51 protein-coding genes and 1 pseudogene (2 of these 52 cut by a window edge) are annotated in these 57,671 nt (G+C 62.0%); 32 read left to right on the top strand and 20 right to left on the bottom strand.

Going from position 1 to position 57,671, the window contains the following annotated elements:
- Positions 1-139 carry the 5' portion of a hypothetical protein gene (locus tag V3W27_RS13485; RefSeq protein WP_003220969.1) on the bottom strand. The gene continues 92 nt to the left of window position 1, outside the view, so only the first 139 of its 231 coding nucleotides appear in the window; the start codon lies at positions 137-139; its stop codon lies off the left edge, out of view.
- 248 nt (positions 140-387) lie between these two features.
- Here V3W27_RS13485 and V3W27_RS28190 point away from each other — a divergent pair.
- From V3W27_RS28190 to trxC, 6 genes and pseudogenes are all read left to right on the top strand, one after another.
- Positions 388-1,140: pseudogene (locus V3W27_RS28190) on the top strand (MCP four helix bundle domain-containing protein); the annotation flags it as partial.
- A gap of 30 nt (positions 1,141-1,170) precedes the next feature.
- Complete coding sequence (locus V3W27_RS28185; protein ID WP_442962654.1) at positions 1,171-2,043, top strand: methyl-accepting chemotaxis protein; 873 nt, start codon at positions 1,171-1,173, stop codon at positions 2,041-2,043.
- Positions 2,044-2,345: 302 nt separating this feature from the next.
- On the top strand, positions 2,346-4,088 hold the full coding sequence (locus V3W27_RS13475; RefSeq protein WP_027611349.1) for a potassium/proton antiporter: 1,743 nt from the start codon (positions 2,346-2,348) through the stop codon (positions 4,086-4,088).
- Positions 4,089-4,122: 34 nt separating this feature from the next.
- Positions 4,123-7,476, top strand: a complete 3,354-nt coding sequence (mscK, locus tag V3W27_RS13470) for a mechanosensitive channel MscK (protein ID WP_134785264.1) — start codon at positions 4,123-4,125, stop codon at positions 7,474-7,476.
- A 48-nt stretch (positions 7,477-7,524) separates the two neighbouring features.
- Positions 7,525-8,988, top strand: coding sequence for a protein adenylyltransferase SelO (gene selO, locus V3W27_RS13465; RefSeq protein ID WP_150369499.1), 1,464 nt, complete (start codon positions 7,525-7,527; stop codon positions 8,986-8,988).
- A gap of 80 nt (positions 8,989-9,068) precedes the next feature.
- Positions 9,069-9,503: a thioredoxin TrxC gene (gene trxC, locus V3W27_RS13460; RefSeq protein ID WP_027611346.1), complete on the top strand. Its 435-nt coding sequence runs from the start codon at positions 9,069-9,071 to the stop codon at positions 9,501-9,503.
- Positions 9,504-9,632: 129 nt separating this feature from the next.
- Here the strand turns inward: trxC and V3W27_RS13455 are convergent, their stop codons facing one another.
- Positions 9,633-10,403: a ParA family protein gene (locus V3W27_RS13455; RefSeq protein WP_007967296.1), complete on the bottom strand. Its 771-nt coding sequence runs from the start codon at positions 10,401-10,403 to the stop codon at positions 9,633-9,635.
- Between the two features lie 362 nt (positions 10,404-10,765).
- On the opposite strand from V3W27_RS13455, the gene V3W27_RS13450 reads away from it, so the two are divergent.
- From V3W27_RS13450 to V3W27_RS13345, 22 genes are all read left to right on the top strand, one after another.
- The gene (locus tag V3W27_RS13450) at positions 10,766-11,485 is read left to right on the top strand and encodes a beta-ketoacyl synthase chain length factor (protein ID WP_103368705.1); all 720 of its coding nucleotides are present in this window, start codon (positions 10,766-10,768) and stop codon (positions 11,483-11,485) included.
- Complete coding sequence (locus V3W27_RS13445) at positions 11,461-12,270, top strand: lysophospholipid acyltransferase family protein (RefSeq protein ID WP_150369497.1); 810 nt, start codon at positions 11,461-11,463, stop codon at positions 12,268-12,270. Before V3W27_RS13450 ends, V3W27_RS13445 begins: the two co-directional genes overlap by 25 nt.
- Positions 12,251-12,511 carry a phosphopantetheine-binding protein gene (locus tag V3W27_RS13440; protein ID WP_007967290.1) on the top strand — a complete coding sequence of 87 codons (261 nt, stop codon included), beginning with the start codon at positions 12,251-12,253 and terminating at the stop codon, positions 12,509-12,511. Before V3W27_RS13445 ends, V3W27_RS13440 begins: the two co-directional genes overlap by 20 nt.
- A 9-nt stretch (positions 12,512-12,520) precedes the next feature.
- A complete protein-coding gene (locus V3W27_RS13435; protein WP_003220947.1) occupies positions 12,521-12,775 on the top strand; it encodes an acyl carrier protein in 255 nt (84 codons plus the stop codon).
- Positions 12,772-13,317 carry a hypothetical protein gene (locus V3W27_RS13430; RefSeq protein WP_150369496.1) on the top strand — a complete coding sequence of 182 codons (546 nt, stop codon included), beginning with the start codon at positions 12,772-12,774 and terminating at the stop codon, positions 13,315-13,317. Before V3W27_RS13435 ends, V3W27_RS13430 begins: the two co-directional genes overlap by 4 nt.
- Positions 13,314-14,993, top strand: a complete 1,680-nt coding sequence (locus V3W27_RS13425; RefSeq protein WP_330206793.1) for an AMP-binding protein — start codon at positions 13,314-13,316, stop codon at positions 14,991-14,993. The genes V3W27_RS13430 and V3W27_RS13425 overlap by 4 nt, the downstream gene beginning before the upstream one ends.
- Before the next feature lie 128 nt (positions 14,994-15,121).
- Complete coding sequence (locus V3W27_RS13420; RefSeq protein WP_330206792.1) at positions 15,122-15,856, top strand: glycosyltransferase family 2 protein; 735 nt, start codon at positions 15,122-15,124, stop codon at positions 15,854-15,856.
- Positions 15,853-16,800, top strand: coding sequence for an LpxL/LpxP family acyltransferase (locus tag V3W27_RS13415; RefSeq protein ID WP_103368709.1), 948 nt, complete (start codon positions 15,853-15,855; stop codon positions 16,798-16,800). Before V3W27_RS13420 ends, V3W27_RS13415 begins: the two co-directional genes overlap by 4 nt.
- Positions 16,781-18,325: an HAL/PAL/TAL family ammonia-lyase gene (locus V3W27_RS13410; protein WP_096794708.1), complete on the top strand. Its 1,545-nt coding sequence runs from the start codon at positions 16,781-16,783 to the stop codon at positions 18,323-18,325. Before V3W27_RS13415 ends, V3W27_RS13410 begins: the two co-directional genes overlap by 20 nt.
- The gene (locus V3W27_RS13405) at positions 18,318-18,743 is read left to right on the top strand and encodes an acyl-CoA thioesterase (protein ID WP_027611337.1); all 426 of its coding nucleotides are present in this window, start codon (positions 18,318-18,320) and stop codon (positions 18,741-18,743) included. Before V3W27_RS13410 ends, V3W27_RS13405 begins: the two co-directional genes overlap by 8 nt.
- The gene (locus tag V3W27_RS13400) at positions 18,740-19,342 is read left to right on the top strand and encodes an outer membrane lipoprotein carrier protein LolA (protein WP_247269329.1); all 603 of its coding nucleotides are present in this window, start codon (positions 18,740-18,742) and stop codon (positions 19,340-19,342) included. The genes V3W27_RS13405 and V3W27_RS13400 overlap by 4 nt, the downstream gene beginning before the upstream one ends.
- Positions 19,326-21,665 carry an MMPL family transporter gene (locus V3W27_RS13395; RefSeq protein WP_330206791.1) on the top strand — a complete coding sequence of 780 codons (2,340 nt, stop codon included), beginning with the start codon at positions 19,326-19,328 and terminating at the stop codon, positions 21,663-21,665. Before V3W27_RS13400 ends, V3W27_RS13395 begins: the two co-directional genes overlap by 17 nt.
- Positions 21,662-22,825, top strand: coding sequence for a sodium:proton antiporter (locus V3W27_RS13390; protein ID WP_330206790.1), 1,164 nt, complete (start codon positions 21,662-21,664; stop codon positions 22,823-22,825). Before V3W27_RS13395 ends, V3W27_RS13390 begins: the two co-directional genes overlap by 4 nt.
- Entirely contained in the window at positions 22,812-24,059 is a 1,248-nt protein-coding gene (locus tag V3W27_RS13385; protein WP_330206789.1) for an NAD(P)/FAD-dependent oxidoreductase, read from the top strand. Before V3W27_RS13390 ends, V3W27_RS13385 begins: the two co-directional genes overlap by 14 nt.
- Entirely contained in the window at positions 24,056-24,781 is a 726-nt protein-coding gene (locus V3W27_RS13380) for a class I SAM-dependent methyltransferase (protein WP_330206788.1), read from the top strand. Before V3W27_RS13385 ends, V3W27_RS13380 begins: the two co-directional genes overlap by 4 nt.
- Positions 24,781-25,371 (top strand): hypothetical protein, encoded by a 591-nt coding sequence (locus V3W27_RS13375; protein ID WP_442962652.1) that lies wholly within the window; start codon positions 24,781-24,783, stop codon positions 25,369-25,371. The genes V3W27_RS13380 and V3W27_RS13375 overlap by 1 nt, the downstream gene beginning before the upstream one ends.
- A complete protein-coding gene (locus tag V3W27_RS13370; RefSeq protein WP_330206786.1) occupies positions 25,368-26,564 on the top strand; it encodes a beta-ketoacyl-[acyl-carrier-protein] synthase family protein in 1,197 nt (398 codons plus the stop codon). Before V3W27_RS13375 ends, V3W27_RS13370 begins: the two co-directional genes overlap by 4 nt.
- Positions 26,561-27,025 carry a hotdog family protein gene (locus tag V3W27_RS13365; RefSeq protein WP_330206785.1) on the top strand — a complete coding sequence of 155 codons (465 nt, stop codon included), beginning with the start codon at positions 26,561-26,563 and terminating at the stop codon, positions 27,023-27,025. Before V3W27_RS13370 ends, V3W27_RS13365 begins: the two co-directional genes overlap by 4 nt.
- A complete protein-coding gene (gene fabG, locus V3W27_RS13360; protein WP_027611328.1) occupies positions 27,018-27,746 on the top strand; it encodes a 3-oxoacyl-ACP reductase FabG in 729 nt (242 codons plus the stop codon). The genes V3W27_RS13365 and fabG overlap by 8 nt, the downstream gene beginning before the upstream one ends.
- The gene (locus V3W27_RS13355) at positions 27,746-28,972 is read left to right on the top strand and encodes a beta-ketoacyl-ACP synthase (RefSeq protein WP_098966831.1); all 1,227 of its coding nucleotides are present in this window, start codon (positions 27,746-27,748) and stop codon (positions 28,970-28,972) included. The genes fabG and V3W27_RS13355 overlap by 1 nt, the downstream gene beginning before the upstream one ends.
- Positions 28,973-28,997: 25 nt before the next feature.
- Positions 28,998-29,504 carry a hypothetical protein gene (locus V3W27_RS13350; protein ID WP_330206784.1) on the top strand — a complete coding sequence of 169 codons (507 nt, stop codon included), beginning with the start codon at positions 28,998-29,000 and terminating at the stop codon, positions 29,502-29,504.
- On the top strand, positions 29,501-29,800 hold the full coding sequence (locus V3W27_RS13345) for a hypothetical protein (RefSeq protein ID WP_330206783.1): 300 nt from the start codon (positions 29,501-29,503) through the stop codon (positions 29,798-29,800). Before V3W27_RS13350 ends, V3W27_RS13345 begins: the two co-directional genes overlap by 4 nt.
- A gap of 56 nt (positions 29,801-29,856) precedes the next feature.
- Here V3W27_RS13345 and V3W27_RS13340 read toward each other — a convergent pair whose 3' ends face one another.
- Positions 29,857-30,144, bottom strand: a complete 288-nt coding sequence (locus V3W27_RS13340; protein ID WP_007943750.1) for an addiction module antidote protein — start codon at positions 30,142-30,144, stop codon at positions 29,857-29,859.
- Positions 30,141-30,446, bottom strand: coding sequence for a type II toxin-antitoxin system RelE/ParE family toxin (locus tag V3W27_RS13335; RefSeq protein ID WP_330206782.1), 306 nt, complete (start codon positions 30,444-30,446; stop codon positions 30,141-30,143). The genes V3W27_RS13340 and V3W27_RS13335 overlap by 4 nt, the downstream gene beginning before the upstream one ends.
- Positions 30,447-30,563: 117 nt before the next feature.
- Here V3W27_RS13335 and V3W27_RS13330 point away from each other — a divergent pair, with 117 nt between their 5' ends.
- Entirely contained in the window at positions 30,564-31,001 is a 438-nt protein-coding gene (locus tag V3W27_RS13330; RefSeq protein ID WP_139053552.1) for an excinuclease, read from the top strand.
- A 103-nt stretch (positions 31,002-31,104) separates the two neighbouring features.
- On the opposite strand, the gene V3W27_RS13325 is transcribed toward V3W27_RS13330, so the two are convergent.
- Positions 31,105-32,007, bottom strand: a complete 903-nt coding sequence (locus V3W27_RS13325) for a LysR family transcriptional regulator (RefSeq protein WP_095138029.1) — start codon at positions 32,005-32,007, stop codon at positions 31,105-31,107.
- A gap of 178 nt (positions 32,008-32,185) precedes the next feature.
- Here V3W27_RS13325 and V3W27_RS13320 point away from each other — a divergent pair, with 178 nt between their 5' ends.
- Entirely contained in the window at positions 32,186-33,403 is a 1,218-nt protein-coding gene (locus tag V3W27_RS13320) for an MFS transporter (protein ID WP_412103650.1), read from the top strand.
- Position 33,404: 1 nt separating this feature from the next.
- Here the strand turns inward: V3W27_RS13320 and V3W27_RS13315 are convergent, their stop codons facing one another.
- The 12 genes from V3W27_RS13315 to V3W27_RS13260 form a co-directional block, all read right to left on the bottom strand.
- Entirely contained in the window at positions 33,405-33,917 is a 513-nt protein-coding gene (locus V3W27_RS13315; protein ID WP_330206781.1) for a cytochrome b, read from the bottom strand.
- Between the two features lie 188 nt (positions 33,918-34,105).
- Entirely contained in the window at positions 34,106-35,173 is a 1,068-nt protein-coding gene (hemE, locus tag V3W27_RS13310) for a uroporphyrinogen decarboxylase (protein ID WP_330206780.1), read from the bottom strand.
- A gap of 239 nt (positions 35,174-35,412) precedes the next feature.
- Entirely contained in the window at positions 35,413-36,831 is a 1,419-nt protein-coding gene (locus V3W27_RS13305) for an FAD-dependent oxidoreductase (RefSeq protein WP_007909438.1), read from the bottom strand.
- A 33-nt stretch (positions 36,832-36,864) separates the two neighbouring features.
- The gene (gene gltB / locus V3W27_RS13300) at positions 36,865-41,310 is read right to left on the bottom strand and encodes a glutamate synthase large subunit (RefSeq protein ID WP_115988376.1); all 4,446 of its coding nucleotides are present in this window, start codon (positions 41,308-41,310) and stop codon (positions 36,865-36,867) included.
- A gap of 350 nt (positions 41,311-41,660) precedes the next feature.
- A complete protein-coding gene (locus V3W27_RS13295) occupies positions 41,661-43,250 on the bottom strand; it encodes an AAA family ATPase (protein ID WP_330206779.1) in 1,590 nt (529 codons plus the stop codon).
- 10 nt (positions 43,251-43,260) lie between these two features.
- Complete coding sequence (gene aroB / locus V3W27_RS13290) at positions 43,261-44,361, bottom strand: 3-dehydroquinate synthase (RefSeq protein WP_210556778.1); 1,101 nt, start codon at positions 44,359-44,361, stop codon at positions 43,261-43,263.
- Between the two features lie 151 nt (positions 44,362-44,512).
- A complete protein-coding gene (aroK, locus tag V3W27_RS13285; protein WP_027611316.1) occupies positions 44,513-45,031 on the bottom strand; it encodes a shikimate kinase AroK in 519 nt (172 codons plus the stop codon).
- Between the two features lie 4 nt (positions 45,032-45,035).
- Positions 45,036-47,108, bottom strand: coding sequence for a type IV pilus secretin PilQ (gene pilQ, locus V3W27_RS13280; RefSeq protein WP_330206778.1), 2,073 nt, complete (start codon positions 47,106-47,108; stop codon positions 45,036-45,038).
- A gap of 13 nt (positions 47,109-47,121) precedes the next feature.
- Complete coding sequence (locus tag V3W27_RS13275) at positions 47,122-47,649, bottom strand: pilus assembly protein PilP (RefSeq protein ID WP_330206777.1); 528 nt, start codon at positions 47,647-47,649, stop codon at positions 47,122-47,124.
- A complete protein-coding gene (gene pilO / locus V3W27_RS13270; RefSeq protein ID WP_330206776.1) occupies positions 47,646-48,269 on the bottom strand; it encodes a type 4a pilus biogenesis protein PilO in 624 nt (207 codons plus the stop codon). The genes V3W27_RS13275 and pilO overlap by 4 nt, the downstream gene beginning before the upstream one ends.
- Positions 48,266-48,832, bottom strand: a complete 567-nt coding sequence (locus V3W27_RS13265) for a PilN domain-containing protein (RefSeq protein WP_330206775.1) — start codon at positions 48,830-48,832, stop codon at positions 48,266-48,268. Before V3W27_RS13265 ends, pilO begins: the two co-directional genes overlap by 4 nt.
- Positions 48,832-49,896, bottom strand: a complete 1,065-nt coding sequence (locus V3W27_RS13260; protein ID WP_330206774.1) for a pilus assembly protein PilM — start codon at positions 49,894-49,896, stop codon at positions 48,832-48,834. Before V3W27_RS13260 ends, V3W27_RS13265 begins: the two co-directional genes overlap by 1 nt.
- A 219-nt stretch (positions 49,897-50,115) precedes the next feature.
- On the opposite strand from V3W27_RS13260, the gene V3W27_RS13255 reads away from it, so the two are divergent.
- Positions 50,116-52,560 carry a penicillin-binding protein 1A gene (locus V3W27_RS13255; RefSeq protein WP_430962661.1) on the top strand — a complete coding sequence of 815 codons (2,445 nt, stop codon included), beginning with the start codon at positions 50,116-50,118 and terminating at the stop codon, positions 52,558-52,560.
- A 245-nt stretch (positions 52,561-52,805) separates the two neighbouring features.
- Here the strand turns inward: V3W27_RS13255 and V3W27_RS13250 are convergent, their stop codons facing one another.
- The 3 genes from V3W27_RS13250 to rpmE all read right to left on the bottom strand — a co-directional run bounded on the left by V3W27_RS13250 (position 52,806) and on the right by rpmE (position 55,297).
- Positions 52,806-54,074: a malic enzyme-like NAD(P)-binding protein gene (locus V3W27_RS13250; protein WP_003220889.1), complete on the bottom strand. Its 1,269-nt coding sequence runs from the start codon at positions 54,072-54,074 to the stop codon at positions 52,806-52,808.
- 183 nt (positions 54,075-54,257) lie between these two features.
- The gene (locus tag V3W27_RS13245) at positions 54,258-55,040 is read right to left on the bottom strand and encodes a thermonuclease family protein (RefSeq protein WP_330206815.1); all 783 of its coding nucleotides are present in this window, start codon (positions 55,038-55,040) and stop codon (positions 54,258-54,260) included.
- 41 nt (positions 55,041-55,081) lie between these two features.
- Positions 55,082-55,297, bottom strand: a complete 216-nt coding sequence (gene rpmE, locus V3W27_RS13240; RefSeq protein ID WP_007968345.1) for a 50S ribosomal protein L31 — start codon at positions 55,295-55,297, stop codon at positions 55,082-55,084.
- Positions 55,298-55,582: 285 nt separating this feature from the next.
- Here rpmE and V3W27_RS13235 point away from each other — a divergent pair, with 285 nt between their 5' ends.
- Positions 55,583-57,671 carry the 5' portion of a primosomal protein N' gene (locus V3W27_RS13235; protein ID WP_330206772.1) on the top strand. The gene runs 131 nt beyond the window's last position, so 2,089 of the gene's 2,220 nt are visible here — the first part of the coding sequence; it begins with the start codon at positions 55,583-55,585; the stop codon falls past the right edge of the window.

Below are 57,671 nucleotides of genomic sequence, written 5' to 3'. Positions count from 1 at the left end.
TCAGTTGCAGGCTTTCGTTTTCATCCTTGGCCTGGGCCAGTTCCGTGGACAGGGTCTGGTTGGTTTGCGTGAGGGTCTGGTTCTGTTGCACCAGGTCGCTGACGAGCTGTTCCAATTGGCTGAGGGATGCTTCCAACATTTTGATCTTCCAGGCGTTTTTCAAAGGGCGCGTACGATAAAGAAAAGTCACTGCGGATGCCAGGGTTATACCGGCGCAAGGCCTTGATTTTCCTGGCGGCCGACCGTTCTCGCGAGTTTAAAAGACTGTGATCTGCCGATCTGGTTCCTGCACTTCGTCGCTCAGGCCCGTATGCGACAAATACGCACAGTGCCTCAAGACTTTAGTCGTATGACCGATAAGTCATCCATACAGCAGTCTCAGCCCGCATGGATGCGGCCCTTTTTGGTATCCGCGCCATGTCCCTTCGCAATATGAATATCGCCCCCCGGGCGTTCACCGGCTTCGCCCTGATCGGCGGCCTGATGCTGATTCTCGGCGTGTTCGCCCTGAACCAGATGAGCAAAATCCGCGGCGCTGCCGAGGACATCACCAACAGCAGCGTGCCGAGCATCAAGAACCTCGACGAGTTCACCCAACTGACCTTGCGCCTGCGGGTGCTGTCCTACCGCTTGCTGGTCAACCGCGAGCCGGACGTACAGCAGAAGACCATGGAACTGCTGGACACCCGCAACCAGCAGATCCGCGCCGCCCAAACGGCCTATGAGCCGTTGATCAGCGGCCCGCAGGAACGCGCGGCCTACGATCAATATGTGCAGTTGCTCGGCCAGTACCGCCAGATTGAAGACCGGATGAAGAGCCTGTCGCGCAACAATCAGGTGGACGAGCTGCGCAACCTGCTCAACACCGAGTTGCTGAACAACTCCGAAGCGATGAACACCGTGCTCAACCGCCTGATGCAGATCAACGGCGAGCAGATCAGCCAGACCAATCAAGAGGCGGTCGACCAGTATTCCTCGGCGTTCAATCTGGTGGTCACCCTGCTGGTCGTGGCGACCGGCCTGACCTTCCTGTTCGCCTGGCTGCTGACCATCAGCATCACCAAGCCGATTTCCAAAGCGCTGGACGCGGCGGAAACCATCGCCGAAGGCAACCTGACCCAGCCGATCCACGTCGACGGCACCGACGAAGCCGGGCGTCTGCTGGCGGCCATGGCCAAAATGCAATCGAAGCTGCGCGACACCCTGCAGCGCATCTCCGGCTCGGCCACCCAGCTTGCATCTGCAGCGGAAGAACTGAACAGCGTCACCGACGAAAGCGCCCGTGGCCTGACCCAGCAGAACAACGAAATCGAGCAGGCCGCCACCGCCGTCAACGAGATGACCAGCGCCGTGGAAGAAGTCGCCCGCAATGCCGTGAGCACTTCGGAAGCCTCGCAGAACGCCACCACCTCGGCGGGTGATGGCCGTGATCTGGTACAGGAAACCGTCAGCGCCATCGAACGCATGAGCGCCGATGTGCAGAGCACTGCGACCCTGATCGGCGATCTGGCGAATGAATCCCGTGACATCGGCAAGGTGCTGGACGTGATTCGTGGTCTGGCGGATCAGACCAACCTGTTGGCCCTGAATGCGGCGATCGAAGCGGCGCGTGCCGGTGAAGCCGGTCGCGGTTTTGCCGTGGTGGCGGACGAGGTTCGTGCCTTGGCCCATCGCACCCAGCAGTCGACAAGCGAAATCGAACGCATGATCGGCAGCATCCAGAGCGGCACCGAACACGCCGTGGATTCGATGCGCAACAGCACCGAGCGCGCCGAATCGACGCTGAACATCGCGCGGGGTGCCGGGATGTCGCTGGACACCATCAATACCGCGATCGTCGAGATCAACGAGCGCAATCTGGTGATCGCCAGCGCCGCTGAAGAACAGGCACAAGTGGCCCGCGAAGTGGATCGCAACCTGGTGAACATCCGCGACCTGTCGGTGCAATCGGCTACCGGCGCGAATCAGACCAGTGCGGCGAGCAACGAGCTGTCGCGCCTGGCGCTGGATCTGAACAATATGGTTGGGCGGTTCAGCCTTTAAGCACGCAGCTCTCATGCTAAAGGCGCTCCCTGTGGCGAGGGAGCTTGCTCCCGCTCGGCTGCGAAGCAGTCGCTGATCCAGCCAACTTGTTTATCCTGATAAACCGCAGCATCTGCATTTGGGGGCGCTGCGCGCCCCAGCGGGAGCAAGCTCCCTCGCCACAGTCATCACATGCCGCACCTCCTGCGTGAGCACGCTGTAAAAAGCTTTTTGACAGCATCACATTTCAACAGGTTAGAATCGCTGGCACGCAGACTGCATGGTCAGTTTGTGCCCGTCTTTACGCTTCTGGAGTACTGCCTTTGAATGCGACGACCATCAACAGCCTGTTCTTGATCGGCGCGTTGCTGGTAGGTGCGAGCATTCTTGTCAGCTCACTTTCCTCCCGTCTCGGCATCCCCATTCTGGTGATCATCCTCGCGGTCGGCATGACCGCCGGGGTCGATGGCGGCGGGATCATTTTCGATAACTACCCGACGGCCTATCTGGTCGGCAACCTCGCACTGGCGGTGATCCTCCTCGACGGCGGCTTGCGCACCCGCGTTTCGAGTTTCCGCGTGGCCTTGTGGCCGGCGCTGTCGCTAGCGACGGTCGGGGTGTTGATCACCACCGGGCTGACCGGCATGGCGGCGGCGTGGCTGTTCGACCTGAACCTGATCCAGGGCCTGCTGATCGGCGCCATTGTCGGCTCGACGGACGCCGCCGCAGTGTTCTCGCTGCTCGGCGGCAAGGGCCTCAACGAACGGGTGACCGCCAGCCTGGAAATCGAATCCGGCAGCAACGACCCGATGGCGGTGTTTCTCACCGTGACCCTGATCGACATGCTCGCCAGCGGCCAGACCGGCCTGCACTGGAGCCTGTTGACCCACCTGATCCGCGAGTTCGGCATCGGCGGCGTGATCGGCCTCGGCGGTGGCTGGCTGATGCTGCAACTGGTCAACCGGATCAACCTCGCCACCGGCCTCTATCCGATCCTGGTGATCGCCGGCGGTCTAGTGGTGTTCGCCCTGACCAACGCCCTGCACGGCAGCGGTTTCCTCGCGGTGTACCTGTGCGGTCTGGTGATCGGTAACCGCCCGGTGCGCAGCCGTCACGGCATTCTGCACATGCTCGATGGCATGGCGTGGCTGGCACAGATCGGCATGTTCCTCGTGCTGGGGCTGCTGGTCACTCCGCATGACTTGCTGCCGATCGCCCTGCCCGCTCTTGGCTTGGCGCTGTGGATGATTCTGTTCGCCCGGCCGCTGTCGGTACTGGTCGGCCTGCTGCCGTTCAAGGCGTTCCACGGCCGCGAAAAAGCGTTTATTTCCTGGGTCGGGTTGCGCGGCGCGGTACCGATCATTCTCGCGGTGTTCCCGCTGATGGCCGGGTTGCCGAATGCGCAGCTGTATTTCAACCTCGCGTTCTTCATCGTGCTGGTGTCGCTGCTGGTGCAAGGCACAAGCCTGCCATGGGTGGCCAAACTGTTGAAGGTGACGGTCCCGCCGGAGCCGGCGCCGATTTCCCGTTCGGCACTGGAAGTGCACATCACCAGCGAGTGGGAGCTGTTCGTGTACAAGCTCGGCGCCGAGAAATGGTGCATCGGTTCGCCCCTGCGCGAGCTGAAAATGCCCGAAGGCACACGTATCGCCGCCCTGTTTCGTGGCCAGCAACTGCTCCATCCGTCGGGTAGTACGGTGCTGGAAGTCGATGATTTGCTGTGTGTTATCGGCCATGAACACAACTTGCCAGCACTCGGAAAACTGTTCAGCCAGGCACCGCAACGCGGTCTGGATCTGCGCTTCTTCGGCGACTTCGTGCTCGAAGGAGACGCCCAGCTTAAAGCGGTTGCAGCGCTTTACGGGTTACCGGCCGAGGGCATCGATCCGGACATGACCCTGGGTGCGTTCATTGCCCACAAGGTCGGGGGGGCACCGATCGTTGGCGACCAGGTGGAGTGGAACAACACTCACTGGACGGTCGCGGTCATGGACGGGAACAAGATCGGCAAAGTGGGCGTCAGATTCCCCGAAGGAAGTCGCCCGGGCCCCGGTCTCTTCCTCTAAACTGCGTCCACTCTCACTTGCTTGACCGGTCTCTATGCCTACCCTGCGCTCCTTCTTTTTCGCGGCCCTGCTGGGCCTGAGTCTTTCCGTCGGCCCGCTCTACGCCGCCGAACCGCCGTCCAGCGAAGCCGTGCAGGCCAGCCTCGACAAACTGGCCGACAGCAAACTGCCGGATGCCGACAAAAAGAGCCTGCAGACTGTCCTGCAAACCACGCTCAATCAACTCAACAGCCGGCGTGATTACGACCAGAAGCTGATCGACCTCAAGCAGCAACTGGCCTCCGCCCCTCGGCAGACCATCGAGAACACCCGCGAACTGACGCGCCTCAAGGCCACGCCAGTGGTGCCGGTGGCGCAGCGCTTCACCAAAGAGTCGATCCAGCAATTGGAGCAGATCCTCACCGATCGCTCGACCCAGCAGAGCGACCTGCAAAAGGCCTTGGCCGATGCCAACAGCCTGATCATCACTGCCCAGACCCGTCCCGAGCGGGCGCAGGCGGAAATCTCTGCCAGCCAGACGCGCATCCAGCAGATCAACAACATCCTCAAGTCCGGCAAGGACGCGGGCAAGACCGTCAGCGCCGAGCAGCGCGACCAGTTGAACGCCGAGCTCGCCGCGTTGAACTCACTGATTCCGCTGCGCCGCCAGGAACTGGCGGGCAACAGCCAGCTGCAGGATCTGGGCAACAGTCAGCACGACCTGCTCTCGGAGAAATCCGACCGTCTCGATCGCGAGATCCAGGAGCTGCAGACCCTGATCAACCAGAAGCGTCTGGCGCAATCTCAGGAAACTGTCACTCAGCAGTCGATCGAGGCGCAGAAGGCCGGCGGCAGCAGCCTGCTCGCCACCGAAAGTGCGGCCAACCTCAAGCTCTCCGATTACCTGCTCAAAAGCACCGACCGCCTCAACGAAGTCACTCAACAGAACCTGCAGACCAAACAGCAACTCGACAGCCTGACCCAAAGCGATTCGGCCCTCGACGAGCAGATCAACGTGCTCAAGGGCAGTCTGCTGCTGTCGAAGATTCTCTATAAGCAGAAACAGGCGCTGCCCCGGCTCAAGGTCGACCGCGATCTGGCGGACCAGATTGCCGACATTCGCCTGTATCAGTTCGAAGTCAGCCAGCAGCGCGAACTGCTGAGCAATCCGGCGACCTACGTCGACAATCTGCTCTCCACCCAGCCGCCGGAACAAGTCACCCCGCAGTTGCGCAAGAGCCTGATGGAACTGGCCAACACCCGCGCCGACCTGCTGGAGCGCCTGAACCGCGAACTGAGCGCGGTGCTCAACGAATCGATCACCCTGCAACTCAACCAGAAACAACTGCTGAGCACTGCTCAAAGCCTGCGCGCGACCCTTGACGAGCAGATGTTCTGGATCCCCAGCAACAAGCCGCTGGACGCGGAATGGATTCGCGGCGTGCCAGAGCGGCTCAAGCGCCAGATCGACACCCTGCCGCTGGCCTCAAGCCTGAGCGAGCTGACCGACGGCCTGACCCAGCGCCCGCTGCTGTTCCTGCCGCTGGCCTTGCTGATCGGCGCTCTGCTGTGGCGGCGCAAGGCGCTTTATGCGCGCCTGAACAAGGTTCACCAGGACATCGGGCACTTCAAGCGTGACAGCCAGTGGCATACGCCCCAGGCGATTCTGATCAATATTCTGCTGGCGATGCCGGTAGCGCTGGGCCTGGGCCTGTGCGGCCTGGCCTTGCAGATCGACGCCCGCGGGCAAAACGCCAACATGGGCGCGGCGTTGCTGCAGATGGGCCAGGCGTGGCTGGTGTTCTACACCGCTTACCGGATTCTCTCGCCGGGCGGCGTGGCCGAACTGCATTTCCGCTGGGACAAACCGCAGGTCGAGTTCCTTCAAGGCTGGATCCGCCGCCTCGGGCTGGTGGTGATGGCGCTGGTGACCGTGGTGGCGGTGGCCGAATTGCAACCGGCAGCGCTGGCTGACGACGTGCTCGGCATGCCGGTGGTATTGACCTGCTACGCCCTGATGGCGTGGCTGCTCAGCCGTCTGCTGATCAGCAGTCCGGCCCACGAAAACACCTCATTGTTCCGAAGGGCCGTGGGCGTGATGTTCACCCTGCTGCCAATCGCCCTGTTCGTCGCGGTGTGCTTCGGCTACTACTACACCGCGCTGAAACTCAGCGACCGGTTGATCAACACCCTGTACCTGCTGATGTTCTGGCTGGTGATCGAGGCTACCTTCGTCCGTGGTCTGGCGGTCGCCGCACGCCGCCTGGCCTATCAGCGCGCCCTGGCCAAACGTCAGGCGGCGAAAGAGGCCGGCGACGGCGAAGCGGTGATCGAAGAGCCGACCCTGGACATCGAAAAGGTCAACGAACAGTCGCTGCGCCTGATCCGTCTGGCACTGCTCGGCGGTTTCATCGCCGCGCTGTACTGGGTCTGGGCCGACCTGATCTCGGTCTTTTCGTACCTCGACAACATCACCCTCTACGAATACACCAGCGGCACTGGCGCCAACATGAGCATGGTGCCGATCAGCATCGGCGACATGCTCGGCGCGTTGATCATCATCGGCATCACCTTCGCCCTGGCCCGCAACCTGCCGGGTCTGCTCGAAGTGTTCGTGCTGTCGAAACTCAATCTGGCGCAGGGCAGCGCCTATGCGACCACGACGCTGCTGTCTTACGTGATCGCCGGCGTCGGTTTTGTCTCGACCCTGTCGACCCTCGGCGTCAGCTGGGACAAGTTGCAGTGGCTGGTGGCAGCGCTGTCGGTCGGCCTCGGTTTCGGTATGCAGGAGATCTTCGCCAACTTCATCTCCGGCATCATGATCCTGTTCGAGCGTCCGGTGCGGATCGGCGACACCATCACCATCGGCAACCTGTCGGGCACGGTGAGCAAGATCCGCATCCGCGCCACGACCATCACCGATTTCGACCGCAAGGACATCATTGTCCCGAACAAGACGTTCATCACCGGGCAACTGATCAACTGGTCGCTGACCGACACCATCACCCGCGTCACCCTGAAACTCGGTGTGGATTACGGCTCCGACCTGGATCTGGTCAAGGAACTGCTTCTCAAGGCCGCCCGGGAAAACCCGCGCGTCCTCAAGGAACCCGAGCCGCACGTGTACTTCCTCAACTTCGGCGAAAGCACCCTCGACCACGAATTGCGCATGCATGTGCGCGACCTCGGTGACCGCAACCCGGTGATCGACGAAGTGAACCGCTTCATCAACCGCGAGTTCAAGAAGCAGCACATCAACATCTCGTTCCGCCAGATGGAGGTGTACCTGAAGAACCTCCACGGTCAGGAATACAAGTTGGTGCCGATCGAGGACGAGAACAAAACCATCGTTCCGATCGACGCCGAGCAAAAGCCGCTGCAAGAGCCGCCGCCGGCCAAACTCGACTAACCGGTCTGATCCCAGCAGAATGCTCGGACATTCTGCTGGAGCCGGCCCTTGAAAGCCCTCGACGAACTGACCTTCGACAATCGCTTCGCCCGCCTCGGCGATGCGTTCTCCGCCCACGTGCTGCCCGAGCCGATCGACAACCCGCGTTTGGTCGTCGCCAGCCCGGCGGCCCTGGCCTTGCTCGATCTTGATCCGGCAACCGCTGAGACTCAGGAATTTGCTGAACTGTTCGGCGGCTACAAGTTGTGGGCCGATGCCGAACCACGAGCGATGGTCTATTCCGGGCATCAGTTCGGCGGCTACACGCCACAACTGGGTGATGGTCGCGGGCTGTTGCTTGGCGAGGTCTACAACAACGCCGGCGAACACTGGGACCTGCATCTGAAGGGCGCCGGGCAGACGCCGTTTTCGCGCATGGGCGATGGCCGCGCGGTGTTGCGTTCGTCGATCCGCGAATTCCTTGCCTCCGAAGCGCTGCACGCGCTGAACATCCCGTCTTCACGTGCCGCCTGCGTGATTGGCTCCGACACTCCGGTGTGGCGCGAAAAGCAGGAACGCGCGGCGATGGTGCTGCGTCTGGCGCCAAGCCATGTGCGCTTCGGCCACTTCGAATACTTCTACTACACCAAGCGTCCCGAGCAGCAGAAGCAACTCGGCGAGCACGTGCTGGCGATGCATTATCCCGAATGCCTGGAGCAGCCGGAGCCGTATCTGGCGATGTTCCGCGAGATCGTCGAGCGCAATGCCGAACTGATCGCCAAGTGGCAGGCCTATGGCTTCTGTCACGGGGTGATGAACACCGACAACATGTCGATCCTCGGCATCACCTTCGACTTCGGCCCGTTCGCCTTCCTCGACGATTTCGACGCCAACTTCATCTGCAACCACTCGGATGATCAGGGCCGCTACTCGTTCAGCAACCAGGTGCCGATTGGCCAGTGGAACCTCAGCGCTCTGGCCCAGGCCCTGACGCCGTTCATCAGCGTCGAAGCCCTGCGCGAAACCCTCGGTTTGTACCTGCCGTTGTTCCAGGCGCACTACCTCGACCTGATGCGCCGCCGCCTCGGCTTCACCAGCGCCGAGGATGACGACCAGAGGCTGCTCGAAGACCTGCTGCAACTGATGCAGAACAGCGGCGTCGACTACACCTTGTTCTTCCGCCATCTCGGTGAGGAGTCCGCAGAACAGGCTGTCGCCCGCTTGCGCGATGACTTCGTCGACATCAAAGGCTTCGATGCCTGGGGCGAGCGCTACGTGGCACGGGTTGCCCGCGATGGCGACAGCGATCAGGAACAGCGCCGTGCACGGATGCACGCAGTCAATCCGCTGTACATCCTGCGCAACTATCTGGCGCAAAAAGCCATCGACGCCGCCGAACAAGGCGACTACTCCGAAGTACGCCGCCTGCATGCGGTGCTGAGCAAACCGTTCGACGAGCAGCCGGGGATGGAAGGTTATGCCGAGCGGCCGCCGGAGTGGGGCAAGCATCTGGAGATCAGTTGTTCGTCTTGAGGCTCCGGATTCAACCTTGATAAACGCCTCGTACGACTCCAGATCAGTCGTACGAGATATCAACTTAAACCGAGCCCGTCATGACCACTCCACTCCTCATCCCCTGCCCCGCCTGCAACGGCCTCAACCGCATCCCCGCCGAACGCTTGGGCGATCAACCGAAATGCGGGCGCTGCAAGTCCGCGGTGCTGTTGAGCAAGCCGTTCGAACTCAAGCAAGGCGATTACGCCAGCCAGATCAAAGGGGATCTGCCGTTGTTGGTGGATGTGTGGGCGGACTGGTGTGGGCCGTGCAAGTCCTTTGCGCCGGTATTCGAGCAGGCGGCCGCGCAGTTGGCGGGCAAGTGCCGCTTGGCCAAGCTCGACAGCGAGGCCAATCAGCAGTTGTCGGCGCAGTTGGGGATCCGTTCGATTCCGAGCCTGATTCTGTTCAAGAACGGGCGGGAGGTGGCGCGCCAGAGCGGGGCGTTTCCGTTGCCACAGTTGATGGCGTGGTTGCGTAGCCAGGGCATCTGACCCAACACAGATTCAATTGTAGGAGTGAGCCTGCTCGCGATGGCGTCTTTTCAGGCAACTCAGATGCTCGCAGAGAGGACGCCATCGCGAGCAGGCTCACTCCTACAGGGGATCTGAGTAGCTCAGGGGTCAGTGGTCTTCGAGCAGGTTGTGCAGCTCAACGAACTGCTGCGTCAGCTTGTGCCGAGGATCGAGGTGGATCAGCGGGGTGCTGGCCTGGTGCGACTCACGCATGCGCACCGAGCTGTTCAGATACACCGGCAGCACCGGCAAGCCCTCGGCAATCAGCTCATCGAGGATCTGCTGCGGCAGGCTGGCCCGGGCCTGGAACTGGTTGACCACGATGCCTTCGACTTCCAGACCTTCGTTGTGGTCCTCCTTCAACTCTCCGATCTCCGCCAGCAGGCCGTACAGCGCCTGCCGCGAGAAGCTGTCGCAATCGAAGGGAATCAGCACACGATCGGCGGCGATCAACGCCGACACTGCATAGAAATTCAGTGCGGGCGGGGTATCGAGATAAATCCGGTCGTATTCGCCATCCAGCTCATCGAGCAATTTGCGCAGCTTGTTGATCTTGTGCTTGGCCTCGAGCTTGGGCTGCAGATCGGCCAGCTCAGCGGTAGCGGTGATGATGTGCAGGTTGTCGAACGGGGTTTCGTAGATGTCGGCCTGGTTTTTCTTCGAGAACGGCCCTGATGACAAGGTTTGCTTGAAGAAGTCGGCAATGCCCATCGGTATGTCATCGCCGGTGAGCCCCGTCAGGTACTGAGTGGAGTTGGCCTGGGCATCGAGGTCGACCAACAGCGTGCGATAGCCCTCGCTGGCACTCACCGCTGCCAGATTGCAGGCAATGCTGGATTTGCCCACGCCACCTTTCTGATTGAACACCACGCGCCGCATGACAAAACCTCCGTGTATCAAAGAATGACCGAGTGTAGTTGCCTGTGCGTGCGCTTCGCTACCTTCAACGACGCGGACTACAGAGTCAGGCGCAAAAATCAGCGGGCACAGCGGGCAAAAACCTCCCGAGTGCGCTGATATGCCCGACAGACAAATCCCGCACGATCCGGATAATGGCCAAATGACAGTTTTTCCACGAACCACTCAGTACATTTCGTTGCGCAAAACGTAACCAACATTTGCTACACACTCGTCGCACCGGGATAATGCGCGCCACCCGGCGCCCAGCGCCACCTCAGGTCAGCCGTGGCTTTGGCGACCCAAAGCGTCATAAAAAGCCCGCAGGGGCGGGATGAACATCCGTGATTAACTTCAACATCGCCCAATGGCGCGCGTGGGCCCCGGGGCTCGACAGCGTGGACGCGTGGCAGGCCTGGAGCCGACAACCGGTCGTACTCCCGAGCAGCGATGCCGCGCCCGATGTGTCGTTTCTGCCAGCCATGCAGCGCCGACGCCTCAGCCGTCTGGCGCGGATGGCGTTCAGTGTCGGCTGGCCGCTGGCCGACGGACGGGAGAACCTGCCGCTGGTGTTTGTTTCGCGCCACGGCGAAACCCCGCGTACCTTCGAGATCCTCAGTGATCTGGCCAAGGACGAGCCGTTGTCGCCGACCCAGTTCAGCCTGTCGGTGCACAACGCGATCATTGGTCTGTGGTCGATCATGCGCGGTGAAACCAGCGAAATGACTGCACTGGCGGCCGCAGGCGATGGCCTGGAACACGGCATCATCGAAGCCTCCGCCCTGCTCGCTGAAGGCGCTCCCGCGGTGCTGCTGATCATCACCGAAGAACAGCCGCCCGAGGCCTATTCGCAGTGGGTCGACGACGTGCCGTTCCCTTATGCGCTGGGTCTGCTGCTCACCCCCGGTACCGACTGGCGGCTGACCCTGAACAGCGGCCAGGAAACAGTGTCCAAAGCGCACTGGCCCCACGCGCTGAATCTGTTGCGCGCCCTGCTCGGTCAGCAAACCCATTGCCAACATGCCTGGAAAAATCGTGTATGGACCTGGCAACGCAACCCGTGACCGAGAAGAACCGCGACGCCTATTACTGGCGCTTGCTGGCCACCGCCGCCAGTTTCACCCTGTTCGGGCTCGGCGGGCTGTGCCTGCGCTTGCTGGTATTTCCGCTGCTCGGCTGTCTGCCGGGTGACGCGCTCAGGCATCGTCAACGCGCACGGCAAACCGTCAGTCGGCTGTTCTGGTTTTTCGTGCGGTTCATGGCCCGCACCGGTGTGCTGACTTATGACATTCAAGGGGCCGAACGCCTCGGGCGTCCAGGGCAGATGATCATCGCCAACCACCCGTCGCTGATCGACGTGGTGTTCCTGATCGGCCTGGTGCGCCAGGCCAATTGCGTGGTGAAGAAAACCCTGTGGGAAAACCCCTTCACCCGCGGCCCGCTGCGCAGTACCGAATACATCAGCAACGACGGCAGCATGGACATGCTCGACGCTGCCGCCGAGTCCCTGCAAAACGGCCAGACGCTGATCATTTTCCCCGAGGGCACGCGCACTCAACCCGGCCAGGCGCCAGCCTTTCATCGGGGGGCTGCGGCGATTGCCCTGCGCGGTGCGAAAATCCTTACGCCAGTGGTCATCAAGGTCAGCCCGACTACCCTGACCAAGGCCGAACCCTGGTATCGCATCCCCCACCGCCGCGTGCACTTCAGTTTTCGTGTCGGGGCCGATATAGATCCACAGACTTTCGCCACGCAAGGCCCGGCACCGCAGGCCTCGCGCAAGCTCAATGATTATTTGCACTCTTACTACATTAAGGAGCTCGCCGAAGATGAGCGATCTGCACCGTGAAATAAAACTGCTGATCATCGACGCCCTGGGCCTCGAAGACATCAGCGTCGACGACATCGGCGACGAGCAGACGCTGTTCGGCGAAGGCCTGGGCCTGGATTCGGTCGACGCACTGGAACTGGGTCTGGCGATCCAGAAAAAGTATGGTATCAAGATCGACGCCGACGCCAAAGACACCCGTAACCACTTCACCAATGTGGCGAGCCTTGCGGCGTTCGTCACGGCAAAACAGGCAGCTTGAGACCGGACCATGCAAACTCGTGACGACATTTTCAACACCCTGCGCGATGCCTTGGTCGAGCTGTTCGAACTGGATCCGGCGCGGATCAGCCTGGAGTCCAACCTGTATCAGGATCTGGAGATCGACAGCATCGACGCGGTCGACCTGATCGATCACATCAAACGCCAGACCGGCAAGAAAATCGCCGCCGAAGAATTCAAATCGGTGCGCACCGTCGGTGACGTGGTCGAGGCGGTCTACCGTCTGGTTCAACCGGCCGCATGAGCCGATTGATCGGCCTCGGCCTGCTGCTGGCGGGGCTGCTGTACCCCTTTGCGGTGTATTTCGGCATGGAGCACTTCGCCCCGTGGCAGTTCGGACTGCTGCTGGGCGGGCTGTGGCTGGCGCGCGCGCTGACCGGCGAGCGCGAACCCGGCAGCCGCTGGATGGCCTGCGTAGCGATCGTGTTCTGCCTGCTGCTGGCGCTGTTCGACAGTCCGCTGTTGCTGCGCTGGTATCCGGTGCTGATCAGCGGCTTCATGCTGGTGCTGTTCAGCCTGAGCCTGAAATACGGGCCGCCGATGGTCGAGCGTCTGGCGCGATTGCGCGAGCCGCAATTGCCGCCCGAAGCGATCCGCTACACCCGCCAGGTCACGGTGGCCTGGAGCGTGTTTTTCTTCTGCAACGGTTTGTGCGCCGCGCTCCTGACCCTGTGGGCGCCGCTGCATTGGTGGATGTTGTACACCGGCCTGATCTCCTACGGATTGATCGGCCTGATGTTTGCCATTGAATGGCTGATACGACAACGGGTAAGAGGCCGTAAATGAACTGGATAAAACTTGAGCAACTGTTGCTCAAGGCCCTGCCGGAGCGCGCGATCAGCGCCGCCCCGGCGCTCGACCACACGCAACTGCGCGAGCAGGCGCTGAGCGTTGCCGCCGGCCTGCAGGCACGCGGCGTGCAGCGCATGGCGGTGCATCTGGAAGATGCCGCCGACCTCGCCATCGCCCTGCTCGGCGCCTGGCGCGCGGGCGTCGCCGTCCTGCTGCCCTCCGACCTGCAAGCGCAGACCCGCCAGCGCTGGTCGAGTGAGGTCGATCTGTGGTTGAGCGATCACCCCGATGATGCTCACTTGAGCGATCTGCTGCAGCCGGCCCTGCCCGGTGCTGAACTCGACCTCGAGCAGTGCCGCCTGAGCCTGTGCACCTCCGGCTCCAGCGGCGAGCCCAAGCGTATCGACAAGACCCTGCGCCAACTGGCCAACGAGGTCGAGGCACTGGAGCAACTGTGGGGCGCGGATCTGGGTGAAGCCTGGATCATCGGCAGCGTCGCCACCCAGCACATCTACGGGTTGCTGTTCCGGGCGCTGTGGCCGCTGTGCGCCGGACGTCCGTTCGTGCGCAGGCAACTGGCGTTTCCGGAAGACCTGCAGCGCGCCAGCCGCGAACACCCGGCCTTCGCCTGGGTCGGCAGCCCGGCACTGCTCAAACGCATGGGCGACAACCTCGACTGGCCGGCCCTGAGCGCCGTGCGCCGGGTGTTTTCCTCCGGCGGCGCTTTACCCGCAGACGCGGCACAGAGCCTGCAGCAACGCCTGCAACAGTGGCCGACCGAAATCCTCGGCAGCTCGGAAACCGGCGGTATCGCCTGGCGTCAGGGCGCCAGTCTGTGGCAGCCCTTCGCCGGGGTTGAGCTAAGCCAGGACAGCGACGGCGCCCTGCTGATCGCTTCTCCCTATCTGCCGGCCGGGCATGTCGAACATACCGCCGATGCCGTGCGCATCGCCGCCGACGGACGTTTCGAACTGCTCGGGCGGCTGGACCGCATCGTCAAACTCGAAGAGAAGCGTATCTCCCTGCCGATGCTCGAACAGGCACTGGTCGCCCACGAGTGGGTCGCCGAAGCACGGCTGGGCGTGGTTCAGGAAAACCGCGCGGTACTTGGCGCCTTGCTGGTGCTCAGCGACGCCGGCCTGTTTGCCTTGCGCGAACACGGTCGTCGCAGCCTGACCGAAGCCCTGCGCAAACACCTGAGTCAGCATTGCGAAGCCCTGGCCTTGCCCCGGCGCTGGCGTCTGGTGCGGCAACTGCCGCTGAACAGCCAGGGCAAGCTGCCGCAGGCCGACATCGAAGCGCTGCTGCTGGCGCCACGGCCGAAAGCCCCGGAAGTGCTGGAGCAGGTTGAAACCGACGGCGAGTGGAGCCTGCAACTGGGTGTTCCGCCGGACCTGGCCTATTTCAGCGGCCACTTCCCCAAGGCCCCGGTGCTGCCCGGCGTGGTGCAAGTCGAATGGGCGCTGAACCTTGGCCGACATCTGCTGAACCTGTCTGGCAAATTTGCCGGCATGGAAGTGCTGAAATTCCAGCAACTGGTGCGCCCGGGCGATGAAATCCAGCTGCACCTGCGTTTCGATCCCGAGCGCGGCAAACTGTATTTCGCCTACCGTAACGACACCGCGACCTGCTCCAGCGGGCGAATCCTCCTGGGAACTGCCGATGCATAACCTGTGGCGAGGGAGCTTGCTCCCGCTCGAGTGCGAAGCGCTCGCCAGCAATTTTATGTCGACTGGATTTGGGGCCGCTTCGCAGCCCAGCGGGAGCAAGCTCCCTCGCCACAGTGGGGATGTGTTCAATGCATAACCCTTGCGCCGTAATTCCGGTCTACAACCATGAAACCGCGATCGGCACCGTGGTCGACGCGCTGCTCGCCCAAGGCCTGCCGTGCATTCTGGTGGACGACGCCAGCACCCCGTCCTGCGCGCGAGTGCTGGATGCGCTGGCCGAACGCGAAAGCGTGCATCTGGTGCGCCTGACCCTCAATCAGGGCAAGGGCGGCGCGGTGATGACCGGCCTGCGCGAAGCGGCGCGCCTGGGCTTCACCCATGCCCTGCAGGTTGACGCCGATGGCCAGCACGACCTGCACGACGTCGCGCGTTTCGTCGAGGAATCCCGCGTCCACCCGGACGCCATGATCTGCGGTTATCCGCTGTTCGACGAGAGCGTGCCCAAGGGCCGCTTGTACGCGCGTTATCTGACTCATGTGATGGTCTGGATCAACACACTGTCGCTGCAGATCCGCGATTCGATGTGCGGCTTTCGCGTCTATCCGCTGGCTCCGACGCTGGCGGTGATCGACTCGGCGCGGGTCGGCAAGCGCATGGATTTCGACTCGGACATCCTCGTGCGCCTGTCGTGGCGCAACCAGCCGATGCGCTGGCTGCAGACCAGCGTGCATTACCCGCTGGACGGCGTCTCGCACTTCCGTCTGTTCCATGACAACGCGCTGATTTCCAGCATGCACACCCGATTGTTCTTCGGCATGCTGCTGCGCCTGCCGCTGATCCTCTGGCGCCGGTGGCGCACATGAGCGTCGAGACCGACAAGAAGCACTGGGCCGACCGCGAAGAACGCGGCAGCTTCCTGCTGATGAAATTCACCGCGTTCGCCGCCAAGGTGCTTGGCCGACGCCTGCTCAGTCCGCTGCTGTACGGCATCGTCCTGTACTTCTTCCTGTTCGGCCGCACCGCGCGCAACAGTGCCTGGCAATACCAGCAACGGCTGGCCGACTGGAGCAACCGCGCCGAATTGCGCCCGAGTTACTGGCGGGTGTTCCGCCAGTTCATGGCGTTCGCCGATTCGCTGCTCGACAAGCTCGACGTGTGGAACGGCAAGCTGCGCATCGAGCAGATCGAAATCATCGACCCGGCGCTGCTGCGCAATCAGTTGCGCGGCAGTCGCGGGCAACTGCTGGTCGGTGCGCACTTGGGCAACCTTGAGGTATGCCGGGCGCTGGCCGAGATCGGCGAAAAGGTCACCATGAACGTGTTGGTGCACACCAAGCACGCCGAGCAGTTCAATCGCTTACTGGGCGAGGCCGGGGCGACCAATCTGCGCCTGATCCAGGTCAGCGAACTGGACCCGGTGATCATGCTGCAACTGCACGAACGCCTGGAGCGCGGCGAGTGGCTGGCGATTGCTGGCGACCGCGTGCCGTTGCACGGCGGGCGCAGCGTCAGCGTGGACTTTCTCGGCCACCCGGCAGCGCTTCCGCAAGGCCCGTGGCTGCTGGCCGGTTTGCTCAAGTGTCCGGTCAATCTGCTGATGTGCCTGAAACAACCGGACGGCCACTATCGCCTGACCCTCGAGCCGTTCGCCGACAGCGTGACCTGGACACGCCGCGAGCGCGAGCAGGTCATTCATCAGTGGGCCACCCGCTATGCGCAGCGCCTGAGTCACTATTGCCTCGAAGCCCCGCACCAATGGTTCAACTTTTACCCTTTCTGGAAGACCGATGACGACGCCAACCCATGAGCCGGTAACCTTCGGCGAACGCCCTTTGCGCATCGAAGACGTGCTGGCCCTGGCCAACCGTCAGGCGCCCGTGCAGTTGCAGAGCGACGCCGCTTACCGCGAGCGCATTGCCAAAGGCGCACGGTTCCTCGATTCGCTGCTGGACAAGGAAGGCGTGATCTACGGCGTGACCACCGGTTACGGCGATTCCTGCGTGGTCGCGGTGCCGCTGCATCACGTCGAGGCACTGCCGCGTCATCTCTACACCTTCCACGGTTGCGGACTCGGCAAACTGCTCGACCCGCAAGCCACCCGCGCCGTGCTGGCGGCGCGTTTGCAGTCGCTGTGTCACGGCGTGTCCGGGGTGCGCATCGAACTGCTGGAGCGCCTGCACGCCTTCCTCGAACACGACATCCTGCCGCTGATCCCCGAAGAAGGTTCGGTCGGGGCCAGCGGCGATCTGACGCCGCTGTCCTACGTCGCCGCCACCCTGTCCGGCGAGCGCGAAGTGCTGTTCCGTGGCGAACGCCGGCAAGCGGCCGACGTGCATCGCGAACTGGGCTGGACGCCATTGGTGCTCCGTCCGAAAGAAGCGCTGGCCTTGATGAACGGCACGGCGGTGATGACCGGCCTCGCCTGCCTCGCCTTCGCCCGCGCCGACTATCTGCTGCAACTGGCCACGCGCATCACCGCTCTCAACGTGGTCGCGCTGCAAGGCAATCCGGAACACTTCGACGAGCGTCTGTTCGCCGCCAAGCCGCATCCGGGGCAGATGCAGGTTGCCGCGTGGCTGCGCAAGGATCTGGCGATCGACGCGCCGACCGCGCCGCTGCATCGCCTGCAGGATCGCTACTCGCTGCGCTGCGCCCCGCACGTGCTCGGGGTACTGGCCGACAGCCTGAACTGGCTGCGTGCGTTCATCGAGACCGAACTCAACAGCGCCAACGACAACCCGATCATCGACGCCGAAGCCGAGCGCGTACTGCACGGCGGGCACTTCTACGGCGGGCACATCGCGTTCGCCATGGACAGCCTGAAAAATCTGGTGGCCAACGTCGCCGACCTGCTCGACCGGCAGCTCGCGCTGCTGGTCGACGAGCGCTACAACCACGGTTTGCCGAGCAACCTGTCCGGCGCCCCGGCGGATCGCGCCATGCTCAACCACGGTTTCAAGGCCGTGCAGATCGGCACCAGCGCCTGGACCGCCGAAGCGCTGAAAAACACCATGCCGGCCAGCGTGTTCTCACGCTCCACCGAGTGTCACAACCAGGACAAGGTGAGCATGGGCACCATCGCCGCCCGTGACGCGATCCGCGTGCTGGAGCTGACCGAACAAGTCGCCGCCGCCACGTTGCTCGCGGCCAATCAGGGCGTCTGGCTGCGTGGTCGCGATGAAGACGCACGCGCGCTGCCACCTTCGCTGGCCGCCATGCACGAAGAGCTGGCCAAGGACTTCCCGCCGGTCATCGAAGACCGTGCACTCGAAGGCGAATTGCGCCTGTGTCTGCAACGTATCGCCGAGCAACACTGGAGGCTGCATGCGTAGCGCCGGAGTGCTGCACGCCGACACGGAAATCCTCGTACCGTTTTTCGACGTCGACACTATGCACGTGGTCTGGCACGGGCATTACGTCAAATACCTGGAAGTGGCGCGCTGCGCGCTGCTCGACCAGATCGGCCACAACTACACGCAGATGTCCGAGTCCGGTTACGCGTGGCCGATCATCGACCTGCAACTGCGTTATGTGCGCGGCGCGGTGTTCGGCCAGCGCTTGAACGTACGCGCCAGTCTGGTGGAGTGGGAGAACCGCTTGAAGATCAATTATCTGATCACCGACCTGCAGACCGGTGAGCGCCTGACCCGTGCCAGCTCGGTGCAGGTAGCGGTCGAGATCAGCAGCCGCGAGATGCAACTGGCCTCACCCAAAGTGTTCACCGATGCGGTGGAAAGGATGCTGCGATGAAACTGTTCTGCAAATGCCTTGGCGCGATGGCGCTGCTCGCCGTGTCAACGCTGGCCAACGCCTTCGACCTGCAACAGCTCAGCGAGCAACTGGCGAAACCGGACGTGATCCACGGCCAGTTCATTCAGGAAAAACATCTGCGCGCGCTGCCTCAGCCGTTGATCAGCAAGGGCAGCTTCGTGCTGGCGAAAAATCACGGCCTGCTGTGGCTGCTCAAGACCCCGCTGCAACAGGATTACCGCATCACCGCCAACGGCATCGCCCGTCGTGACGGCAACGCTTGGCAGTTGCTGCCGAACAAGAGCGCCGGTGCCGAACAGAACCGCTTGTTCCTCGCTGTGCTGCAAGGCGACAGCAGCGGTTTGCAGCGGGATTTCGAACTGGCCCTGAGCGGCGACGCACAGCAGTGGAAACTCACCCTGACCCCGCGTTCGGTGCTGCTCAAGCAAGTGTTCAATCAGATCAATATCGACGGCGGTGAGCTGGTACAGACCATCGAACTGCTGGAAACCCAGGGCGACAGCACCGTGTTGCGCATGCAGGACAGTACCTCCGGTCAACCGTTGAGCGAAGCGGAGCAACATGACTTTGCCGAGTGAGCGCAGGCTGCCGTGGCTGTTTCTGATCCTGCTGCTGGCAGTCATCGCGCTGGCCGGATGGCAGTGGCGCGACGGTGCGCCGCTGTCGGCCAACCTCATGGAGCTGGTGCCCGGGACCAACCCTGACGCCCTCGAACTGCGCGCCGAACAGCGCATGCAGGAGCCGCTCAATCGGGAAATGCTGGTGTTGGTCGGTCACACTGATCGCCAGCAAGCGGTGGCCATGGCCCAGACTTTGGGCGAGCAATGGCAGGCCAGCGGTCTGTTCGAAAAGGTCCAGTGGAACCTGCAGGCGGATCTGCCGGCGCTGCGTACGCAACTGCTGCAAGGGCGGCTGGCGATGCTCTCAGCGGATGACCGGCAACTGCTGACCGAGCATCCCGATGCCTTCATTCAGCAACGGGTGCAGGCACTGTTCGACCCGTTCAACGGTTTCACCCTGGTGCCGAGCCAGGACGACTGGCTGGGCCTGACCGGACGGATCCAGAACAGCCAGCCGAAACACGGCGCGGTGCAACTGGACATCGGCAGCGGCGCACTGGTCGCCGATGCCGACGGCAAGCGCTGGGTGCTGCTGCGCGCGCGCACCACCGGCAATGCCTTCGACATGAACCTGCCGCTGAAAGTCGCTGATCTGCTGCAGCACAGTCGCGAGCAGGCGGCGAGAGCCGACGTGCAACTGTTGGCCGCCAGCGGTCTGCTGTACGCCGCCAACGGCCAGCAACAAGCCACCCGCGAAATGACCTGGGTCGGCGGCGGCGCCACTCTCGGGATTCTGTTGTTGCTGCTGTTGGCGTTTCGCCGCTGGCGGGTGCTGCTGGCGTTCGTGCCGGTGCTGGTGGGCATGCTGTTCGGCGCGGTGGCCTGCGTGGCGCTGTTCGGCCACATGCACGTGATGACCCTGGTACTCGGTTCCAGCCTGATCGGCGTGGCGGTGGATTACCCGCTGCACTATCTGTCGAAAAGCTGGAGCCTCAAGCCGTGGCGCAGCTGGCCGGCGCTGCGCCTGACACTCTCCGGACTGACGCTGAGCCTGATCACCAGCGCCATCGGTTATCTGGCGCTGGCCTGGACGCCCTTCCCGGCGCTGACACAAATCGCGGTGTTCTCTGCCGCAGGATTGCTCGGTGCCTATCTGTCGGCGGTGTGCCTGCTGCCGGCCCTGCTGAACAACGTTGAGCTGCAACCGGCGCAATGGCCGCTGCGCCTGGCCGAGCGCTTGGTGCAACTGCGCGAAACCCTGCTCGAACACGTGCGCACCCCGGTGCTGCTGGCGCTGTTGATCGCGTTCTGCGCTGGCGGTCTGGTGCAGCTGCAAAGCAAGAACGACATCCGCCAGTGGGTCGGTGCGCCACAACGCCTGACCGATGAAGCGCAGACCATCGCGCGCATCACTGGCTATCAGCCGACCAGCCAGTTCTTCCTCGTGCGCGGCGCCAATCAGCAGCAACTGCTGGAGCGTCAGGCCGCGTTAAGCGAACGCCTGCAGCAACTGGTCAACCTCGACAAACTGCAAGGTTATCTGGCCCTCGATCAACTGCTCAGCCCGCCGAGCCAGCAACAGCAAGTGCGCGAGGCACTGAGCAAACTGGCGCAATACTGGCAGCCATTGCTCGACCTCGGCGTACCGCTCGCGGCGTTGCAAACCGAGTTGCAGCAGTTGCAGAGCCTGCCTGCCGAAGACATCGACGCGGCACTGGCCGGGCCGTTAGGCGAGCCTTACCGTACGCTGTGGCTCGGCCCGACCGCTGACGGCGTGGCGGCGATGACCAGCCTGCAAGGCCTGAACAATCCGTCACTGCTGCGGGTGCAAGCCCTGGACTTGCCGGGGGTGATGCTGGTGGATCGTCTCGGCGAATTGAACAACGTGTTCGCCGCGACCCAGATCAGCGCCGCCGAACTAAAACTCGCCTCCTGCGTGTTGATTGTGCTGGTGCTAACCGTGCCGTTCGGCTTCGGCGGCGCGTTGCGCATCGTCGCCTTGCCGCTGCTGGCGGCGCTGTGCAGCCTCGCCAGTCTCGGTTGGCTCGGTCAGCCGCTGACCCTGTTCAGCCTGTTCGGCCTGCTGCTGGTAACGGCGATCAGCGTCGATTACGCAATCCTCATGCGTGAGCAGGTCGGCGGTGCGGCTGTCAGCTTGCTGGGCACCTTGCTGGCGGCGCTGACGACCTGGTTGTCGTTCGGTCTGCTGGCGGTGTCGAGCACGCCGGCGGTGAGCAACTTCGGCCTGGCGGTAAGCCTGGGGCTGGCGTTCAGTTTCATTCTGGCACCGTGGGCCGGACGTCACGTCCACCGCGCCGCCGTCGCAGAGCCGGCAGCATGATGGTCGTCGGTTTCTGGCTGATGGCCCTGGCGCTGTTCGCTGTGGCGACCCGTGTCGGTCGGCATTTCGGCCTGATCCCGATCGTCAGCCAGTTGCTGCTGGCCAGCTTCGGGTTGCCGCTGCTGATGTATTTCTGGATCGAACCGGGCTGGCAGCTCAGTGGTGCCGAACTGATTGCGCCGGTGTGGCTGAAAGACCTCTACAGCCTGAGTTTCGCGCTGTTGCTCGGGCACATTCTCAGTGATGTGATCGACCTGCGTCTGGACCGCCAGAGCGTGAAAATCGCCGTGCCGAGCTTTGCCGTGCCGTTCGCCTGCGGTCTGGCCGCCGCCTGCTGGCTGCTACCGGCGCAACCGTGGCTGAACTCGCTGGCTATTGGGCTGGTGTTCGCGATCACCGCGATTCCGGTTTTGTATCTGTATTTGCGTCACATCGACTACCCGCCCGCCGCCACCCGGCGTATGGTGCAGACCGCCATCCTCATCGACCTGACCTGCTGGACGCTGTTCGGTCTCGCTCAGGGCAGTCTGCATTTGAGCAGCCTGTTGTTGCCGCTGGGACTGGCCTGCGTGCCGCTGCTGTTGAGTCTGCTGCGCGTGCGTCGACCGCTGACCTACAGCCTCGGTTTCTTTGCGCTGCTGGTGCTGGCCGAGCACTACAAACTCAACGCGCTGATTTTCGGCATCGGTTATCTGCTGTGCATGGCCTTGCTCAAAGTGCCGCTGGTGCTGCCATTGCCGGCGCGGTGGATGAGCCGTTTGCAGACATGGATCGCGATCCCGCTGATCCTCACCTTCGGTATCGTGCAGATTGACGTGCACAGCGCCCTCGCCAGTCTCGGCGCGGTGCAATGGGCGGCGCTGCTGCTGTTGCCGATTGCCAGTAAACTGCTCGGCAACTGGCTGGGCCTGGGCTGGGCCGGTGCGTCGTTCGAAGGCGCCAGCCGCTGGCGGGAAAGCGTGCTGCTGAACATTCGCGGGCTGAGCGAAATCGTCTTTCTCAACCTGTTGCTGCAACAACAGCTGATCAGCCCGGCGCTGTACTTCGCGCTGATGCTGATGGGCCTGATCGCGACGCTGTTGCCGGCCCTGATCGGCCTGCACCGCGCGCCCCTGAAAACCACCGCCACTGCGCCTGGGAGTTCACGTGCCAACCGTTGAAATGCAACGTCGTCAGGTAGTGATCATTGGTGCCGGCCCGTCCGGCGCCATCGCCGCCGCGCTGCTCACGCGCAAGGGCCACGATGTGCTGGTGCTCGAGCGCCAGCACTTCCCGAGGTTTTCCATTGGTGAAAGCCTGCTCAGCCATTGCCTGGACTTCGTCGAAGAGGCCGGCATGCTCGACGCCGTCAACGCCGCCGGCTTCCAGCGCAAGACCGGTGCTGCGTTCGCCTGGGGCGAGCGCTACAGCGCCTTCGATTTCAGCGACACCTTCAGCGCAGGCAAGCCGACCACATTCCAGGTGCAGCGCGCCGATTTCGACAAGCTGCTGGCCGATCAGGCTGAACTGCAAGGTGCCGAGATCCGTTACGGCGATGCCATCGTCCGCGTTGATTTCGACCGCGCCAGACCGCAGCTCGACGTGCTGCGCGAAGACGGCAGCGAGTACCGCGTCGAAGCGGATTTCGTGCTCGACGCCAGCGGCTACGGGCGCGTACTGTCGCGTTTGCTCGAGCTGGAAGCGCCATCGAATTTCCCGGTGCGCCAGGCGGTGTTCACCCACGTTGAAGATCACATCGACAACCCGGCCTTCGACCGCGAGAAGATCCTCGTCACCACCCACCCCGAGCACCGCGACATCTGGTTCTGGACGATCCCGTTCAGCAACGGTCGCTGCTCGGTGGGCGTGGTGGCTGCCGCCGAACACTTCAAGGGTCGCGACAGCGATCTGGACGCCTGCCTGCGCGGCTTCATCGGCGAAACCCCAAGCCTCGCCGGCGTGCTGAACAACGCGGTGTGGGACACTCCGGCGCGCACCCTCGGTGGTTATGCGGCGAATGTGAAAACCCTGCATGGCCCCGGCTTCGCCCTGCTCGGCAACGCCGCGGAATTTCTCGATCCGGTGTTCTCCTCCGGCGTGACCATCGCCATGCGTTCGGCGAGCATGGCCGCCGCCGTCCTGCACCGGCAGTTGCAGGGCGAAACCGTCGATTGGCAGCGCGAGTTCGCCGAACCGCTCAAACGTGGGGTCGACACCTTCCGCTGCTACGTCGAAGGCTGGTATGCCGGCACCTTTCAGGACGTGATTTTTTATCAAGACAGTCAGGCGGAGATTCGCCAAATGATCTGCTCGATCCTCGCCGGTTATGCCTGGGATGAACGCAACCCGTTCGTCAGCGAAGCGCGCCGCCGGTTGAAGATGATTTCCGAACTCTGTGCAAAGGACGCCCCATGAATTACTTGAGCGACAGCTACGTCGAGGAAACCCGCTTCGGTTTCTGGTTCCTGCGCAGCCACACCTGGCAGCACCACGTGTTGCGCGTGGCGATCAACGATTTGCGCGGGCTGTTCAGCGAGTCGCTGCCGGCCCATCCGGTGCTGCTGGATGCTGGCTGCGGTCAGGGCAAATCGTTCCGCCATCTGCGCCAGACCTTCGCCCCACAGCGTCTGATCGGCATCGACGCCGATCCGCACAGCCTGCACCTGAGCGCCGAAGAAGCGGCGCGGCAGGGCTTCGACGTGGAGCTGATCGGTAGCGATTGCGCGACGCTCAACGTCGCCGATGCCAGTGTCGACCTGCTGTTCTGCCACCAGACCTTTCATCATCTGGTCGAACAGGAAAAAGCCCTCGCCGAGTTCTACCGCGTACTGAAGCCGGGTGGTTATCTGCTGTTCGCCGAGTCCACCGAGGCTTACATTGATACCTGGGTGATTCGCTGGCTGTTCCGCCATCCGATGCATGTGCAGAAGAGCGCGGCGCAGTACCTGGAGATGATTCGCCAGCAGGGTTTCGAGTTTGGCGAACGCAATGTCTCGTACCCGTATTTGTGGTGGAGCCGGTCGCAGGATTTCGGACTGCTGGAGCGGTTTGGATTGCGCCGGCCGAAGCCGTTTGGCGAGCGTGAGGAAACGTTGGTGAATGTCGTCGCGCGCAAGCCGCTTGAAGGTGGTCTCTGATGCGACACATAACCTGTAGGAGTGAGCCTGCTCGCGATAGCGGTGGGTCAGCCGACATGCTTTTCGAATGTGCCACCGTCATCGCGAGCAGGCTCACTCCTACAAGGTTTGTGGTGTGGCTGATGTTGGTGATGTTTACCCTGCTAAGTGGTTGCGCCAGCCAGGCCCCGCTGCCCGCGAGCAACCCGACGCTGCCATTGCCGCTGCAATTGCACATCGAACGTAATCAGGCCAATCAGCGCCAGGACTGGCTATTGGTGATCCAGCGCGAAGGCTCCGGCATCCGCTGGTCGATGATGGACCCGCTGGGCATCCCCCAGGCGCGTCAACAACTGATCGACGGTCGCTGGCAGGCCGACGGGCTATTGCCGCCCAACCCGGAAGCCCGGGAGCTGTTTGCCGCGCTGCTGTTCGCCCTGACCCCCTCCGGCGAACTGGCGCGCAATTACCCCGCCGCGCAGCAGCAGGGCGAGCAACGCACGCTGGCGCCGCGCTGGGCGGTCCGTTATGCACAACCGTTGAGTTTCCAATTGAATCTGCCCCATGGCCCGCACTATCGGGTTTCTCCCCTCGGTGAACCGACGCCATGACTGCCTACCTCAATGCCCTCGGCGTGATCTGCGCGCTGGGTCGCGACAAGCACCAGGTCGCGCACAACCTGTTTGCCGGTGACTGCTCGGGCATGCGCCGCGAGTCCGGCTGGGTGGCCGGGCGTGAGTTGCCGGTGGCGGCGGTGCACGGTGAACTGGCGGCGATTCCGGCCGAACTGGCCGACCAGAGCAGCCGCAATAATCAACTGCTGCTGGAAGCCGCACTGCAGATTCGCGAGGACATCGACCGGACGATTCAGACCTACGGTCGCGAGCGTATTGGCGTGGTGCTCGGCACCAGCACCTCGGGGATCGACGAAGCCAGTCGCGGGTTGGCGCACTACCTCCGTGAGCAGCAGTTCCCTGGCGAGTACGACTATCGGCAACAGGAACTCGGCGCCCCGGCGAATTTTCTCGCCGACTGGCTGCAACTCAGCGGCCCGGCCTATGTGATTTCCACCGCCTGCACGTCCAGTGCGCGGGCGTTGATGAGCGCGCAGCGTCTGCTCGATCTGGGCCTGTGCGACGCGGTGCTGTGCGGCGGGGTCGACAGCCTGTGCAAACTGACGCTCAATGGTTTCAGCGCGCTGGAAGCGGTGTCCGACGAGCGCTGCAATCCGTTCTCGGCCAACCGCAACGGCATCAACATCGGCGAAGCGGCGGTGCTGTTCCTGATGAGCAAGCAACGCGGCGACGGCCCGGCCATTGCCCTGCTCGGCAGCGGCGCCAGCTCCGACGCGCACCATATTTCCGCGCCGGAACCGAGCGGACGCGGCGCCCTGCAAGCGATGCAGAAAGCCTTGAGCCGCGCACAGTTGCAAGCGGCGCAAATCAGCTACCTGAACCTGCACGGCACCGCGACCCAGCACAACGATGCGATGGAAAGTCTGGCCGTCGCTACGCTGTTCCCGGGCGGCGTGGCCTGCTCGTCGACCAAGCCGATGACCGGCCACACCCTCGGCGCGGCCGGTGCGCTGGAAGCGGCGTTCTGCTGGCTGAGCCTGAGCGCCGACAACCCGCAGCATGCCCTGCCGCCACACGTCTGGGACGCCCAGCCCGACCGCGACTTGCCGGCGCTGAAGTGGGTGACCGCGAGCGAACGCCTGTCGTCCATTGCACCCCGCTACCTGATGAGCAACTCGTTTGCCTTCGGCGGCAACAACGTCAGCCTGATTATCGGAGACGCCCCATGAACGACTGGCCGCTCGCCGAACTGCTGCCCCACGCTGGCGACATGATTCTGCTCGACCGCATCCTCAGCTTCGACGAAGAACAGATCTACACCCGCCTCACGGTCAAGCCCGACGGCTTGTTCAACCTGCCCGACGGCAGCCTGCCGGCGTGGGTCGGCATCGAGTTGATGGCGCAGAGCGTCGCCGCGTTCGCCGGTTGCCATGCACGGCAGAAGGGTAACCCGGTGGAGCTGGGCTTCCTCCTCGGCACGCGCAAATTCGAGTGCAACGTCGAGGCGTTTCCGGCCGGCAGCGAACTGACCATCCACGGCATCCGTTCGCTGGAAGACGACAACGGCATGGGTGTTTTCGAATGCCACATCAACGCCCCCGGCATCGAGGCCAGCGCACGCTTGAACGTGTTCCGCCCGCCGCAGCCCAGCCAATACCTTGAACAAACCAGAGAGTCGAACGATGACTGAATCCGTACTGGTCACCGGCTCCAGCCGTGGCATCGGCCGCGCCATTGCCTTGCGTCTGGCGCAGGCCGGGCACGACATCGTCCTGCATTGCCGCAGCGGCGTGGCTGAAGCCCAAGCGGTGAAGGCCGAAGTCGAAGCGCTGGGCCGCAACGCGCGCATCCTGCAATTCGACGTCGCCGACCGCGAAACCTGCAAAACCATCCTCGAAGCCGACGTCGAAACCCACGGTGCCTATTACGGCGTGGTGCTCAACGCCGGCCTGACCCGCGATGGCGCTTTTCCGGCGCTGAGCGATGACGATTGGGACGTGGTGCTGCGCACCAATCTCGACGGTTTCTACAACGTCCTGCACCCGGTGATGATGCCGATGATCCGTCGTCGCGCCGCCGGTCGGATCGTCTGCATCACTTCGGTGTCGGGTTTGATCGGCAACCGTGGCCAGGTCAACTACAGCGCCTCCAAGGCCGGGGTGATCGGTGCGGCGAAAGCGTTGGCGATTGAACTGGGCAAGCGCAAAATCACGGTTAATTGCGTCGCGCCGGGCCTGATCGATACGGCAATGCTCGACGAAAACGTGCCGGTGGAAGAACTGATGAAAATGATCCCCGCACAACGCATGGGCACCCCGGAAGAGGTCGCTGCTGCGGTGAATTTCCTGATGTCGGCGGAAGCCTCGTACATCACCCGCCAGGTCCTGGCGGTCAACGGAGGCTTGTGCTGATGAAGCGCGTTGTCGTCACCGGCATGGCCGGCATCACCTCGCTGGGCAGCGACTGGCAGACCATCGCCGGCAACTTCGCGGCCAACCGCAGCGGCATCCGCCGGATGGACGAGTGGGACCGCTTCAGCGAACTCAACACCCGCCTGGCCGGGCCGATCGATGATTTTGTCGTACCGCCGCACTGGACCCGCAAGCAACTGCGCAGCATGGGCCGGGTGTCACGGCTGGCGGTGGGTGCGGCGGAACAGGCGCTGGCTGACGCCGGCCTGCTCGGTGACGAATCGATCAAGGACGGACGCATGGGTGTGGCCTGCGGCTCATCCACCGGCAGCACCGACGAGATCAAGGCCTTCGGCAACATGCTGCTGAACTCGGTGGCCGAGGGGCTCAACGCCAACTCCTACGTGCGGATGATGCCGCACACCACCGCGGCCAACATCAGCATCTTCTTCGGCCTCACCGGGCGCCTGATCCCGACGTCCAGCGCCTGCACCAGCGGCAGTCAGGGCATTGGCTACGCGTATGAAGCGATCAAGTTCGGACGGCTGCCGCTGATGCTCGCCGGCGGTGCCGAAGAGCTGTGCCCGACCGAAGCCATGGTCTTCGACGCGCTGTACGCCACCAGCCTGAAAAACGACGCGCCACAGACCAGCCCACGTCCGTACGACAAGGGCCGCGACGGTCTGGTGATCGGCGAAGGCGGCGGCATGCTGGTGCTCGAAGAGCTGGAGCATGCGCTGGCTCGCGGTGCGCGGATCCACGCTGAGATCGTCGGTTTCGGCAGCAACGCCGACGGCCAGCACACCACCCGCCCCGAGCAGATCACCATGCGCCGCGCCATGGAGCTGGCGCTGGAAGACGCCGGGCTGACGCCGGATGCCATCGGTTACGTCAATGGTCACGGCACGGCTACAGAACAGGGCGACATTGCCGAAACACTGGCGACCAGCAGTCTGTTCGGCGAACACATGCCGATCAGCTCCCAGAAGAGTTTCCTCGGCCACACGCTGGGGGCCTGTGGCGCGCTGGAGTCGTGGTTCAGCATCGAGATGATGAATCGCGACCTGTATGTGCACACGCTCAACCTCGACGAGGTCGACCCGCACTGCGGCAAGCTCGATTACCTGCGCGGCGAATTCCGCCAGATGCATCACGAATACGTGATGAACAACAATTTCGCTTTTGGTGGCGTCAACACCTCGTTGATTTTCCGCCGCTGGCACTGACCGCAACACGTTTGGAGTGAAGGGAATGACTCAGTTTCACCGCATCGCCGCCCTGCTGGCCCTGGCCTTTGTGCTCGGCGGTTGCACCAGCAAACCGGTTTACAACGCCAAGGAAGAGTTCTCGCCCAACCTCGGCTTCACCCAGCAACAGATGAGCCGCGCCATCGTCACCGCACTCAACGACCGCCAGTGGGTGGTGCAGTCAGTGCGTCCGGGCATGATCAAAGCGGCGATTACCGTACGCGGCCGTCACCACGCCGAAGTCGACATCCCGTTCAGCCCGACCTCGTTTGAAATCGACTACCGCAGCAGCTACGGCCTCGACGCCAAGGACGGCAAGATCCACGGCAACTACAACCGCTGGGTCAACCGCCTGCGCGACAACGTGCTCAAGGAACTGTCGATCAACCCGGACATCGAGTTCGTCAACGACTTGGGCATCGTCAAGCAAGGCGCCAACGAGCCGACTTACCTGAGCTTCGCGAGGGCGTCAAACGCGCCACCGACGCCGGCCTGCTCGACGGCAGCGTGAAGTTCTACCTGGCCGGCGAAACCCTGCCTAAACAGGTGCGCAAACTCGACACCGTCAGCAGCAGCCGCAAAACCAACGGCTCGAACAAATCCGACGCCGACGCCTGCTTCTGGGCCCTGCAGTCGGCTCTCGCCACCCTGCAGAACGCCGCGAAAAAAGCCGACGCCAACGCCGTGATCAACATCGCCAGCGTCGACCAGCGCGACCTGTACAAAGACACCGAGAAATTCCAGTGCCGCGCCGGCCTTGTGGTGTCGAGCGTGGCGTTGCGTGGGGATTTGGCTCACGTCGATTGATTGACAGTAGAAACGACAAAGGGCGCCTTACGGCGCCCTTTGCTATTCAGTTCAGCTCAAGTGCTGGCATGTAACTTCAAGCCCAACGCCTTCACCACTTTCAGAATCGTTCCAAACTCAGGATTTCCTTCACCTGACAGTGCACGGTAGAGACTTTCTCGAGACAGCCCGGCGTCACGTGCGACTTGGGTCATTCCTCGCGCTCTCGCAATGGTGCCCAGTGCCTTGGCGATAAAGGCAGGATCATCTCCAGCCTCCTCCATGCAGGCATCCAGATAATTGGCCATGTCCTCTTCTGTCTTGAGGTACTCGGCTGAGTCCCAACGAGTGAATTGTTCGGTCATGGGTTTTGCTCCTGCCAAGACTCCGCGATGAGCCTGGCTTGCTTGATATCTCGGGGTTGGCTGCTCTTGTCTCCACCACAAAGGAGGATGACCACTTGCCGACCTTGTTGCATGAAATAGACTCGATATCCGGGGCCATAGTCAATTCTGACTTCGCTGAGCCCCTCACCGACGGCTTTGAAATCACCAAAATTCCCATCGGCCATACGATCAATGCGCACCTGAATACGCATCCTGGCGCGGCTGTCAGCCAGCTTCAAAAGCCAGCAGGAGAATGTTGAACTTCGAATAATCTCGGGCATGCTCGGAAGTGTAGCCCTTGAGCTACACATGTTCCAGATGGTTTTTTCTGCACCGACGTACGGTGTCTACACTCCATAAATCGTTGAATGCTGACTCGCAAAGTCAAGGACATGACCATGCAAGTGAAAGCCCTGATCGCCGCCACGCTCCTCGGGTTATTGCCCAGCGCCAGCCACGCCACCAATCTGATGTACATGCCGTTCGAGACCGTGCTCTCGGACGCGATTCGCGCCGGGCGGCTGGATGGCAGTGTGAAATTCTATTTGATCGGCAACGGACCACAGGGCACGCAGCGCTTGTTGCGCCGGGATGTGGTCAGTGATTTGCGCACCAACGGTTTCAACAAGAGCGATCACGACTCCTGCGAATGGGTGCTGCAGTCGAACCTGATCAAGTTGCAGGCCGACGCCAAGCGGGTCGGGGCGAATGCGGTGGTCAATATCGTCAGTTATTACGACCAGCATGTGCGCAAGGATTTGAATACCTATGAGTGTCGGGCCGGGGTGTTTGTGACGCGGGTGGCGTTGAAGGGGGATCTGGTGCGGTTGCCCTGAGAGGTGTGGTGTTTGGACGGGCGCCTTCGCGAGCAAGCCCGCTCCCACAGGGGAACGTATTCCAGGGTGGGAGCGGGCTTGCTCGCGAAGAGGCCGACAGGCATCACACTGATGAAGGCTCAACCTTGCGTGTAAGCAGTTCGACGAACGCCTTGGCCATCGGCGATTTCTGATCCTTGCGCTGCACCAGCCACACGGCCGACACCGCCTCCGGATCGAGCAGTGGTCGATAGACCACACCGTCAATGCGCATCCGCTGATACGACGCCGGCAACACCGAAACCCCCAGCCCCGCTGCGACCAGTCCGATGATGGTCATCGCCTCACCGGCCTCCTGGGCGAAGTGCGGACTGAAGCCGGCATCGCGGGCCAGACTGAGCAGTTGCGCATACAACCCGCTGCCATAGCTGCGTGGAAAGAACACAAACGGCTCCAGCGCCAGCGCCGAGAGGAACAGCCCTTCCTCGCTGCCCTGCGCCAACGGATGTTTGGAGCCGAGCACCGCCACCAGCGGCTCACGCATCAGCTCGACCACACTCAGCGAATCCGGCAGGCCCAGCGGGCGCATGATCCCGACTTCGATCGACTGATCCACCAGCGCATCCGCGACCATGGTGCTGCTCATCTCCCGCAGGTTCAGGTGCACTGCCGGGAAACGCTGACGAAAAGAAAAAATCGCCTGGGGAATGGTCGAGTTGAACGGCGCCGACGAAGTGAAGCCAATCTTCAATTCGCCGAGTTCGCCGAGTTGCGCACGCCGGGCGACGTCCGCCGCTTTGTCGACCTGCGCCAGCACCAGCCGCGCTTCCTCCAGAAACAATCGGCCAGCCTCACTCAGCTCGACCCGACGATTGGTGCGTTCGAACAACCGCGCGCCGACCTCTTGCTCCAGCGCCTGAATCTGCTGGCTCAGCGGTGGCTGGGAGATCCCCAGCACCTGTGCCGCGCGGCCGAAATGCAGTTCTTCGGCGACGGCGATGAAGTAGCGCAGATGACGCAATTCCATGGAAACCCCATTAGGTCGTTAAAGCTATCAAACAGGTCGAACAATATATTGGATAGAAACATTAGCCAGCTATATGATTTTTTCATTGCCTGCCTGGCCGTGCCCTCCGAGGTCTGATGTGAAAACCGCCGCCGCCCCTCTTGCCCATGAAGTTCCGCCTGCCGCGGCGGACGATGTCATCGCCGAGCTGCAGGAGATCTACATCGAAAAAGGCACGCCGATGTTCATGCGCACGGTACTGGCGCTGTTCAGCGGCGGCTTCGCGACCTTCGCTTTGCTGTATTGCGTGCAGCCGATGATGCCGCTGCTGTCCCACGAGTATGGAATCAACGCGGCGCAGAGCAGCCTGATTCTGTCGGTAGCGACTGGCATGCTGGCCGTCGGGCTGTTGATCACCGGGCCGATCTCCGACCGGGTCGGACGCAAACCGGTGATGGTCGCGGCACTGTTCGCCGCCGCGTTGTGCACCATCGCCAGCTCGATGATGCCGAGCTGGCACGGCGTGCTGATCATGCGCGCGCTGATCGGGCTGTCGCTGAGCGGCCTGGCGGCGGTGGCGATGACGTATCTGAGCGAGGAAATCCATCCACAGCACATCGGTCTGGCGATGGGCCTGTACATCGGCGGCAACGCGATTGGCGGGATGAGCGGGAGGTTGATCACCGGGGTGTTGATCGACTTTGTCAGTTGGCACACGGCAATGCTGGTAATCGGCGGTCTGGCATTGGTTGCGGCGGCAGTATTCTGGAAAATCCTCCCCGAATCGCGCAACTTCCGCTCACGCTCGCTGCACCCACGCAGCCTGCTCGATGGCTTCACCATGCACTTTCGCGACGCCGGCCTGCCGCTGCTGTTTCTTGAAGCGTTCGTGCTGATGGGCGCCTTCGTCACTCTGTTCAACTACATCGGTTATCGCCTGCTGGCCGCGCCGTACAACCTCGATCAGGTGTTCGTCGGTTTGCTGTCGGTGGTGTACCTGTCGGGCATCTACAGCTCGGCGAAGATCGGTTCGCTGGCGGACAAACTGGGGCGGCGCAAAGTGCTGTGGGCAACCATCGCACTGATGTTCGCCGGCCTTGCGCTCACGATGTTTACGCCGCTGTTGCTGGTGATCGTCGGTATGCTGATCTTCACCTTCGGCTTCTTCGGCGCGCACTCGGTGGCGAGCAGCTGGATCGGCCGGCGTGCGACCAAGGCCAAGGGCCAGGCGTCGTCGTTGTATTTGTTCAGCTATTACGCCGGGTCGAGTATTGCCGGCACGGCTGGCGGGGTGTTCTGGCATCTCGGCGGGTGGAATGGCATCGGCCTGTTTATTGGCGCCCTGTTGATGATCGCGCTGTTGGTGGCGTTGAAACTGGCGAAGTTGCCGCCCCTCGGTGGCAGCGCTCCCGCTTGAGTCAGAACACCATTTTTTTCAGGATTCGGCGCCCACACATTTCGTGTTTGATAACGGCTGCGATGTGTAGCGCTACTTGAACCAGTAACATCACGCACGCCCAAACATGGATGACGAAGAACCGATCAATCCACTGTAGATCGTTCAGCGGCGCCGGAATAAGAACCAGATCAAATATATTGATCGGTCGATCCATCATTAATATTCCTGTGAGCAAGACAACCGCCGTCATCAGATAAATAGACTTATGCATCCACCTCGCCAGACGCTCCACAAAGGTCCTGTCCACCTCGCAAGTGGTGTGAGAGCCTCTGACAGAAACATACAATCTCAGTATAAATATCGGAATAAATAAAGCCGTCACCGAAACATTTATAAATCCAACTATCGATTTTGTTTCCGCTGCAACTCTAATGACTGACACATAGAAGCCAGACAAAAGAGCCCATAAAATTACTGCCGCAGATATCCAGTGCAAAGCAATCTGGAGACGCGAATATCCAACCCTTTTCATTGCAACCATCCTGATAAACAAGTGGCGCCATTACAAGGCTCTTAATTATCAACGTCAACGAGAAAACCATTAACAGAAACTGCACAAAGTAAACAATCTTTACGAACAAGGTTTATTGCACTTTCAACTTAAACATACAAAAATCAATTACCGCCCGAACATTGCATTCGGGCGGTCGTGTCAAAATCTTACTCGTGATACTGCGCCGACAACTCGTGCACCGCACTCAGGAACGCACCGGCGTGCTCCGGATCGACCTCAGGGGTGATGCCGTGGCCGAGGTTGAACACGTGGCCGCTGCCCTTGCCGTAGCTGGCCAGAATGCGCCCGACTTCAGTGCGGATCGCTTCCGGTTTGGCGTAGAGCACGGTCGGGTCCATGTTGCCTTGCAGCGCGACCTTGTCGCCGACACGGGCGCGAGCGTTGCCGATGTCGCAGGTCCAGTCCAGGCCCAGTGCGTCGGCGCCAGCGTCGGCGATACTTTCCAGCCACAGGCCGCCGTTCTTGGTGAAGAGGATCACCGGCACTTTACGACCGTCGTGCTCGCGGATCAGGCCGCTGACGATTTTCTTCATGTAGGCCAGGGAGAACTCCTGGTACGCCGCCGCCGACAGGTTGCCGCCCCAGGTATCGAAGATCTGCACCGCTTGCGCGCCGGCCTGGATCTGGCCGTTGAGGTACGAGGTCACCGACTGCGCCAGTTTGTCCAGCAGCAGGTGCATGGCCTGCGGGTTGTCGTAGAGCATCGCCTTGGTCTTGCGGAAGTCTTTCGACGAGCCGCCTTCAACCATGTAAGTGGCGAGGGTCCACGGGCTGCCGGAGAAGCCGATCAGCGGCACACGACCATTCAGCTCGCGGCGAATGGTGCTGACCGCGTCCATCACATAGCCGAGATCCTTGTGTGGATCAGGGATCGGCAACGCTTCGATGTCGGCCAGGGTGCTGACGACTTTCTTGAAGCGCGGACCTTCACCGGTCTCGAAGTACAGGCCCTGGCCCATGGCATCGGGGATGGTGAGGATGTCGGAGAACAGGATCGCCGCATCCAGTTGCGGATAGCGGTCGAGCGGTTGCAACGTGACTTCGCAAGCGAATTCCGGATTCATGCACAGGCTCATGAAATCACCGGCCTGGGCACGGCTGGCGCGGTATTCAGGCAGGTAGCGGCCGGCCTGGCGCATCATCCACACCGGGGTGACGTCTACAGGTTGCTTGAGCAGGGCGCGGAGGAAACGGTCGTTCTTCAGGGCAGTCATGTCGGCATCCGGAAAAAAAGTGCGGGCATTTTCTCAGAGCGCGACGCAAAAGGCACGGATGCAGGTCAGCCTTTTGTCTATCGGGTCAATTTATTGCGTTGGAATACTGATTTTGCAACACCCCAAAACAACTGTAGGAGTGAGCCTGCTCGCGATAGCGGTGTTTCAGTCAATGCATCAGGGACTGATCTACCGTCATCGCGAGCAGGCTCACTCCTACAAGGTATTGCGTTGTTTGCTTAGACACCCAGGTAATCGAGGATCCCTTCAGCCGCATTGCGGCCTTCGAAGATTGCCGTTACCACCAGGTCGGAACCGCGCACCATGTCGCCACCGGCGAAGATTTTCGGGTTGCTGGTCTGGTGCTTGTACTGACCTTGCTCAGGCGCGACGACGCGGCCCTGGCTGTCGGTCTGGATTTCGAACTGTTCGAACCACGGTGCCGGGCTCGGGCGGAAACCGAACGCGATGACCACGGCGTCGGCCGGGATGATCTCTTCGGAACCCGGGATCGGCTCGGGGCTGCGACGGCCACGGGCATCCGGTTCGCCGAGACGGGTCTCGACCACCTTCACGCCTTCGACCTTGTCTTCACCAACGATGGCGATCGGCTGGCGGTTGTAGAGGAATTTCACGCCTTCTTCCTTGGCGTTCTTCACCTCTTTGCGCGAGCCGGGCATGTTCGCTTCATCACGACGATAGGCGCAGGTCACCGACTTGGCGCCCTGACGGATCGAGGTGCGGTTGCAGTCCATCGCCGTGTCGCCACCGCCGAGTACCACGACCTTCTTGCCTTTCATGTCGACGAAATCTTCCGGCGACTTTTCAAAGCCCAGGTTGCGGTTGACGTTGGCGATCAGGAAGTCCAGCGCGTCATAAACGCCCGGCAGATCCTCACCGGCGAAACCACCCTTCATGTAGGTGTAGGTGCCCATGCCCATGAACACGGCATCGTATTCGGCGAGCAGTTGCTCCATGGTCACATCCTTGCCGACCTCGGTGTTGAGGCGGAACTCGATGCCCATGCCGGTGAAGACTTCGCGGCGATTGCTCAACACGGTCTTCTCAAGCTTGAACTCGGGGATGCCGAAGGTCAGCAGACCGCCGATTTCCGGGTTCTTGTCGAACACCACCGGGGTCACGCCACCACGCACCAGCACGTCGGCACAACCGAGGCCCGCCGGGCCTGCGCCGATGATCGCGACACGCTTGCCGGTCGGTTTGACCTTGGACATGTCCGGGCGCCAGCCCATGGCGAACGCGGTGTCGGTGATGTACTTCTCGACCGAACCGATGGTCACCGCGCCGAAGCCGTCGTTGAGGGTGCAGGCACCCTCGCACAGACGATCCTGCGGACACACCCGGCCGCAGACTTCCGGCAGGGTGTTGGTCTGGTGCGACAGCTCGGCGGCCTGGAGGATGTTGCCCTCGGCCACCAGCTTCAGCCAGTTCGGAATGAAGTTGTGCACCGGGCACTTCCATTCGCAATACGGGTTGCCGCAACCCAGGCAGCGGTGGGCCTGGTCGGCCGACTGCTGGGGTTTGAACGGTTCGTAGATCTCGACGAACTCTTTCTTGCGTTGACGCAACAGTTTCTTCTTCGGATCCTTGCGCCCGACATCGATGAACTGGAAGTCGTTATTCAGACGTTCAGCCATTGTTAAAACCTCATCAAACTCTTCAGGCGCATATCACTGCGGGTTGGCACGAGTGCTGGAAAGCAACGATTTCAGGTTGGCAGCCTTAGGCTTGACCAGCCAGAAACGACGCAGGTAGTCATCAAGGTTCTCGGCGAGTTCACGACCCCACTCGCTCTCGGTTTCCTTGACGTACTCGTTCAGCACGTTCTGCAGGTGGCTGCGGTAGGCTTCCATCGCCTCGCCGCTGATCCGCTGGATTTCCACCAGTTCGTGGTTGACCCGGTCAACGAAGGTGTTGTCCTGGTCGAGCACGTAGGCGAAACCACCGGTCATGCCAGAGCCGAAGTTGTAACCGGTCTTGCCCAAAACGCAGACGAAACCACCGGTCATGTACTCGCAGCAGTGATCGCCAGTGCCTTCCACGACCGTGTGGGCACCGGAGTTGCGCACGGCAAAACGCTCGCCTGCGGTGCCGGCGGCGAACAGCTTGCCGCCGGTGGCGCCGTACAGGCAGGTGTTGCCGATGATGGCGCTGTTCTGAGTCTGATAGACGCTGCCCTTCGGCGGCACGATGACCAGTTTGCCACCGGTCATGCCTTTGCCGACGTAGTCGTTGGCGTCGCCTTCCAGGTACATGTTCAGACCGCCGGCGTTCCACACGCCGAAGCTCTGACCGGCCGTGCCTTTGAAGCGGAAGGTGATCGGCGCGTTGGCCATGCCCTGATTGCCGTGCTTGCGCGCAATTTCGCCGGAAATCCGCGCACCGATCGAACGGTCGCAGTTGCAGATGTCCAGTTCGAACTCGGCGCCGCTGAGGTCGTTGATCGCCGACGTCGCCATGTCGACCATTTTCTCGGCCAGCAGGCCTTGGTCAAACGGCGGGTTGCGCTCAACGCCGCAGAATTGCGGTTTGTCCGCCGGGATGTGATCGCTGCCCAGCAGCGGGGTCAGATCCAGATGGTGTTGCTTGGCGGTCTGGCCTTCGAGGATTTCCAGCAGATCGGTGCGGCCGATCAGCTCTTCGAGGGAGCGCACGCCGAGCTTGGCCAGCCACTCACGGGTTTCTTCGGCGACGTAGGTGAAGAAGTTCACCACCATGTCGACGGTACCGATGTAGTGATCCTTGCGCAGCTTCTCGTTCTGCGTCGCAACGCCGGTGGCGCAGTTGTTCAGGTGGCAGATGCGCAGGTATTTGCAGCCCAGGGCAATCATTGGCGCTGTACCGAAGCCGAAGCTTTCGGCACCGAGGATCGCTGCCTTGATCACGTCGAGGCCGGTTTTCAGGCCGCCGTCGGTCTGCACCCGGACTTTGCCGCGCAGGTCGTTGCCGCGCAGGGTCTGGTGGGTTTCAGCGAGGCCGAGTTCCCACGGAGCGCCCGCGTATTTGATCGAGGTCAGCGGCGAAGCACCGGTGCCACCGTCGTAGCCGGAGATGGTGATCAAGTCCGCATAGGCCTTGGCTACACCGGCGGCGATGGTGCCGACGCCCGCTTCCGCGACCAGTTTCACCGAAACCAGTGCCTTCGGGTTGACCTGTTTCAGGTCGAAGATCAGTTGCGACAAGTCTTCGATCGAGTAGATGTCGTGGTGCGGCGGTGGCGAAATCAGGGTCACGCCCGGCACTGCGTAACGCAGCTTGGCGATCAGCCCGTTGACCTTGCCGCCCGGCAGTTGCCCGCCCTCGCCCGGCTTGGCGCCCTGCGCGACCTTGATCTGCAGCACTTCGGCGTTGACCAGGTATTCCGGGGTGACACCGAAACGGCCGGTCGCGACCTGCTTGATTTTCGAGCTCTTGATGGTGCCGTAGCGCGCCGGGTCTTCGCCGCCTTCGCCGGAGTTGGAACGCGCACCGAGGCGGTTCATGGCTTCGGCCAGGGCTTCGTGCGCTTCCGGCGACAGTGCGCCCAGCGAGATACCGGCGGAGTCGAAGCGCTTGAGCACTGATTCCAGCGGTTCGACTTCGCTGATGTCCAGCGGCTTGTCGAGGGTCTTGACCTTGAACAGGTCGCGGATCATCGACACCGGGCGGTTATCCACCAGCGAGGTGTATTCCTTGAACTTGGCATAGTCGCCCTGCTGCACGGCGGCTTGCAGGGTGTTGACCACGTCCGGGTTGTAAGCGTGATATTCGCCGCCGTGGACGAACTTCAGCAGACCGCCCTGCTGGATCGGTTTGCGCGGGCTCCAGGCTTCGGTAGCGAGGGCTTTCTGCTCGGCTTCGATGTCGACGAAACGCGCACCCTTGATGCGGCTCGGCACGCCACGGAAGCTCAGCTCGCACACTTCTTCGGACAGGCCGATGGCTTCGAACAGCTGCGCACCACGGTATGAGGCGATGGTCGAGATGCCCATCTTCGACAGGATCTTCAACAGGCCTTTGGTAATGCCCTTGCGGTAGTTCTTGAACACCTCATAGAGGTCGCCCAGCACTTCACCGGTGCGGATCAGGTCGCCCAGCACTTCGTAGGCCAGGAACGGATAGACCGCCGAGGCGCCGAAACCGATCAGCACCGCAAAGTGATGCGGATCGCGCGCGGTGGCGGTTTCAACGAGGATGTTGGAATCGCAGCGCAGGCCTTTTTCGGTCAGGCGGTGGTGCACCGCGCCGGTCGCCAGCGAAGCGTGGATCGGCAGTTTGCCCGGCGCGATATGACGGTCGCTCAGAACGATCTGGGTACGCCCGGCACGCACGGCTTCTTCAGCCTGATCGGCGACGTTGCGGATCGCCGCTTCGAGGCCGACACTTTCGTCGTAGTTGAGGTCGATGATCTGCCGCTCGAAACCCGGGCGGTCGAGGTTCATCAGCGAGCGCCACTTGGCCGGCGAAATCACTGGCGAGCTGAGGATCACGCGCGAGGCGTGCTCCGGCGATTCCTGGAAGATGTTGCGCTCGGCACCGAGGCAGATCTCCAGCGACATCACGATCGCTTCACGCAGCGGGTCGATCGGCGGGTTGGTGACCTGCGCGAACTGCTGGCGGAAATAGTCGTACGGCGTGCGCACACGCTGCGACAGCACGGCCATCGGCGTATCGTCACCCATCGAGCCAACGGCTTCGTAGCCTTGCTCACCGAGCGGGCGCAGCACCTGATCACGCTCTTCGAACGTGACCTGATACATCTTCATGTATTGCTTGAGCTGATCCACGTCGTAGAACGCCGAACCGTGGTCGTTATCTTCCATGGTCGCCTGGATACGCAGAGCGTTCTTGCGCAGCCATTGCTTGTACGGATGACGGGACTTCAGACGGTTGTCGATCGCGTCGGTATCGAGGATCTGCCCGGTCTCGGTGTCCACGGCGAGGATCTGCCCCGGACCGACACGGCCCTTGGCGATCACGTCCTCTGGCTGGTAGTTCCAGACGCCGATTTCCGAGGCAACGGTGATGAAACCGTTGGTGGTAGTAACCCAGCGTGCCGGACGCAGACCGTTACGATCGAGCAGGCACACCGCGTAACGACCATCGGTCATTACCACGCCGGCCGGGCCGTCCCACGGTTCCATGTGCATCGAGTTGTACTCGTAGAACGCACGCAGATCCGGGTCCATGGTTTCAACGTTCTGCCACGCTGGCGGAATGATCATCCGCACGCCACGGAACAGGTCGATGCCACCGGTGACCATCAGTTCGAGCATGTTGTCCATGCTCGAGGAGTCGGAACCGACACGGTTGACCAGCGGGCCGAGTTCTTCCAGATCCATCAGATCGTTGGTGAACTTGGTCCGACGGGCCTGTGCCCAGTTACGGTTACCAGTGATGGTGTTGATCTCACCGTTGTGGGCGAGGAAACGGAATGGCTGGGCCAGCGGCCATTTCGGCAAGGTGTTGGTGGAGAAGCGCTGGTGGAACACGCAGATCGCGGTTTGCAGGCGCTGGTCACCCAGGTCCGGATAGAACGCGGCCAGGTCGGCCGGCATCATCAGGCCTTTATAGATGATGGTCTTGTGCGAAAAGCTGCAGATGTAGTGGTCGGTGTCGGCGGCGTTGGCCACCGACGAGCGACGACGGGCGCTGAACAGCTTGACCGCCATGTCCTGATCGCTCAGGCCTTCACCGCCGATGTACACCTGCTCGATCTGCGGCAGGCGCTCGAGGGCCAGTCGGCCGAGGACGCTGGTGTCGATCGGCACTTTGCGCCAGCCGATCAGTTGCAGGCCTTCAGCGAGGATCTCGCGGTTCATGTTCTCGCGAGCGGCTTCGGCCTTGGCCGGATCCTGATTGAAGAAGACCATGCCCACGGCATATTGCTTGGGCAGTTCGACGCTGAAGTTTTCCTGGGCCATCGCCCGCAGGAACGCGTCAGGCTTTTGAATCAGCAGACCGCAACCGTCACCGGTCTTGCCGTCGGCATTAATCCCACCGCGGTGGGTCATGCAGGTCAGGGCCTCGATGGCCGTTTGCAAAAGGGTATGACTGGGCTCGCCCTGCATATGGGCTATCAGGCCGAAACCGCAGTTATCCTTGAATTCATCTGGTTGGTACAGACCTGCTTTCATAGACACTTTCTCACCAGGCTGCCTCTTTTCGAGGCAAATTTCTTTTCAATTCAACCACTTGCTTGCCGCGCCGAACGTACGCCGGCTTTGCGGGGGCAAAAGGGTGGTCATTGTACACAGCGACACAGAGGCTCACAAATTTGACGACGAAATGTCGCAAATTCATGTCGCATTTGTGAAAGGTTTAAAGCGATCTGCTGTGCTAGTCAAAACTTTTTTAATTTTGACTGCAACGACTCAAAGACTACTGTGACGCAGACACCACAAGGCACGCGGTCTGTAGAGACGGCGCGCACTCGTAGAAATTTTGAGGTGCTTGGAGAGGCGGCCTGGGTAAGGCCGCCGAATCTTCAGCGAGTTGTTGCCAGTTCCTGTTGGACGCTGGCGACAGTGCGAGGCCAAGGTTTACCAGCCTGAACCTTCGCTGGCAAGGCCTTGATGGCAGAAACGGCTGCATCACGATTGGCGAAGTTGCCGTAGGTGATCACGTAGAGCGGCTTGCCGTTGAGGACTTTCTTGAAATAACGGTACTCGCCGCCCTGCTCCTTGACGAAGTTCTGTGCGGTCGCTTCGGAGCTGGTGCCGAGGATCTGCACCACGTAATTGCTGGTCGGCTGACCGGCGTACCAGCTGCCACCGGCAGCCTTGGCCACGGTAACCGGCTTCTCGGCCGGTTTGGCAGCCGCAACAGGCTTGGCCGGGGCCGGAGCCGGTTTGGCCGCTGGCGCTGCCGGAGCAGGCTTGGCGGTGGCGATCTGAGTCGGTGCTGGGGTCGGCTTGGCCGCCGGAACAGGTACTGGCGTCGGAGCCGGGCCGGCCGGAACACCTGCCGGTGGTGCGGAAGTCGTGACGGTCGGCGGCGTCGCGCTGGAACCTTCGACCGGTACGCCGTCGTCGCCTTCGGTGATACCGCCAGCAGCCTCAGCCAGCGGGCCGCGCATCACCGGTTGCGAGTTGCCGACCAGCGGCAGCGGCATCGGCTGGGTATTGCCGGCGAACTCGACGTTCGGCGCGCCACCCTTGGCGCCCTGACCCAATGGCAGTTGTGCCTGTTCGTTGGCGGGTGCGCCAGTGGTTGGCGCCTTGTTGCGACCCGGCATCAGCCAGGCGGCGGCGACCGCGACCACAACGACGGCGGATATCGCCAATACGTGTTTCTTCGGCATGTTGAACCCCATACTTGGACGCTTGACCGCAGAGCGGCTGGCAATCATGACTTCGATCAGTGCATCGCGAGCGACCTGGTTGATGTTGCCAGGCCAACCCTCGGCGCTTTCGTGAATCTCAGAGATCTGATCCGCGGTGAAAAGTTCGACACCCCGGCCCGCACCTTCGAGCCGTTGGTCGAGATATTCGCGGGTCTCTTCTTCGGTATACGGCTGCAGTTCGATGACGTGGAAGCGCTCTTCCTCGAGGTGCAAGGCCTCCAGTTGCGCGATCAGCGACGACTCACCGAACAGGAACACATGCGGGCGACCTTCCGGTGCCCCGGCACCCAGCGCCATCAGCGCTTCGAGGGCGGATTCGTCGAGCTGCTCGGCGTCATCCACCAGCAGATAGACCTCCTGGCCGGTAAGTGCGAGTTGCACTACCTGATCCAGAATCGCGCCAACTTCGGCCTGAGCCACGTTCAGTGCCTGAGCCACCTGGCGCAGCACGCCGGCGGCATCGCCAGCCCCACGGGCCGACACGACAACGCTTTGCACCGATTGCTTGTTGGTGCTGGCCACCAGCGCCTGACGCAGCAAGGTCTTGCCACTACCCTGCGGGCCGGTGACCACCAGCAGCAACTGGCTGTAACGCGCCAGGTGGTGCAATTGCCCCAGCACCGGTTTGCGCTGGGCCGGGAAGAATTTGAAGCCCGGCACCCGCGGCGCGAAAGGGTCGTGACTTAACTGGAAATGGCCGAGGAACGCCTCGTCGGCATGCAAACTAGTCATCGGAATCTTATTAACCTTTAAGCTGAGCCAGAGCGCGGTAATCCGCTCCCAGCGTGGCCTGTAGAACCTCTTTCGGATAATCGGCGGTCACCACCGCTTCGCCCATCCGGCGCAGCAGCACCAGGCGCAGACGACCGTCGATCACTTTTTTATCAATTGCCATATGTTCGAGAAAATCGGCTTCGGTCATTTCTTCCGGCGGAATCACCGGCAGACCGGCACGCTGGAACAGACGAATGCCGCGATCACGTTCCTGCTCGCTGATCCAGCCCAGACGCGCGGACATCTCCAGCGCCATCACGGTGCCAGCGGCCACCGCCTCACCATGCAACCAGACACCATAGCCCATGTGGGTCTCGATGGCGTGGCCGAAGGTGTGGCCGAGGTTGAGCGTGGCGCGCACGCCGGTTTCCTTCTCATCGGCACCGACCACTGCTGCCTTGGCCGCGCAGGAACGCTCGATGGCGTAGGTCAGGGCCTTCTGGTCCAGCGCGCGCAGAGCGTCGACGTTGTCTTCGAGCCAGGCCAGGAACGGCTCGTCGCAGATCAGACCGTACTTGATGACTTCGGCCAGACCGGCGGACAGTTCACGCTCCGGCAGGGTTTTCAGCGATGCAGTATCGATCAGCACCACGTTCGGCTGATAGAACGCGCCGACCATGTTCTTGCCCAGCGGATGGTTGATACCGGTCTTGCCGCCCACCGACGAATCGACCTGGGACAGCAGCGTGGTAGGAATCTGGATGAAATCGACACCGCGCTGGTAGCAGGCGGCGGCAAAACCGGCCATGTCACCGATGACACCGCCGCCGAGGGCGATGATCGTGGTGCGGCGGTCGTGACGGGCAGTCAGCAGGCCGTCGAAGATCAGTTGCAGGGTTTCCCAGTTCTTGAAGGCTTCGCCGTCCGGCAGCACCACCGAGATCACCGAGAACTGCGCAAGGCTGCGGGTCAGACGTTCGAGATAGAGCGGCGCAACGGTCTCGTTGGAGATGATTGCCACTTGCCGCCCATGGATATGCGGCGCCAGCAACTCGGGCTGATCCAACAAACCTTCGCCAATATGAATCGGGTAGCTGCGCTCGCCTAGATCGACCTTGAGTGTCTGCATGTGTCCCCACAGTGAAGATGGAAGCAGGCGTCCTGCCCTGAATTATTGGTTGTCTGCGGCCTGTAGCGAATCTGACGCCGCTCGCACGCCATCCGCCACAACCTCGGCGGTTGTGACAGGACCCCGAGGATAGCGCATTTCCGGCGGCGCTTTAACGGGGTGGCAGCTGTGCCAGACGGTCGAGAATGTCGAGCACCACCATGCGCGGTGGCCGTTCGTCGGTTTCCACCACCAGATCGGCGATCTCCCGATAAAGCGGATCGCGGATCTCCAACAGGTCTCGCAGGGTTTTCGCCGGATCGGCGGTGCGTAGCAAAGGACGATTGCGATCGCGCGATGTACGCCCGACCTGCTGCTCGACAGAGGCGTGCAGATACACCACCCGTCCGCCCGCGTGCAGGGCCTTGCGGTTGGCATCACGCATCACCGCGCCGCCACCGGTCGCCAGCACCACGCCGTCGAACGCGCACAGCTCGGCGATCATCGCCTGCTCACGGTCACGAAAGCCGGGCTCGCCTTCCTTGTCGAAGATCCACGGGATATTGGCGCCCGTGCGCAGTTCAATTTCCTTGTCGGAATCTTTGAACGGCAGGCGCAGCTCTTTGGCCAGCAACCGGCCGATGGTGCTTTTTCCAGCGCCCATCGGTCCTACAAGAATCAAATTTCGCACAGAATCAACGACTCACAGCAATCGCCTGGTTATTCATGATACGCGGAGTGAGAAATACCAGCAGCTCGGATTTTTTCTCCGAAACCACATCACGCCGGAAAAGGCGGCCAAGATACGGCACATCGCCAAGAAATGGCACCTTATCTACGACCTTGCTTTGAGTATTTGAGAAAACGCCCCCGATCACGATGGTCTCGCCGTCGTTCACCAGCACCTTGGCGTTGACCTCGTTCTTCTTGATCGGCGGTACATCCTGCACTTTGTTCAGGTAGTCCGGTTCGTCCTTGGTGACCTTGACCTCCATGATGATGCGGTTGTCGGGGGTGATCTGCGGCGTCACTTCCAGCGACAGCGAAGCCTCCTTGAACGACACCGACGTCGCACCGCTGGAGCTGGCTTCCTGATACGGAATCTCGGTGCCCTTGAGGATCTTCGCCGTCTCTTTGTCGGAGGTAACCACTTTGGGCTGCGAGACGATCTCACCGTTACCGGTCTTCTCCATGGCGGTCAGCTCAAGATCGAGCAGCACATTGTCGGTAATGAAGGCGATGCCGATCCCCGAGGTATTACCCACCGTGCCCATGTCGACGAACGGCGAGTTGGTACTGGTACTGCCCGGTGTGCCAATGGTGGTCGACGAGCCATTGCTGACCCCCGAGGTGTTCCAGTTGCCCTTGTTCTGGATCGAACCGCCCCAGCGCACGCCCAGACTCTTGTCGTAATCGACGTTGGCCTCGACGATCCGCGCCTCGATCATCACCTGGCGCACCGGAATATCCAGTTGCGCCACGATCCGCCGCAGTTCGTCGAGGCGATCCTGGGTCTGGTAGGCAATGATGTTGTTGGTGCGCTCATCGACGGTAATCGAGCCTCGTTCGTCGATTTTCGCCTCGGCACTGGTCACCGACTGGAACAGCTTGGCGATGTCCGCAGCCTTGGCGTAATTCACTTGCAGCAGCTCGCGGCGCAGCGGCGCCAGTTCGGCGATCTGTTTCTGTGACTCCAGTTCCTGGCGTTCGCGGGCGGCGATTTCGTCGGCTGGCGCCACCAGCAACACGTTGCCGATCTTGCGTTTATCCAGCCCCTTGGTTTTCAGCACCAGGTCCAGCGCCTGATCCCACGGCACGTTTTGCAGACGCAAGGTGATCCCGCCCTGCACGGTATCGCTGGCCACCAGATTGAGGTTGGTAAAGTCGGCGATCAGTTGCAGCACCGAGCGCACGTCGATGTCCTGGAAATTCAGCGAAAGCTTTTCGCCGCTGTAGCTGTTGCGGTCAGCGTTGCGCTTTTGCAGGTCATCGACCGTCATCGGGCGAATACTGACGGTCAGTTTGTTGTCGGTCTGATAGGTGGAATAGTCGAACGTGCCGCTGGGTTCGACGGTGATCACCGCACGATCGCCAGTGGCGGCAGCGTTGACGAACTGCACCGGCGTGGCGAAGTCCTTGACGTCGAGGCGCACCCGCAGCCTGTCGGGCAACTGCGTGCGAGCAAAGCTCAGGATGATCTTGCCGTCATGCTCCTGGATGTCCGGGGCGATGGTCGGATCCGACAGGTCAATGACGACGTTGCCCTCCCCCGCGGTGCCGCGCTGGAAGTCGACGCCACGAATGGTTTTGGCGACGGGGGTATAAGCCTTCGCCGGCGCCGCGACCGGTCGTGGCGCAACAACGGCTGGCCGTGGCGCAGCAGGCTTGGCGCCCTGCCCGACCACCACGAACAGATTGTTGCCCTCGACCCGTGAGGTGTAGGGCGTCAGTTGCGTCAGGTTGATGATCAAACGCGTACGGTCGTTGGCCTCGACCACTGTAGCGGTTCGCGCGTTGCCGCTGCCCAGATCGCGGGTCTTGTTCGTCAGTTGGCTGGCGACACCCGGCAGATCCAGGGCGATTCGCGCCGGCGATTCGGTGGTGTAGCCCTTGGGTTGCGGTGGCGGGCTGTCGAACGACAGCTTCAACTCGATGCGGTCACCCGGCAACGCCGCGACATCCAGCGTCTTGAGGCTGGCCGCCTGAACCATCGGTGAAAGCAGCGCTATCCATAGCGAAAAACCGAGGGTGGAGAAAATCCTGTTCATTGTTCGACTTCCACTATGAGTGCTCTTTCAAAGGAATGGTGCGCGGACGTTCCAGCCAGGCGCCTTCGCCGTCGGGCACGATCTCGACCACATCGACCTGAGTGGCGCTGATGGCGACAATGCGCCCGTCGTTGCGCCCCAGGTAGTCGCCGACTTTCAACCGATGCACTGCACCCGCCCCGCGCAGCAAGGCGAAGGAGCCGCTGGCATTGGAGATCGTGCCGACCATTTCAAACTGCTCGATGTTGAAACCTTCGAGGTATTGCTTGACCCGGTTGGGGTCGGGTTTGACGTTGCGCGAGCCACGCTGCTGCCCGGCCAGATCGACGCGCACCTGGCGCGAGAACGGGCTGCGCAGGTTGGCCGCGCTGTAGGTAAAGGTGGGATAGGAATGAAAGGTCGGCGTCGGCTCGATCCGGCCGGCCGGGCGCAGACGCACTTCGTTCATGTAGGCGTCGAGGTCGCTGAATTCGTCACTGCTGCCGCAACCACTGAGGCCGAGCACCAGCACTGACAGGGCGAAATAACGGATCGGGGTCATTTGTCCAACCCCTTGTCGTTATAGCGGTAGGTCTTGGCGAGGATGCTCATGCGCAGCTTCGTCCCGCCGTCGGGATTGGCCGGTGCCAGTTCGAAATCGTGCAAGGTGACGATCCGTGGCAACCCGGCGACGCCACTGACGAAGGTCGCGAGGTCGTGGTAAGCCCCGGTGACAGTGATCTGGATCGGCAGCTCGATGTAGAACGGCTGGGTCACCTCCGGCAGCAGCTTGATCTCTTCGAATTCAAGACCGCTGCCCAGCCCGGTACGGGTAATGTCTTCGAGCAATCCCGGGACTTCGGTGTCGCTGGGCAACTGCCGCAGGAGCACGCCGAAGGAGTTCTCCATCTCCTTCATCTGCTGGGTGTACAGCTCCAGGTTGGCGGCCATGTGCGCCTTGCTGGCGAACTGCTCCTTCAAGGTGTCCTCTTCCTGACGCTTGGCTTCCAGCTGGTTTTCCACGTCGCTGATGAAAAAGTTATAGCCAAGCGCCAACACCAGCACCGCCAGCAACGCTCCCGCGATGGTTTTCACCGCGGCCGGCCAGGAGCCGATATTGCTGGTGTCCAGATCGTTGAAGTCAATATTGCGCAGACTTTGCAGCCATTCGGACGGCTTCATTTGTCGCCCTCCGTCGCGGCTGGCTGGGTCTGACGCACGGTCAGCTGAAAGACGTTGGCCTGATCCACCTGACCGGCAGTCGTCGCTTTCACTTCATTAAGACTCGGCGCATCGAACCAGTCGGAAGCATCCAGATTGCGCATCAGCTCCGAAACGCGGTTGTTCGACTCCGCCGCGCCGCTGATCGACAGCGTCTTGCCGAGCAATTTCACGCTGGTGAAATACACCCCGTCCGGCAGCGTGCGCGCCAGTTGGTCGAAGATCCGCCCGCTGATCTGCCGGTTGCCCTGCAAGTCCTGGATGATGCGCATGCGCTCGACCAGTTGCTGGCGCCGTGCCTTGAGTTCGCTGATCTGCTTGATCCGCTCGTCGACCACGGCGATTTGTTTGCCGATGTAGGCGTTGCGTGCTGTCTGCCGCTCGATGGCGGTGCCGACGATCTGATCGGCAATGAACACCGCGCCCACCGAACCGACGAACACCCCGATCAGGATCAGCAGAAAGCGTTTGCGCCGCTCTTCGCGGCGTTCCTCACGCCAGGGGAGAAGGTTGATCCGCGCCATCAGTCGAAACTCCTGAGCGCGAGCCCGCAGGCAATCATCAGGGCCGGCGCGTCACTGGCCAGGGCTCCGGCGTTGACCTTGCTGCTCAAGGCCATGTCGGAAAACGGGTTGGCGACCTGGGTCGGGGTGCCCAGACGCTGTTCGATCAGCCGATCCAGCCCCGGCACCGAGGCGGTGCCGCCGGCCAGCAGAATGTGATCGACGGCGTTGTACTGCCCGGAGGCAAAGAAGAACTGCAACGAGCGCGAGACCTGCTGCACCAGAGCATCACGGAACGGTTGCAATACCTCGCTGACATAGTCGTCCGGCAGACCGCCCTGCTTTTTCGCCAGCCCGGCCTGCTCGACAGTCAGGCCGTAGCGGCGCTGAATTTCCTCGGTCAGTTGCCGGCCACCGAACAGCTGCTCGCGGGTATAGATGATGCGGCCGTTGTGCAGGACGCTGAGGGTGGTCATGGTCGCGCCGATGTCCACCACCGCCACGGTCAGGCGTTCCTGCGAGGCTGCCAGTTGAGTGGCGAGCAGACCGAACGAGCGCTCTAGCGCATAGGCCTCGACATCGACCACGCGCGCGGTCAGCCCGGCCAGCGCCAGCGCCGCTTCGCGGACTTCGACGTTTTCCTTGCGACAGGCGGCCAGCAGCACGCTGACCCGCTCCGGGTTGCGCGGCGACACGCCCTGGACTTCGAAATCGATGGCGACTTCGTCCAGTGGATAGGGAATGTATTGGTCGGCTTCGATCTTCAGCTGGTTTTCCAGCTCGTCATCGGTCAGCCCGGCGTCCATCTCGATGATCTTGGTGATCACCGCAGAACCGGCCACCGCCAGCGCCACGCTCTTGAGCCCGGTGCGCGCCTTGACCAGTACCCGGGACAAGGCGTGGCCCACGCCTTCGAGCTCGGCGATGTTCTTTTCGACCACGGCGTTGGGCGGCAGCGGCTCTACCGCGTAGGCCTCGACCCGGTAGCGGTCGCCCTGACGGCTCAACTCCAGCAGCTTCACCGAAGTGGAGCTGATGTCGATCCCCAGTAACGTATTGGTCTTTTTCTTGAAGAGTCCCAGCACTACCAATTCCCTATGACTTTCCGTGAGTTACGGACTCTGTAATACGCATTGCGTTCCTTCACCCCGTCTTGACAGAAGCGCAAATGACGCCCCCAGCAGAAAAGTGCTTATAATGCCCAGCGTTTTTTTCCGCTTTTTACTGCCGGCCCAGGTTGTTCTGTGTGTTACCGGAACCCTGTCGCCCAATTCATTCTTTGCCCTGGATGTTCAAAAGCCTTGATTCGTCTGCTGAAATTTTTCGGTTGGTCCATCGTCGCCGTTTTCTGCGGACTGCTTTTAGGTCTCAGCGGCGCGTTTCTTTACCTTAGTCCGGGTTTGCCGTCTGTGGAGGCGCTGAGAAGCATTCAGTTGCAGATTCCGCTCCGGGTCTACAGCAGCGACAACAAGTTGATCGCAGAATTTGGCGAAATGCGCCGTACTCCGATCCGTTTCGCCGACATTCCACCCAATTTCATTAATGCGTTACTAAGTGCTGAAGACGACAATTTCGCCAACCACTATGGCGTCGATCCGAGCAGCCTGATGCGCGCCGCGACCCAACTGGTCAAAAGCGGGCACATTCAGTCCGGCGGCAGCACCATCACCATGCAGGTGGCGAAGAACTTCTTCCTGACCAGCGAACGCAGCTTCTCGCGCAAAACCACCGAGATTCTTCTGGCCCTGCAGATCGAGCGGCAGCTGACCAAGGACGAGATCCTCGAGCTGTACGTGAACAAGATTTATCTGGGTAACCGCGCCTACGGCATCGAGGCGGCGGCGCAGGTGTATTACGGTAAGTCGATCCGCGACGTCAGCCTGGCGCAGATGGCGATGATCGCCGGCCTGCCGAAAGCCCCGTCGCGCTTCAACCCGCTGGCCAACCCGGCGCGCAGCAAGGAGCGCCGCGACTGGATCCTTGGGCGCATGTACAAGCTCGGGAAGATTTCCGAGGCTGACTACACCGCCGCGATCAACGAGCCGCTGAACGCCAGCTATCACGTGCCGACCCCGGAAGTGAACGCACCGTACATCGCCGAAATGGCCCGTGCCGAAATGGTCGGTCGCTATGGCAGCGACGCCTACACCGAAGGTTTCCGCGTCACCACCACGGTGCCGAGCAACCTGCAGGAAATGGCCAACACCGCGCTGCACGAAGGTTTGATGACCTACGACCAGCGTCACGGCTACCGCGGCCCTGAGTCGCGCCTGCCGGGCAAGACCCACGAAGCCTGGGCGACCGAGCTGACCAAGCAGCGCACCATCAGCAGCCTGGAGCCGGCCATCGTCACCCAGGTCGACAAGAATGGCTTGCAGGTGCTGACCCGTACCGGCGAAGAACACGTCGCCTGGGACACCATGAAATGGGCGCGGCCGTTCCTCAACACCAACAGCATGGGCGCCGCACCGCGTCAGCCGTCGGATGTGGCGCAGGTCGGCGACCTGATTCGCGTGCAGCGTCAGCCGAACAATTCGCTGAAGTTCAGCCAGATTCCGCAGGCGCAAGGCGCGCTGGTGTCGCTGGATCCGCAGAACGGCGCGATTCGCTCGCTGGTCGGCGGCTTTGCGTTCGAGCAGAGCAACTACAACCGCGCCCTGCAGGCCAAGCGTCAGCCGGGTTCGAGCTTCAAGCCGTTCGTCTACAGCGCTGCGCTGGACAGCGGTTACACCGCCGCAACGCTGGTCAACGATGCGCCGATCGTGTTCGTCGACGAGTACCTGGACAAGGTCTGGCGGCCGAAGAACGACACCAACACCTTCCTCGGCCCGATCCGTCTGCGCGAAGCGCTGTACAAGTCGCGTAACCTGGTGTCGATCCGCCTGTTGCAGGCGATGGGTGTGGGCAAGACCATCGACTACATCACCCGTTTCGGCTTCAACAAGCAGGACCTGCCGCCGAACCTGTCGCTGGCGCTGGGCACCGCGACCCTGACCCCGATGGAAATCGCTACCGGCTGGAGTACCTTCGCCAACGGCGGTTACAAGATCACCCCGTACATCATCGACAAGATCGAAAGCCGCAACGGCGACACGCTGTTCGTCGCCAACCCGCCAACCGTGCCACAGGGTGGCTCGGCGACCGATGGCCTTGCCGCGCCGGAGTCTCAGCCGATCACCGTCAACGCCGCACCGGTTCCGGGTGAAGCCCTGGGCACTGCCGCAGCACCACAAGCGCCGGCCGTGGCCGAGCGGATCGTCGATGGACGTACCACGTACATCCTCAACAGCATGCTGCAGGACGTGATCAAGCTCGGCACCGGTCGCCGCGCACTGGCCATGGGCCGCAGCGACATTGCGGGCAAGACCGGTACCACCAACGAATCGAAGGATGCGTGGTTCTCCGGTTACAACGCCGATTACGTGACCACCGTGTGGACCGGCTTCGACCAGCCGGAAAGCCTTGGTCGCCGCGAGTTTGGTGGCACCGTGGCGTTGCCGATCTGGATGAACTACATGTCTGCCGCGCTCAAGGACAAGCCGCCGCACGTACAGCCTGAGCCGGAAGGCATTCTCAGCCTGCGGGTGGATCCGGTCAGCGGTCGTGCGGCAACGCCGAGCACGCCGGGCGCCTACTTCGAGCTGTTCAAGTCGGAAGACACGCCGCCCTCGGTGAATGAGCTGGGCAACGGCGCCGTACCGGGCAGCCCGCTGCCGGCGGATGAGCAGGCACCGATCGATCTGTTCTGATCGAGCCTCATTGAAAAGCCCCGCCTTCGATTGAAGTGCGGGGCTTTTTCATGGCTGTGATTTTATGTTGTCTGGGCCGGCCTCTTCGCGAGCAAGCCCGCTCCCACAGTGAGCGAGTTGTAGCCACAAAACCTGTGGGAGCGGGCTTGCTCGCGAAGAGGCACTGAAGAACACCACAAATCACACTGGCACAAAAAAGCCCCGACTCTCACAAGCCGGGGCTTTCGTTGAAGCGCTACAACGGCTTAGCCGTTGAACACGTCATCCACGCTTTTCAGCGGGTAGTTCTTCGGATACGGCAGGGTCGCCACACCGGTCTCGATCGCGGCCTTGGCCACAGCGTCGGAGATCAGGGTGATCAGGCGCTTGTCCATTGGCTTCGGAATGATGTACTCACGACCGAATTCCAGAGGCGCACCACCGTAGGCGTCGCACACGTCCTGTGGCACTGGCAGTTTGGCCAGTTCACGCAGGGCGTTGGCCGCAGCCACTTTCATTTCTTCGTTGATGCGCTTGGCGCGAACGTCCAGGGCACCACGGAAGATGAACGGGAAGCCCAGAACGTTGTTGACCTGGTTCGGGTAGTCGGAACGACCGGTGGCCATGATCACGTCGCTGCGGGTGGCGTGTGCCAGCTCCGGGGAGATTTCCGGATCCGGGTTCGAGCAGGCGAAGACGATCGGGTTGGCCGCCATCGACAGCAGACCTTCAGCGCTCAGCAGGTTCGGACCGGACAGGCCGACGAACACGTCAGCGCCTTTCAGAGCATCAGCCAGGCTGCGCTTGTCGGTGGCGTGAGCGAACACGGCTTTGTACTGGTTCAGGTCATCACGGCCGGAGTGGATCACGCCGGTACGGTCAACCATGAAGATGTTTTCGATTTTTGCGCCCATGCTCACCAGCAACTTCATGCAGGAGATGGCCGCAGCGCCGGCGCCGAGGCAGACGATTTTGGCTTCCGGCAGGGTTTTGCCGGCGATTTCCAGGGCGTTGATCATGCCCGCAGCGGTCACGATCGCGGTGCCGTGCTGGTCATCGTGGAATACCGGAATGTCGCACTGCTCGATCAGAGCACGTTCGATCTCAAAGCACTCAGGCGCCTTGATGTCTTCCAGGTTGATGCCACCGAAGGTGATGGAGATGCGTTTTACGGTGTCGATGAAGGCTTGCGGGCTTTCGGAGTCGACTTCGATGTCGAATACGTCGATGCCGGCGAAGCGCTTGAACAGTACACCTTTACCTTCCATCACTGGCTTGGAGGCCAGTGGGCCGAGGTTACCCAGGCCCAGAATCGCGGTGCCATCGGAAATGACTGCAACCAGGTTGCCCTTGCCGGTGTATTTGTAGGCCAGTTCAGGATCGCGGGCGATCTCACGCACTGGTTCAGCTACGCCGGGGCTGTAGGCCAGCGACAGGTCGCGGGCGGTAGCAGTGGCCTTGGTGAGCTCGACACTCAGCTTCCCTGGACGAGGATTGGCATGATATTCGAGAGCGGCAGTTTTCAGATCAGACATTTTGGCATTCCGCTTTTTACTGTTGGACAGACTGGTCAGCGAGGATACGCGCCTCGCAAAGTCCCCACAAGACTGAGCGGTCACCCCTGTCAAGCGCCCTGTCCTACGACTTTGGGCCAAGAGCCACGGCGCACAAGGGCTTGACTGTTCACAATCGACAGAAAAAATGTCTACAATTTTTCTTCAGCGCGCGCTTTGCAGCATCGACGGATCGGTCAACGGCAGCAGCCAACGCGGCTGACCCGGCTTCAACCCGCCACGCCGCGAACGGTCGACGATCCAGCCGCGAGCCTCGATCTGCCTGCCCTGCAGCGTCTGCAACCGGGCGTTGTCGAATTGTCCGACGAGATTGGGTGCAACGCGCAGTACAACCGAGTCCTGCAACTCTATCCAGATTCCGCCGCGATTGCGTTGAACCCTGCTCACACGCCCACTGACCAAGGCGAAACCTGAAGTGCGGATCTGCTCCGCTTTCAGTACAGGTGACTGGCGCCACAGGCCCCGACCGGCCTGCCGGGCGCTGCGTTCGGCCGCCTGCTGACAGGCCACAAGATCGACATTCGGTGCCACCGCCACCTGAAAACCAAGGCCGTCGGCGAGCATTTGCGCTTCAAGATTGGTGCCGTTGGTGCTGTAGACATGCGCGAGGGTGCGACCGTAATGGTCTTTGGCCTGCTTGCCTGGGAGCAGACCGACCCGACCGCCGCTGTCCGCCACCAGTACTTCAAGGCGTTTACGTGCCGCCACGGCGAAGGGTTCGTCACTGCGGCCCTGCTTGCCCAACTCCGGCGTGTTGAGACCGATCATCCGCACACTGCGCCCATCGCTCAGGCGTAGCGTGTCGCCATCGACCACGCGCTGGACGCTGACGCTGCTCAGGCCGGCAGGCGTGGGGCAAAATGCCTGGGCAGCGGACAGCCAAATCGCGGACACAAAAAAGGCGCCCACAAGGGGCGCCTTTTTCATCAGCCTGGAGAAACCGTCGAAGTTTTCCAGAATGACCAATCTTACTTCTTGGCGCCGAAGGCACCGAAACGGTCGGCGAACTTCTGAACGCGGCCACCGGTGTCCAGAGTCTTCTGCTTACCGGTGTAGAACGGGTGGCACTCGTTGCAAACGTCGATCGCCAGGGCTTTGCCGAAGGTCGAACGGGTTTCGAACTTGTTGCCGCAGCTGCAGGTTACTGCAACTTCTGGGTAATTCGGGTGGATATCAGCTTTCATAATGTCTTCCTCAGCTAGCGTGCCGCCACCCAACACTATTGTTGAATACCGCACGTAATTAGGCCGCGGATTCTACCAGACAATGTCAATCGCGCAAGCTGTCCCTGAGACCGACCGTCTGCTAGGCTCCCGGCCCATTGCGCGATTCCCTGTGGGAGCGGGCTTGCTCGCGAATGCGCTGTGTCAGCCAATATTACGGTGCCTGACACACCGCATTCGCGAGCAAGCCCGCTCCCACAATTGATCTGCGTTCGCCCTTCTTTCGTGTTGATAGAGACTCCCCGCGTGCCCGACGCCATTCTGCGCCTCGCCCTGCCTTCGCCCCTGCGCCGCCTGTTCGACTATCGGGCGCCGGCCGGGGTGTTGCGTGCCCAGTTGCAGCCGGGCATGCGCCTGCGGGTGCCATTCGGGCGACGGGAAATGATCGGGATTCTGGTCGAGATCACCGACACCAGCGACGTGCCGCTGGAAAAACTCAAGCCGGCGCTGGCCCTGCTCGATGTCGAACCGCCGTTGCCGCCCGCACTGTTCAAGCTGTGCCTGTGGACGTCGCAGTATTACCAGCACAGTCTCGGCGACACCTTGAGCTGGGCGCTGCCGGTGCTGCTGCGTCAGGGCGAACTGGCCGAGGCGCGACAGGAGCGCTTCTGGTCAGTCGCCCCCGGCGCCAGCCTCGATGATCCGCGCGTCGCCCGCGCCCCGCGCCAGCGTGAAGCGCTGGCGACGCTGGCGCAGCACCCGCACGGCGTGGCCCATCAGTTGTTGAGCAAGCTGATGCTGAGCAAGGACAGCCTCGACCTGCTGCTGGCCAAGGGTCTGGTGCAAGTGGAGATTCGTCGGCACGCCCCTGGCGTGCGCCATGAACATTGGTTGGCGCAACCGGAGTTGCCGCTGAACACCGAACAACGCGCCGCTTACGAAGCGATCCGTGCCGGGTTCGACAGTTATCACGCGTTTCTGCTGGCCGGGGTCACGGGCAGCGGCAAGACCGAAGTCTATTTGCAACTGATCCGCGAAACCCTCGAAGCCGGCAAGCAGGCACTGGTGCTGATCCCGGAGATCAACCTCGGCCCGCAGACCCTGGCGCGTTTCGAGCAGCGCTTCAATGCGCGCATCGCCCTGCTGCATTCGGCGGTCAACGACCGCGAGCGCCTCGACGCCTGGCTCGCTGCCCGCGACGGCGAGGCCGACATTATTATCGGCACCCGCTCGGCGCTGTTCACCCCGATGAAGAACCCGGGGCTGATCATCATCGACGAAGAGCACGACGGCTCCTATAAACAGCAGGAAGGCCTGCGCTACCACGCCCGGGATCTGGCGCTGGTGCGCGCGCGACAGGAAAACATCCCGATCGTCCTCGGCTCCGCCACGCCGTCGCTGGAAAGCCTGCACAACGCCTACACCGGTCGTTATGGCCTGCTACGCCTCAACGAGCGGGCCGGCGGCGCCAAGCAGCCACGCTTCCTGCGGCTGGACGTGAAAAGCCGTCCGCTGGACAGCGGCATTTCCGGGCCGATGCAACAAGCCATCGGCCAGACCCTCGCGGCGGGCCAGCAGGTGCTGGTGTTCCTCAACCGGCGCGGCTTTGCGCCGACGTTGCTGTGCCACGATTGCGGCTGGATGTCCGAGTGCTCGCGCTGCGATGCGCGAATGACCGTGCACCAGCGCTACGGCGAACTGCGCTGCCACCACTGTGGCAACGTCGAGCGCACGCCGCGCCAATGCCCCAAGTGCAACAAGGTCGATCTGCGGCCGGTGGGCGCCGGCACCGAACGCGCCGAAGAACGCCTGGCGATTCTGTTCCCGGACTACCCGGTGCTGCGCGTCGACCGCGACAGCACTTCGCGCAAGGACGCGATGAATCAGCTGTTCGCGACCATTCAGAAGGGTCAGCCATGCATTCTGGTCGGCACCCAGATGTTGGCCAAGGGGCACCACTTCCCGCGGGTCACGCTGGTGTCGATCCTGGATGCCGACGGCGGGCTGTTCTCCGGAGATTTCCGTGCCAGCGAGCGCATGGCGCAATTGATCGTGCAGGTCGCCGGGCGCGCCGGGCGGGCTGAGGAGCCGGGCAAGGTGATCATCCAGACCCACCTGGCCGACCATCCTTTATTGGTGCAACTGACCGAGCAGGGTTACTTCGCCTTTGCCGAGCAGGCCTTGAGCGAGCGCCGGGCTGCCGGACTGCCGCCGTTTTCACACTTGACCCTGTTGCGTGCCGAAGCACACAAACCGGGGCAGGCCGAGAGTTTTCTCGATGAGGCATGCAGCGCGGCCGAGCGCTTGCTGGTCGAGCAGAATCTGAGCGGCATCGAACTGCTCGGGCCGGTGCCGGCGCCGATGGAGCGCCGCGCCGGTCGCTATCGCGCGCAGC

It is taken from the genome of Pseudomonas sp. AM14(2022) (genome assembly GCF_036346455.1).
GTDB lineage: Bacteria > Pseudomonadota > Gammaproteobacteria > Pseudomonadales > Pseudomonadaceae > Aquipseudomonas > Aquipseudomonas putida_A.
The sequence above is the reverse complement of the archived record's forward strand: the minus strand, read 5'-3'. Positions and strand labels throughout refer to the sequence as shown.

Coding starts and splice junctions, on each gene's coding strand:
- V3W27_RS13430 (WP_150369496.1), top strand. CDS start 12,772: ATGAGCCGATTGATCGGCCTCGGCCTGCTGCTGGCGGGGCTGCTGTAC.
- V3W27_RS13350 (WP_330206784.1), top strand. CDS start 28,998: ATGACTCAGTTTCACCGCATCGCCGCCCTGCTGGCCCTGGCCTTTGTG.
- V3W27_RS13380 (WP_330206788.1), top strand. CDS start 24,056: ATGAATTACTTGAGCGACAGCTACGTCGAGGAAACCCGCTTCGGTTTC.
- V3W27_RS13370 (WP_330206786.1), top strand. CDS start 25,368: ATGACTGCCTACCTCAATGCCCTCGGCGTGATCTGCGCGCTGGGTCGC.
- gltB (WP_115988376.1), bottom strand. CDS start 41,310: ATGAAAGCAGGTCTGTACCAACCAGATGAATTCAAGGATAACTGCGGT.
- V3W27_RS13435 (WP_003220947.1), top strand. CDS start 12,521: ATGCAAACTCGTGACGACATTTTCAACACCCTGCGCGATGCCTTGGTC.
- V3W27_RS13410 (WP_096794708.1), top strand. CDS start 16,781: ATGACGACGCCAACCCATGAGCCGGTAACCTTCGGCGAACGCCCTTTG.
- V3W27_RS13365 (WP_330206785.1), top strand. CDS start 26,561: ATGAACGACTGGCCGCTCGCCGAACTGCTGCCCCACGCTGGCGACATG.
- V3W27_RS13275 (WP_330206777.1), bottom strand. CDS start 47,649: ATGACCCCGATCCGTTATTTCGCCCTGTCAGTGCTGGTGCTCGGCCTC.
- V3W27_RS13440 (WP_007967290.1), top strand. CDS start 12,251: ATGAGCGATCTGCACCGTGAAATAAAACTGCTGATCATCGACGCCCTG.
- V3W27_RS13405 (WP_027611337.1), top strand. CDS start 18,318: ATGCGTAGCGCCGGAGTGCTGCACGCCGACACGGAAATCCTCGTACCG.
- V3W27_RS13330 (WP_139053552.1), top strand. CDS start 30,564: ATGCAAGTGAAAGCCCTGATCGCCGCCACGCTCCTCGGGTTATTGCCC.
- V3W27_RS13455 (WP_007967296.1), bottom strand. CDS start 10,403: ATGCGGCGCGTGGTGTTCAATCAGAAAGGTGGCGTGGGCAAATCCAGC.
- V3W27_RS13335 (WP_330206782.1), bottom strand. CDS start 30,446: ATGCCCGAGATTATTCGAAGTTCAACATTCTCCTGCTGGCTTTTGAAG.
- V3W27_RS13325 (WP_095138029.1), bottom strand. CDS start 32,007: ATGGAATTGCGTCATCTGCGCTACTTCATCGCCGTCGCCGAAGAACTG.
- trxC (WP_027611346.1), top strand. CDS start 9,069: ATGACCACTCCACTCCTCATCCCCTGCCCCGCCTGCAACGGCCTCAAC.
- V3W27_RS13395 (WP_330206791.1), top strand. CDS start 19,326: ATGACTTTGCCGAGTGAGCGCAGGCTGCCGTGGCTGTTTCTGATCCTG.
- V3W27_RS13415 (WP_103368709.1), top strand. CDS start 15,853: ATGAGCGTCGAGACCGACAAGAAGCACTGGGCCGACCGCGAAGAACGC.
- V3W27_RS13250 (WP_003220889.1), bottom strand. CDS start 54,074: ATGTCTGATCTGAAAACTGCCGCTCTCGAATATCATGCCAATCCTCGT.
- pilO (WP_330206776.1), bottom strand. CDS start 48,269: ATGAAGCCGTCCGAATGGCTGCAAAGTCTGCGCAATATTGACTTCAAC.
- V3W27_RS28185 (WP_442962654.1), top strand. CDS start 1,171: ATGGCCAAAATGCAATCGAAGCTGCGCGACACCCTGCAGCGCATCTCC.
- V3W27_RS13315 (WP_330206781.1), bottom strand. CDS start 33,917: ATGAAAAGGGTTGGATATTCGCGTCTCCAGATTGCTTTGCACTGGATA.
- V3W27_RS13425 (WP_330206793.1), top strand. CDS start 13,314: ATGAACTGGATAAAACTTGAGCAACTGTTGCTCAAGGCCCTGCCGGAG.
- V3W27_RS13340 (WP_007943750.1), bottom strand. CDS start 30,144: ATGACCGAACAATTCACTCGTTGGGACTCAGCCGAGTACCTCAAGACA.
- V3W27_RS13355 (WP_098966831.1), top strand. CDS start 27,746: ATGAAGCGCGTTGTCGTCACCGGCATGGCCGGCATCACCTCGCTGGGC.
- hemE (WP_330206780.1), bottom strand. CDS start 35,173: ATGACTGCCCTGAAGAACGACCGTTTCCTCCGCGCCCTGCTCAAGCAA.
- pilQ (WP_330206778.1), bottom strand. CDS start 47,108: ATGAACAGGATTTTCTCCACCCTCGGTTTTTCGCTATGGATAGCGCTG.
- V3W27_RS13305 (WP_007909438.1), bottom strand. CDS start 36,831: ATGGCTGAACGTCTGAATAACGACTTCCAGTTCATCGATGTCGGGCGC.
- V3W27_RS13445 (WP_150369497.1), top strand. CDS start 11,461: ATGGACCTGGCAACGCAACCCGTGACCGAGAAGAACCGCGACGCCTAT.
- mscK (WP_134785264.1), top strand. CDS start 4,123: ATGCCTACCCTGCGCTCCTTCTTTTTCGCGGCCCTGCTGGGCCTGAGT.
- V3W27_RS13265 (WP_330206775.1), bottom strand. CDS start 48,832: ATGGCGCGGATCAACCTTCTCCCCTGGCGTGAGGAACGCCGCGAAGAG.
- V3W27_RS13375 (WP_442962652.1), top strand. CDS start 24,781: ATGCGACACATAACCTGTAGGAGTGAGCCTGCTCGCGATAGCGGTGGG.
- V3W27_RS13420 (WP_330206792.1), top strand. CDS start 15,122: ATGCATAACCCTTGCGCCGTAATTCCGGTCTACAACCATGAAACCGCG.
- aroB (WP_210556778.1), bottom strand. CDS start 44,361: ATGCAGACACTCAAGGTCGATCTAGGCGAGCGCAGCTACCCGATTCAT.
- V3W27_RS13245 (WP_330206815.1), bottom strand. CDS start 55,040: ATGAAAAAGGCGCCCCTTGTGGGCGCCTTTTTTGTGTCCGCGATTTGG.
- V3W27_RS13400 (WP_247269329.1), top strand. CDS start 18,740: ATGAAACTGTTCTGCAAATGCCTTGGCGCGATGGCGCTGCTCGCCGTG.
- V3W27_RS13390 (WP_330206790.1), top strand. CDS start 21,662: ATGATGGTCGTCGGTTTCTGGCTGATGGCCCTGGCGCTGTTCGCTGTG.
- fabG (WP_027611328.1), top strand. CDS start 27,018: ATGACTGAATCCGTACTGGTCACCGGCTCCAGCCGTGGCATCGGCCGC.
- V3W27_RS13295 (WP_330206779.1), bottom strand. CDS start 43,250: ATGACTAGTTTGCATGCCGACGAGGCGTTCCTCGGCCATTTCCAGTTA.
- rpmE (WP_007968345.1), bottom strand. CDS start 55,297: ATGAAAGCTGATATCCACCCGAATTACCCAGAAGTTGCAGTAACCTGC.